This window comes from Cytobacillus sp. Hm23 (assembly GCF_051842895.1).
Classification (GTDB): Bacteria; Bacillota; Bacilli; order Bacillales; family SM2101; genus Nanhaiella.
In genome coordinates this window covers 1-57,671 of the sequence record NZ_JBPXRQ010000017.1, presented here as the reverse complement: position 1 = coordinate 57,671, position 57,671 = coordinate 1, and the positions used below count along the sequence as shown (strand labels likewise).

Annotated in this window: 50 protein-coding genes, 1 other RNA gene and 1 other annotated feature (1 of these 52 running past the window's edge); of the genes, 7 read left to right on the top strand and 44 right to left on the bottom strand. The window is 35.2% G+C overall.

Features of this window, described 5'->3' with window-relative positions; genetic code table 11:
- The 6 genes from ACSVDA_RS12940 to mtnN all read right to left on the bottom strand — a co-directional run.
- Positions 1–57, bottom strand: the beginning of a protein-coding gene (locus tag ACSVDA_RS12940) for a cytochrome c3 family protein (RefSeq protein WP_485883751.1). It extends 465 nt beyond the left edge of the window; the window shows 57 of its 522 coding nt (coding positions 1–57); its start codon is at positions 55–57; its stop codon lies off the left edge, out of view.
- 823 nt (positions 58–880) lie between these two features.
- Entirely contained in the window at positions 881–1,021 is a 141-nt protein-coding gene (locus ACSVDA_RS12935; protein WP_485883750.1) for a YrzI family small protein, read from the bottom strand.
- Positions 1,022–1,402: 381 nt separating this feature from the next.
- Positions 1,403–1,639 carry a YrhC family protein gene (locus ACSVDA_RS12930; RefSeq protein WP_485883749.1) on the bottom strand — a complete coding sequence of 79 codons (237 nt, stop codon included), beginning with the start codon at positions 1,637–1,639 and terminating at the stop codon, positions 1,403–1,405.
- Between the two features lie 213 nt (positions 1,640–1,852).
- Positions 1,853–2,989, bottom strand: a complete 1,137-nt coding sequence (locus ACSVDA_RS12925) for a bifunctional cystathionine gamma-lyase/homocysteine desulfhydrase (protein WP_485883747.1) — start codon at positions 2,987–2,989, stop codon at positions 1,853–1,855.
- Between the two features lies 1 nt (position 2,990).
- On the bottom strand, positions 2,991–3,914 hold the full coding sequence (locus ACSVDA_RS12920) for a PLP-dependent cysteine synthase family protein (protein WP_485883745.1): 924 nt from the start codon (positions 3,912–3,914) through the stop codon (positions 2,991–2,993).
- A gap of 339 nt (positions 3,915–4,253) precedes the next feature.
- The gene (gene mtnN / locus ACSVDA_RS12915) at positions 4,254–4,949 is read right to left on the bottom strand and encodes a 5'-methylthioadenosine/S-adenosylhomocysteine nucleosidase (protein WP_485883743.1); all 696 of its coding nucleotides are present in this window, start codon (positions 4,947–4,949) and stop codon (positions 4,254–4,256) included.
- 449 nt (positions 4,950–5,398) lie between these two features.
- On the opposite strand from mtnN, the gene ACSVDA_RS12910 reads away from it, so the two are divergent.
- Positions 5,399–5,605: a YrzA family protein gene (locus tag ACSVDA_RS12910; protein ID WP_485883742.1), complete on the top strand. Its 207-nt coding sequence runs from the start codon at positions 5,399–5,401 to the stop codon at positions 5,603–5,605.
- A gap of 291 nt (positions 5,606–5,896) precedes the next feature.
- Here ACSVDA_RS12910 and ACSVDA_RS12905 read toward each other — a convergent pair whose 3' ends face one another.
- The 23 genes from ACSVDA_RS12905 to cymR all read right to left on the bottom strand — a co-directional run bounded on the left by ACSVDA_RS12905 (position 5,897) and on the right by cymR (position 28,177).
- Positions 5,897–6,709 carry a YrrS family protein gene (locus tag ACSVDA_RS12905; protein ID WP_485883740.1) on the bottom strand — a complete coding sequence of 271 codons (813 nt, stop codon included), beginning with the start codon at positions 6,707–6,709 and terminating at the stop codon, positions 5,897–5,899.
- A 69-nt stretch (positions 6,710–6,778) separates the two neighbouring features.
- Positions 6,779–8,545: a peptidoglycan D,D-transpeptidase FtsI family protein gene (locus tag ACSVDA_RS12900; protein WP_485883738.1), complete on the bottom strand. Its 1,767-nt coding sequence runs from the start codon at positions 8,543–8,545 to the stop codon at positions 6,779–6,781.
- Positions 8,546–8,593: 48 nt separating this feature from the next.
- Positions 8,594–9,070, bottom strand: a complete 477-nt coding sequence (greA, locus tag ACSVDA_RS12895) for a transcription elongation factor GreA (protein ID WP_320207810.1) — start codon at positions 9,068–9,070, stop codon at positions 8,594–8,596.
- Between the two features lie 186 nt (positions 9,071–9,256).
- Positions 9,257–9,892: a uridine kinase gene (gene udk / locus ACSVDA_RS12890; RefSeq protein WP_485883736.1), complete on the bottom strand. Its 636-nt coding sequence runs from the start codon at positions 9,890–9,892 to the stop codon at positions 9,257–9,259.
- A 1-nt stretch (position 9,893) separates the two neighbouring features.
- Positions 9,894–11,165 carry a peptidase U32 family protein gene (locus ACSVDA_RS12885; protein ID WP_485883735.1) on the bottom strand — a complete coding sequence of 424 codons (1,272 nt, stop codon included), beginning with the start codon at positions 11,163–11,165 and terminating at the stop codon, positions 9,894–9,896.
- 529 nt (positions 11,166–11,694) lie between these two features.
- Positions 11,695–12,624, bottom strand: coding sequence for a peptidase U32 family protein (locus tag ACSVDA_RS12880; RefSeq protein WP_485883734.1), 930 nt, complete (start codon positions 12,622–12,624; stop codon positions 11,695–11,697).
- A gap of 3 nt (positions 12,625–12,627) precedes the next feature.
- Positions 12,628–13,275, bottom strand: a complete 648-nt coding sequence (locus ACSVDA_RS12875; protein ID WP_485883732.1) for an O-methyltransferase — start codon at positions 13,273–13,275, stop codon at positions 12,628–12,630.
- A gap of 332 nt (positions 13,276–13,607) precedes the next feature.
- Positions 13,608–14,732: an endolytic transglycosylase MltG gene (mltG, locus tag ACSVDA_RS12870; RefSeq protein ID WP_485883730.1), complete on the bottom strand. Its 1,125-nt coding sequence runs from the start codon at positions 14,730–14,732 to the stop codon at positions 13,608–13,610.
- Between the two features lie 553 nt (positions 14,733–15,285).
- Positions 15,286–15,576 carry a DUF1292 domain-containing protein gene (locus ACSVDA_RS12865; protein ID WP_320207803.1) on the bottom strand — a complete coding sequence of 97 codons (291 nt, stop codon included), beginning with the start codon at positions 15,574–15,576 and terminating at the stop codon, positions 15,286–15,288.
- Between the two features lie 12 nt (positions 15,577–15,588).
- Positions 15,589–16,005 (bottom strand): Holliday junction resolvase RuvX, encoded by a 417-nt coding sequence (gene ruvX, locus ACSVDA_RS12860; protein ID WP_214480389.1) that lies wholly within the window; start codon positions 16,003–16,005, stop codon positions 15,589–15,591.
- 4 nt (positions 16,006–16,009) lie between these two features.
- Positions 16,010–16,276, bottom strand: a complete 267-nt coding sequence (locus tag ACSVDA_RS12855; protein WP_214480390.1) for an IreB family regulatory phosphoprotein — start codon at positions 16,274–16,276, stop codon at positions 16,010–16,012.
- 79 nt (positions 16,277–16,355) lie between these two features.
- Positions 16,356–18,992 (bottom strand): alanine--tRNA ligase, encoded by a 2,637-nt coding sequence (alaS, locus tag ACSVDA_RS12850; protein ID WP_485883728.1) that lies wholly within the window; start codon positions 18,990–18,992, stop codon positions 16,356–16,358.
- A 194-nt stretch (positions 18,993–19,186) separates the two neighbouring features.
- Positions 19,187–19,453, bottom strand: a complete 267-nt coding sequence (locus tag ACSVDA_RS12845; protein WP_485883726.1) for a hypothetical protein — start codon at positions 19,451–19,453, stop codon at positions 19,187–19,189.
- Between the two features lie 131 nt (positions 19,454–19,584).
- Entirely contained in the window at positions 19,585–20,646 is a 1,062-nt protein-coding gene (locus ACSVDA_RS12840) for an AI-2E family transporter (RefSeq protein WP_485883725.1), read from the bottom strand.
- An 89-nt stretch (positions 20,647–20,735) separates the two neighbouring features.
- Complete coding sequence (locus ACSVDA_RS12835; RefSeq protein WP_485883723.1) at positions 20,736–20,873, bottom strand: YrzQ family protein; 138 nt, start codon at positions 20,871–20,873, stop codon at positions 20,736–20,738.
- A gap of 26 nt (positions 20,874–20,899) precedes the next feature.
- Positions 20,900–21,091 (bottom strand): hypothetical protein, encoded by a 192-nt coding sequence (locus ACSVDA_RS12830; protein ID WP_214480395.1) that lies wholly within the window; start codon positions 21,089–21,091, stop codon positions 20,900–20,902.
- Between the two features lie 14 nt (positions 21,092–21,105).
- Positions 21,106–21,579, bottom strand: coding sequence for a PRC-barrel domain-containing protein (locus ACSVDA_RS12825; protein WP_485883721.1), 474 nt, complete (start codon positions 21,577–21,579; stop codon positions 21,106–21,108).
- A 34-nt stretch (positions 21,580–21,613) separates the two neighbouring features.
- Complete coding sequence (recD2, locus tag ACSVDA_RS12820; protein ID WP_485883824.1) at positions 21,614–23,983, bottom strand: SF1B family DNA helicase RecD2; 2,370 nt, start codon at positions 23,981–23,983, stop codon at positions 21,614–21,616.
- 333 nt (positions 23,984–24,316) lie between these two features.
- Positions 24,317–24,970, bottom strand: coding sequence for a tetratricopeptide repeat protein (locus ACSVDA_RS12815; protein WP_485883719.1), 654 nt, complete (start codon positions 24,968–24,970; stop codon positions 24,317–24,319).
- A 213-nt stretch (positions 24,971–25,183) separates the two neighbouring features.
- Positions 25,184–26,296 carry a tRNA 2-thiouridine(34) synthase MnmA gene (mnmA, locus tag ACSVDA_RS12810; RefSeq protein ID WP_485883717.1) on the bottom strand — a complete coding sequence of 371 codons (1,113 nt, stop codon included), beginning with the start codon at positions 26,294–26,296 and terminating at the stop codon, positions 25,184–25,186.
- Positions 26,297–26,324: 28 nt separating this feature from the next.
- Positions 26,325–27,470 carry a cysteine desulfurase family protein gene (locus ACSVDA_RS12805; RefSeq protein ID WP_485883716.1) on the bottom strand — a complete coding sequence of 382 codons (1,146 nt, stop codon included), beginning with the start codon at positions 27,468–27,470 and terminating at the stop codon, positions 26,325–26,327.
- A 42-nt stretch (positions 27,471–27,512) separates the two neighbouring features.
- The gene (locus tag ACSVDA_RS12800; protein WP_485883714.1) at positions 27,513–27,665 is read right to left on the bottom strand and encodes a hypothetical protein; all 153 of its coding nucleotides are present in this window, start codon (positions 27,663–27,665) and stop codon (positions 27,513–27,515) included.
- 95 nt (positions 27,666–27,760) lie between these two features.
- Positions 27,761–28,177, bottom strand: a complete 417-nt coding sequence (gene cymR, locus ACSVDA_RS12795) for a cysteine metabolism transcriptional regulator CymR (RefSeq protein ID WP_485883712.1) — start codon at positions 28,175–28,177, stop codon at positions 27,761–27,763.
- Positions 28,178–28,686: 509 nt separating this feature from the next.
- Here cymR and ACSVDA_RS12790 point away from each other — a divergent pair.
- On the top strand, positions 28,687–29,982 hold the full coding sequence (locus ACSVDA_RS12790; RefSeq protein WP_485883710.1) for a replication-associated recombination protein A: 1,296 nt from the start codon (positions 28,687–28,689) through the stop codon (positions 29,980–29,982).
- Positions 29,983–30,097: 115 nt separating this feature from the next.
- Here the strand turns inward: ACSVDA_RS12790 and pflB are convergent, their stop codons facing one another.
- Both pflB and adhE read right to left on the bottom strand, forming a co-directional pair.
- Positions 30,098–32,353: a formate C-acetyltransferase gene (gene pflB / locus ACSVDA_RS12785; RefSeq protein ID WP_485883708.1), complete on the bottom strand. Its 2,256-nt coding sequence runs from the start codon at positions 32,351–32,353 to the stop codon at positions 30,098–30,100.
- 15 nt (positions 32,354–32,368) lie between these two features.
- Positions 32,369–34,972 carry a bifunctional acetaldehyde-CoA/alcohol dehydrogenase gene (gene adhE, locus ACSVDA_RS12780; protein WP_485883706.1) on the bottom strand — a complete coding sequence of 868 codons (2,604 nt, stop codon included), beginning with the start codon at positions 34,970–34,972 and terminating at the stop codon, positions 32,369–32,371.
- 336 nt (positions 34,973–35,308) lie between these two features.
- Between adhE and ACSVDA_RS12775 the strand changes: the two genes are divergently transcribed.
- Complete coding sequence (locus tag ACSVDA_RS12775; protein WP_485883704.1) at positions 35,309–36,031, top strand: RsfA family transcriptional regulator; 723 nt, start codon at positions 35,309–35,311, stop codon at positions 36,029–36,031.
- Between the two features lie 85 nt (positions 36,032–36,116).
- On the opposite strand, the gene ACSVDA_RS12770 is transcribed toward ACSVDA_RS12775, so the two are convergent.
- The 5 genes from ACSVDA_RS12770 to ACSVDA_RS12750 all read right to left on the bottom strand — a co-directional run bounded on the left by ACSVDA_RS12770 (position 36,117) and on the right by ACSVDA_RS12750 (position 41,117).
- Positions 36,117–36,884, bottom strand: a complete 768-nt coding sequence (locus ACSVDA_RS12770; RefSeq protein ID WP_485883702.1) for a tRNA threonylcarbamoyladenosine dehydratase — start codon at positions 36,882–36,884, stop codon at positions 36,117–36,119.
- 334 nt (positions 36,885–37,218) lie between these two features.
- Positions 37,219–37,404, bottom strand: a non-coding RNA gene (gene ssrS, locus ACSVDA_RS12765) — 6S RNA.
- A 64-nt stretch (positions 37,405–37,468) separates the two neighbouring features.
- Positions 37,469–39,241: an aspartate--tRNA ligase gene (gene aspS, locus ACSVDA_RS12760; RefSeq protein ID WP_485883700.1), complete on the bottom strand. Its 1,773-nt coding sequence runs from the start codon at positions 39,239–39,241 to the stop codon at positions 37,469–37,471.
- Between the two features lie 10 nt (positions 39,242–39,251).
- Positions 39,252–40,523 (bottom strand): histidine--tRNA ligase, encoded by a 1,272-nt coding sequence (gene hisS / locus ACSVDA_RS12755; RefSeq protein WP_485883698.1) that lies wholly within the window; start codon positions 40,521–40,523, stop codon positions 39,252–39,254.
- Between the two features lie 50 nt (positions 40,524–40,573).
- Positions 40,574–40,865: a binding site (T-box leader), on the bottom strand.
- 75 nt (positions 40,866–40,940) lie between these two features.
- A complete protein-coding gene (locus ACSVDA_RS12750) occupies positions 40,941–41,117 on the bottom strand; it encodes a hypothetical protein (protein ID WP_214480410.1) in 177 nt (58 codons plus the stop codon).
- Positions 41,118–41,283: 166 nt separating this feature from the next.
- Between ACSVDA_RS12750 and ACSVDA_RS12745 the strand changes: the two genes are divergently transcribed.
- On the top strand, positions 41,284–43,068 hold the full coding sequence (locus tag ACSVDA_RS12745; protein ID WP_485883696.1) for an N-acetylmuramoyl-L-alanine amidase family protein: 1,785 nt from the start codon (positions 41,284–41,286) through the stop codon (positions 43,066–43,068).
- Positions 43,069–43,114: 46 nt separating this feature from the next.
- Here the strand turns inward: ACSVDA_RS12745 and dtd are convergent, their stop codons facing one another.
- The 6 genes from dtd to ACSVDA_RS12715 form a co-directional block, all read right to left on the bottom strand.
- Positions 43,115–43,561: a D-aminoacyl-tRNA deacylase gene (gene dtd / locus ACSVDA_RS12740; protein ID WP_485883694.1), complete on the bottom strand. Its 447-nt coding sequence runs from the start codon at positions 43,559–43,561 to the stop codon at positions 43,115–43,117.
- Between the two features lie 15 nt (positions 43,562–43,576).
- Positions 43,577–45,778, bottom strand: coding sequence for a RelA/SpoT family protein (locus tag ACSVDA_RS12735; protein ID WP_485883692.1), 2,202 nt, complete (start codon positions 45,776–45,778; stop codon positions 43,577–43,579).
- Positions 45,779–46,351: 573 nt separating this feature from the next.
- On the bottom strand, positions 46,352–46,864 hold the full coding sequence (locus ACSVDA_RS12730) for an adenine phosphoribosyltransferase (RefSeq protein ID WP_485883690.1): 513 nt from the start codon (positions 46,862–46,864) through the stop codon (positions 46,352–46,354).
- Complete coding sequence (gene recJ, locus ACSVDA_RS12725; protein WP_485883688.1) at positions 46,855–49,212, bottom strand: single-stranded-DNA-specific exonuclease RecJ; 2,358 nt, start codon at positions 49,210–49,212, stop codon at positions 46,855–46,857. Before recJ ends, ACSVDA_RS12730 begins: the two co-directional genes overlap by 10 nt.
- A 394-nt stretch (positions 49,213–49,606) precedes the next feature.
- Positions 49,607–51,838 carry a protein translocase subunit SecDF gene (gene secDF / locus ACSVDA_RS12720; RefSeq protein WP_485883686.1) on the bottom strand — a complete coding sequence of 744 codons (2,232 nt, stop codon included), beginning with the start codon at positions 51,836–51,838 and terminating at the stop codon, positions 49,607–49,609.
- Positions 51,839–52,019: 181 nt separating this feature from the next.
- Complete coding sequence (locus tag ACSVDA_RS12715) at positions 52,020–52,319, bottom strand: post-transcriptional regulator (protein WP_485883685.1); 300 nt, start codon at positions 52,317–52,319, stop codon at positions 52,020–52,022.
- Between the two features lie 151 nt (positions 52,320–52,470).
- On the opposite strand from ACSVDA_RS12715, the gene spoVB reads away from it, so the two are divergent.
- Positions 52,471–54,036, top strand: a complete 1,566-nt coding sequence (gene spoVB, locus ACSVDA_RS12710; protein ID WP_485883683.1) for a stage V sporulation protein B — start codon at positions 52,471–52,473, stop codon at positions 54,034–54,036.
- Between the two features lie 228 nt (positions 54,037–54,264).
- On the opposite strand, the gene ACSVDA_RS12705 is transcribed toward spoVB, so the two are convergent.
- Positions 54,265–54,807 carry a GNAT family N-acetyltransferase gene (locus ACSVDA_RS12705; RefSeq protein WP_485883681.1) on the bottom strand — a complete coding sequence of 181 codons (543 nt, stop codon included), beginning with the start codon at positions 54,805–54,807 and terminating at the stop codon, positions 54,265–54,267.
- Between the two features lie 252 nt (positions 54,808–55,059).
- Complete coding sequence (locus ACSVDA_RS12700; protein ID WP_485883680.1) at positions 55,060–56,349, bottom strand: ArsB/NhaD family transporter; 1,290 nt, start codon at positions 56,347–56,349, stop codon at positions 55,060–55,062.
- 400 nt (positions 56,350–56,749) lie between these two features.
- Between ACSVDA_RS12700 and ACSVDA_RS12695 the strand changes: the two genes are divergently transcribed.
- Positions 56,750–57,139, top strand: coding sequence for a TIGR04086 family membrane protein (locus ACSVDA_RS12695; RefSeq protein ID WP_485883679.1), 390 nt, complete (start codon positions 56,750–56,752; stop codon positions 57,137–57,139).
- A 254-nt stretch (positions 57,140–57,393) separates the two neighbouring features.
- A partial coding sequence (locus ACSVDA_RS12690) for a helix-turn-helix domain-containing protein (protein ID WP_485883678.1) occupies positions 57,394–57,671 on the top strand: 278 nt, incomplete at its 3' end.

The window sequence follows — 57,671 nt, the reverse complement described above, 5'->3', positions numbered from 1 at the left end:
AAATAGCCCAATTAAAATAATGACTTTTTTATCAAGCGCTTTAAGCTTTTTCACCATATCTTCCCCCTCCTCTTCTTTCATTTTTTATATCTTCTTCATACCAATTAAAAGGCTAATTAGTATGTCAGCCACTAAATAAATTGACACTTGTGAAAAAATGAGCAATTTAATAAATATTGATTCACCGATTGGTGATGGTAGAAAAGTATAATCATATATCATTCACTAATATTGAAAATTGTTGAAAAGAGCCTACCTATAGGTTGATTGTACCTTTCCAACTAAACATTACCATATTTTATTGAATATTTGATACGCCATTATTGACAAACTATTGTCTATAACAAGGCCAAATTGTGTACATTTGGAAAAATAATTGTTTCAAGTATATTTAACAAAAACGGACCAAACTGTTACCCCTAGACTAGCATTGGAACGTTTTTAATGGAAAAAATATTTTATTTTCTCACAGTCAGATATATAGTCTTGACAGGCTAGGAGAGAGAGCTAGCAAATAAAAAAAGTAGGCTTTACTATAAAAGTAAAACCTACCTGAATGAATATATATGTGCGTTTTTACCTAATGGCTGTTTTTAACAAAATGGAAACTCAATTATTGTTAAAGTAGAAAAGATGCTACGAACGCTAGGTTTATACGTGCTTATCTATTTGAACGAAAAGCAACAACCAATGCGAAAACAGCCTATTGTATAGAGTCATCCTACTTAGCTGTAATGATGAAAAGGTAATATATTTATAATTGGTAATGATCGTCCTTTGTTTAGTAACTACGTAAAATTTTCCTTATCAATTAACTTAACGATCATCAAATTTTTCATTATCATTTTTATCACTCTCCTGTAATTATTTGCAATGATTATTATATGATTGGGTAAGCTCTAAACGATTTCTCTCTTTCTTCATCAATCATTTTTTTTACTTGCTCTTCTCGATAAGCTTTTTCAATTGAATACAAGCGTTTATTAATTGTTATTGTGATAGACAAAATATTGAATTTCATATGGTTTCACCTCCTTTAAGTTCATTACATACACTATGTTCAATTTGACAATAAAAAACCACAGGTAAATTTTCTATACCTGTGGTTAAAATAATCAAAATTATTTTATAAATAAGCATCAAAAGGAAAGATTTTGCTATTTATATAAAAAGCCACAGGTATACTATTCAACCTGTGGCGTGTATGCTATGTTAGTTATTGAAAGACCCGCATTCCGACATCGGTCGAGTAGTAAGAAATACTATTTAATTTAATAAGTTTAAATGATTTGCCTAACATTAAATTCGACCTCCTTATCAGAATTTGTTTATTTCATAGGAAAGTATAACCAATTTATAATGTTTTGTAAAGGGCTTTTTTGTAAAAAATAAAATAATTTTCTTACTCGAGATCATTTACTATTTTTTTATACTTTATTACAGTGTTAAATAAGAGAAACGCTACGAGTAAAAAAATATAGGTCATTGCCATTAATAAGTTGACATTAGTCGCTTCTTGAACATGTTGATTAATGATAACACCTAAATATAAAAAGACACTAATTGCAATTAAAACAAATGCAATTCTTGTAAAGTCGACAATTTTAAATTTCAAATCACGTAATTGCTTCTCATCCATTTTAAGTTTGTCACCTACTTTTCTAAGTATCTATAAATCTACTTTAACATATCTTAGTAGGCCAAAATGAATGTAACTTTAACCAATTATAAGGTAGGAACCAATCTTAAAAATAAATTAACGGCACTATGGCTGTTGCGAATAGGCTCATAATCTATAGAGAATACGGGTTAACTGAAAAAAAAAGGCGAAAATACCTTCGCCTTTTTTTATTTATCCTTTAAGTGCGTTAGCTAAGTCCGCGATTAAATCCTCCACATCTTCAAGTCCTACTGAAATGCGTACAAGCCCATCTGTTATACCTAGCTCTTCACGACGTTCTTTTGGTATTGAAGCATGTGTCATTTTTGCAGGAACTGAAATTAAACTTTCAACTGCACCAAGGCTTTCCGCCAATGTAAAATACTTAACTTGCTTAAGAAGTTGTTCTGCTTTTTCTTCACTACCTACATCAAATGAAATCATCCCCCCATAGCCTCTAACTTGTTTTTTTGCAATATTATGATTCGGATGACTACTTAATCCAGGGTAATATATTTTTTCTACACCTGGGTGATTTTGTAAAAAATTAATAATTTGTTTAGTATTTTCTTCGTGCTCTTCCATTCGTATTCCTAACGTTTTGATTCCTCTTATTAATAACCATGAATCCTGAGGGCCCAATATGCCACCTGTAGAATTTTGAACAAAATGTAGGTCTTCAGCTAATTGATTGGAATTAACTACAACAAGACCAGCAACGACATCGCTATGACCACCAATATATTTTGTTGCACTGTGCAATACGATATCTGCTCCAAGATTTAGAGGTGTTTGCCAATATGGTGTACTGAACGTGTTATCTACGATTGTTAACAAATTATGTTCCTTTGCTACGTTAGAAGCTCCTCTAATATCAGTAATTTTTAGCAACGGATTTGTAGGTGTTTCAATATATATTGCTTTCGTATTTGAACGGATTGCTGTCTCGATATTTGGCAAATTGCTCGTATCAATAAAAGTCGATTCTATTCCTAGTTTGTTTAAAACTTTCGTCATTACACGGTAAGTTCCACCATATACATCATCAGTTAAAATGACATGATCACCGCTGTTAAATAACATCATCACTGCTGTAATTGCTGCCATTCCAGAGCTAAATGCAAACCCTGCTGTTCCTTCTTCGAGGTCTTTAATGAGCTCCTCTAAAGCATGTCTTGTTGGATTACCTGTTCTTGAGTACTCAAATCCTTTATGCTCACCTATCCCATCTTGCTTATATGTGCTTACTTGATAAATGGGAATAGAGACAGCTCCTGTTTGTTGATCACTCGGAATGCCACCATGGATTAATTTTGTCTTTGGTTTCATTTTATATCGAACCTCCATAAATCTGTTTACTTAAATAACGTTCGCTACTGTCTGGAAAAATAGTTACGATGTTCATTTTTTTCTTAGCCTGACTTGCTTCAATAAGAGCTGCATGGAGTGCTGCCCCTGAAGAACTACCAACTAAAAGCCCTTCTTTTCTTGCTAGTTCTTCTACTCTCATAAAGGCATCATTATCAGATATTGTATGAATTTGATCAAAATATTTTGTATCCATATAATCTGGAAGAAATTCCATACCGATTCCTTCTGTCTTGTGGGGTCCTATATCACCACCATTTAAAATAGATCCTTCGGGTTCAACAATGACGGTCTGTAACAAATTATTTTGTTCTTTTAAATATTTCGCAGTTCCCATAAATGTTCCACCCGTTCCTGCTCCTGCAATAAACATATCAATATCACCATCTAGTTGGCTCCACATTTCAGGTCCTAAGGTTTTATAATAGGTCATTGGATTTGCCGGGTTGTTAAATTGCTGCGGACAGTACGAGTTTGGAATCTCATTAAGTAGTTGTTGAGCTTTTGCAATTGCTCCCCTCATACCTTCGCTCGTTGGTGTGTGTACAATTTCAGCACCTAGCGCTTTCATTAGCAATTGTTTTTCTATACTAAATTTTTCAGGCATACATACAATTACGTTAAGCTTATGTCTTAGTGCTGCTAATGCTAATCCGATGCCAGTATTTCCTGCAGTAGGTTCAATGATCGTACCGCCAGGTTTAATTGCACCAGACTGGAGAGCTTCTACAATGAGCTCTTTACCTAACCGATCTTTAATACTGCCACCAGGATTGTAATATTCAAGCTTTGCATAAAGCTTTACTTGTTTTGGTAAAGGAAATTGCGTTAGCTCAATCATTGGGGTATTTCCAATTAAGTCATGTACGCTGTGAACAACACGCATAATTATTTTGTCACCTCGAAAATTTTTTCTAAATGCTGTTTTCGCATTAATTGTTGCTTTACATACTAGGCTTTTTTTGTATAGAACGTTGTTTTTCGTGCTAAAAAATAAACACGGATATGATTAGTTTGCGTAGTATCTATTTTAGGAACTATAAAAAAATTAACGAAAAGAGCCCTGTAATAAGAGCTATACATGTCCAGCATCTTTTCTTCTCTAAAGACTATAAAAAATCATACCATACACGTCACTTACTCAAATTCACGTAACAAAAAGCAACAAAGTTTACGTAAAGAGCCTTTCTTAATAAGTGCGAAGCTCTTTGAATAAGATGTGAGCTTACTTAAGCCCTTCTACCATATTCATAACTAAGTTGGCTGAATGTAAGGCAGCTGTTGGTAAAAATTGCTCGAAAGAGATGTCTGATTCTTTACCAGCTATGTCTGAGAGAGAACGTATTACTACAAAAGGAACCCCAAATTGGTAACAAACTTGGGCAATCGCTGCAGCTTCCATCTCAACTGCATACAAATCGGAAAACTTATCCCGCACCATTGCTACTCGACTAGGGTCACTCATAAAAGAATCACCAGTAGCAATAAGTCCTTTCACGGTTTGGATATTTTCTATTTTCAGAGCTGCTTTTTCTGCAACTTTCAGAAGATTATTATCTGCTAGAAAAGCTGGTGGTAATTGTGGAACTTGTCCATACTCATAACCAAAAGCTGTTACATCTACATCATGATGACGTACTTCTGTTGAGATCACCACATCCCCAACGTTTAATGACTCTAAAAGTCCACCAGCTGAGCCAGTATTTATGACATAGTCTACGTGAAAGCGATCAAGTAGAATTGACGTACTCATTGCTGCATTTACTTTGCCAATTCCTGACTTCAGTAATACAACTTCAACTCCATGTAAATGACCCTCTGTAAATTCACATCCAGCAATAACACTTACTTGTTCGTTGTTAATGTTATCTCTTAAGATGATGACCTCTTCTTCCATGGCACCTATAATTCCTATTTTCATCTTGGTTTCCCTCTTTTCTATATTCCATTATTATTTATACCATTTCTCCGCATCACGAGGATATACTAAAACTCCATTCAATATTGTAACATATTCAACAGCAAAACCATTTACTGTAATAATTCAGCTCTACTGCTAGTGAAAGTAAACTTGACCAGTGAAATCAGGTGGAGACTTTACTCCACCTGATTAAAAGATCCCACCTATAGAAGTGGGGAAAAATTCCTTAATATAAACTTAGATCAATTCAGGTTAAAAAGCCCATTATACACATTTCTATACCCCGAATTCATTCAATTGCTTCTAATTTATCATAGAAATAATTTCTTAGCAATTTGCAAGCATATCATCGTTAATATTATCGTAAAAGAGCAAAATATAATATTTTCGTACACTCTCACATTTGATAAAATGGACGATACATACAATTGTGGAAGGATGTCAGTAAAATGGATTTTTCTTTAGATATACTCAAAGATAAGGTTGAATTTTTTGAAGCTCAAGATTTAGCAACATTAGAAAAAAAAGTTAATGAACAAATCGAAGTGAATAAAGCTATCTTATTAGAGGTTCATCATATTTCTCATCAAATGCAGTTTGATCAAGACGGTAGAAGATATTTTAGTGCTGTCGTTCACTTTAAACGCAGCAATTAAATGTAATCTTTTTCTCTTAAACACCTTCATCTTAAAAAGATAATAGAACTCATCTTAGTAAACTTGCATTGATTAAAATATGGACTATTTTGATTTAGTTTCTTGTCGTAAACTTTGTTGTTTATTTCTAAAAATCGACAGTATGATAAGTTTTATGAAAGCTCAATAATTGTAAAAGTTGAGAAGGTGCCAACGCTAGATTTATACGTGCTTATATCTTAAAACGAAAATGGAAATTTAGCCTTGAATTAAAATAAACCGCCTTTGCATACAGCAAATGGCGGTTTATACTTAACCTTCTGAGGATTCCTCTCTCGATTCGTCCTCTTTTTTATTGTATTCATTCTCTTGTAATTGCTCTACTTTAGTAGGCTTCCAGCCTTCATTGTCTACCCATTCCATATATACTTTATAAATTAAGCTCCCGTCAACATTTGAACTAATTGTAGCCAGAGATTTATTGTGACCGTTATTTCCTAAAAACCACAAAGTATAATCTTCTTTAGCAATTCCTGTAGCATAACTTATCGCTTTTTCCATCTCAACCCAGTCCACTGTATCGTCCTCATAAACAGCTCCAATATGATCTGTTTGCTCCGTACCGACTGGTTGCCATGAATCACTAGTTATTGTTTTAATAATGTTAGCATCTTCACTAGCAGTTGTTTCCTCTAAATCTGTAACTGGTTCAGGTGAACTATCTTCAGCTGTTTGCTCGTTAGTTTCAGAAGTATTGTTGTCCTCTTCGTTAGATACTGCTTCGTTGTTTTCTTCTATAACTATACTAGCTTCACCGTTTTCTTCTAGATTATTTTCGTTATTATCTATGTCATTATTATCATCATCTTCATCAAATGTCGAGTTAGTTTCTTGAGACTCGTCATCATCCACTATTCCAACAGCTGCATCACCATTACCTTGTTGCTCAATACTATCTGATGCAACTGGATCACTAACTTTGGAAAATAGCAGCTTTCCTCCAAGGAAAACAATTAACAAAATGACTATCCCAATTAAAATATTTAATAATACATTCCCTCTCTTACGCCTTTTATTCCTTTCGTAGCGAGGTCCCTCATATAAATCTTCAATATTTCCCCTCACAAAAAGTCCTCCTTACTCTTATATGTATATGTATAATTGTATCATTAGATAGGTACCTATTATATAATTTTATGAGCTACTTTCTTCAATTTCATATATTGTTTCAATTATTTCATAGAAGACATCATTTGTCACAGCATTGTTTTCTGGTTGTTTTAAATCAACTACAACAAGTGCATATTTGGGATTTTGCACAGGAAAATATCCCGCAAACCATTTATTATGTAATTCCTCACCATTATCATTCTTAATACCTAGTTGAGCTGTTCCTGATTTACCAGCGACCTCATATGAATTCCCTTGAAACGCCCTTCCTGTACCCTCCAAAACAACTGTACGGAGAAGTTGCTGTAATTTTAAAATCGTATAAGGTGAAAGGGGTTGATTGTCTTTAACTGTTTGTATAGGAAATGAATATAGTGTTGTTTCATTTTTATATAGTATATCACTGACTACTCTTACTTGCAGCTCTTTACCACCTCTTGCAATTGTAGCCATCATATTGGCAATAGCCAATGGCGTAACTTTAACATTTTTTTGTCCATTTGCAGTTTGTGCAATAGCTTTCGGAGATGTCTTGTCAGATTCATCAAACCATATCGTTCCTGTCCCTGCGTATGGCAGTTGGTTAAAATCTTCAAAATGAAATACATCCCCATTCCAAATTACAGGATTTATTATACCTAGTTTAGTAGCATATTCTTCAATACTTTGCGAGCTTAATTCCATAAGCTCTTGAGCTAATACTGAAAATGTATAATTACAACTATTAGCAAAGCTTTCCTCAAAGTTTAACATACCAGAAAGATACTGTGATTTACCCTCTCCATACATATCCAAGTCACAATCAAATATACGATTCGATTGTAATAAATTGTGTTCAATCGCTGCAGCAGCAATAACTGGTTTAAACACAGATCCTGGGGTTTGCACTGTTAACATTCTATTTTCTAATGCATCATCCACGTACGGGTCTGAATGATTAATTGATGGTACACTTACCATAGCAACCACGTCATTTGTATCTATATCAATTAATACTAGGCCACCATCATTAAGTTGGTGTTTGTTCACAATTTTTTCTGCTGCAATTTGAATTTCTTTGTCAATCGTTGTTTTGATAGTTACAGGGTAAAAAGGATTTGCTGGCTCTGTATATTTTACTTCTAAGCCAAACAACGGCCCATTTTTTCCATCTACATGATACAGGAGCTTAGATTGTGCTTCTGGCAAGACAAATTCATTAAACTGTTTTTGCAGACCTGATATACCACCTTTTAGACTAATCGATTTTGCTCCTTTGACTTCTTCACTTTGTACTGATGCTTGCTCATATTCACGTACTAAGCCAATTAAATGTTCTGCAATTTTGTCTGGCACTTCATTCTGCCTATTCACAGCAAAAACACCTGGAATCTTCAAATTATTTATCTCTGTCATTTGAGTGTCTGTTAAGGTAAACGCCTTCCCCTCTTCAAATACAATAGGTTCGTTTGCAGTTTTTACTGCCTCATTTAACTTTTCTGGAAACACATTTATTAAACGTGCAACTTGTTCGATTGGCCAGTCCATATTCTTGAGAAATGGAAATAAAATTAAGCTAGGCTGATTAATATATGTTAATGGTTCATTATTTTTATCAACAAACTTCCCACGTCCTTGGTCAATTACAACCTGCTGAGTGCGTTGTGAAACACTTGCTTCTAATAAATTGATTTTGTGCTTTGAAAACTCTTCTGTTTGAATAAGCTGGATTTGTATAAGTCTAATGATCAGGGCTATGATAAAAATAATTACAACAACAGATAAATTTATGGTTCTTTTTCTAACATACATAAAAAAACACCTCATCATCAGTTTTGACAAGGTGTTTCGGATTAAAACCTATTGGACGGATACTATTTTCACTAACATTTCTCCACCAGGAGTTTGAACTTGTACTTCTTCACCTATTTGCTTGCCAATTAGACTTTTGGCAATAGGTGAGTCATTTGAGATCTTCCCTTCAAATGGATCAGCTTCAGCACTACCTACAATCGTATATGTTTCTTCTTCACCATCTGGTAGTTCAACAAATGTAACAGATTTTCCTATAGAAACCATATTTGAATTACTGGAGTCTTCTTCAATAATTTTGGCATTTCTAATCATGTTTTCAATTGTTGTAATTCTTCCTTCAACAAATGCTTGTTCTTCCTTTGCTGAATCATACTCAGAATTCTCAGAAAGGTCACCAAAACTACGTGCAATTTTTATACGTTCAACTACCTCTTTACGACGTACTGATTTTAAAGTTTCTAATTCCTGCTCTAATTTTTCCTTACCTGCTGCTGTCATTGGAAATACTTTTTCAGCTGCCATTCCCTTCACTCCTCTTGTTATTAACGATCAAAGTTTGAATTATTATAACATATGTACAATTACCATTTACGAAATATCTTAAAGACGACAATTTTAATGATAATTAATCACGTATCATTAAAATTGTCATGCCAAAGATATGAATATTATACAATGATTGCATTTACATTTATCTATGCTATCGTATTACAAAATAGACTTTTGTTCAAGAATTGTTTGAATTTTTGTTACCATTAGGTCAATTGCAACATGATTGCGTCCCCCTTCAGGGATGATAATGTCAGCATAACGTTTCGATGGTTCAATAAATTGATTGTGCATTGGGCGTACTACAGACACATATTGATCAATGACTGAATCTACAGTTCGTCCTCTCTCCTTAATATCCCTCAATATTCGACGTGTAATCCTTATATCTGCATCAGTATCTACATATAGCTTAATGTCCATATAATTCCTCAAGCGTTCATCTTCTAAAACTAACATGCCTTCAAGGATAATGACATCTTTTGGTTCAACAAGGATAACCTCTTCTGATCTTGTATCAATTGTAAAATCGTATACTGGCTTTTTAATGCTTTCAAATGCAAGCAGCGATTCTATATGATCAATTAGTAAATCATTGTCAAATGCTAACGGATGATCATAATTTGTTTTACGTCGTTCTTCTATAGATAAATGACTTTGGTCTTTATAATAGTAGTCTTGCTCGAGGATTAAAAGCGAATGCTCTTTCAAATGCTCGTAAATTGCTTTAGTGACACTTGTTTTCCCAGAGCCAGAACCTCCAGCTACACCTATTACTACCGGCTTCTTCCCCATCTTAGTTCTCCTTTCGCATCATGTTGTTCGGGAAGACATCCTTGTCCACTCTAAATTTAATGATTTGTAATGGATGTCTTGCTGCATCCAGAACGTTCCCATCCTCATCCCAAATTTCTTCGATTTTTTGAGTGAAATTTTCAATTTCTGGCCCAAAAAATTCGACTTCTTCTCCTGGCTTAAAATGATTACGTTGCTGTAAAGTAACTATTTTCGCTTCTTTATTGTAGTCCAAAACTAATCCAGCAAAATCAAATGCTGTTTTCTTGCTATGATTTCCATACATTTGTTCTTTATACCCCGGTACACCCTCAAAAAATGCTGGAGCTGTTTCACGATTTGCACATTTATCAAGTTCTTCAAGCCATTCTTGTTTAATAGTAAAATAATCTGGATCAGCACAATATGCGTCAATAATTTTTCGATACACGCTTACTACAGTAGCTACATAATGAATTGACTTCATACGACCTTCAATTTTTAAACTGTCAATACCTAAGTCAATCATTTTTGGAATTGATTCAACTAACTTTAAATCTTTCGGACTCATTGCAAATGGTGCGTCATTTTCCTCAAACAATGCCACTTCATCATCATTTGAGTTAAGGCTATACAAGTCATAATCCCATCTACAAGATTGACAACAACCTCCACGGTTAGAATCACGTGCAGTCATATGATTACTTAACGTACAACGCCCCGAATAGGAAATACACATTGCCCCATGAATAAATGTCTCAATTTCAATATCTGTCTTTTCCTTAATTTCTCTTATCTCTTCCGCACTCGTTTCACGACCTAATACAACACGCTCCAGACCTTCTTCTTTCCAAAATTGAACTGCCTTCCAGTTTGAAAGTGATTGCTGTGTACTTAAATGGACCTCTAACTTAGGAGCAACTAGTCGACATGTTTCGATAATTAACGGATCTGCAACGATAATTCCTGTTACACCAGCACTTTGAAGCCCTTGTAAATATTCTTCTAAACCATCAATATTTTCATTGTGAGCATAAATATTTGTAGTTACATATATTTTGGCACCATAATCATTGGCGAACTTAACCCCTTCTGCCATTTCTTCATGGGAGAAATTATCGGCATTGGAACGTAAGCCATATTCTTGACCTCCAATATACACCGCATCTGCTCCGTAATGAACAGCTATTTTTAACTTTTCTAAATTACCTGCTGGGGCTAGTAACTCAGGCTTTTTAGTAATAACTCTTTGGCCATTAATCATAGCAGAAATTCCATCTTTTAATGCAACCATAATTACTACCTCCTTTTATGTCTAGCTTTTCTTTTGTTCTAGCATTAGCACCTACCTCCTTGGAATCATAAGCCAAGCCGCTAAGAAGGTTATAAAAACAACCTTCCTGCGACTTTTCTTATGCTTGTCACCGATAAGCAGGTGCCTTGCGCTTTTCTTGTCTAGTTCCAACGCCTATTCCCTAGAGGTCACTTCGTCTAATCACCTGAAGGCAAACTACGCCTTCTTGTGATTTGACTCCAGTGCTTGTCGGGAATGTACGAGGCGCTTCCGCTTTTCTCTTGTCTAGCTCCAACGCCTATTCCCTAGAGGTCACTTCGTCTAATCACCCGAAGGCAAACTACGCCTTCTTGTGATTTGACTCCAGTGCTTGTCGGGAATGTACGAGGCGCTTCCGCTTTTCTTATTGTCTAGCTCCAGGCACCAACGCCTCGAGGTCATAAGCTAAGCCGCCAAGAAGGTTAAAAAACAACCTTCCTGCGACTTATCTTATGCTTGTCGCCGATAAGCAGGTGCCTTGCGCTTTTCTTTAATAAACTGTTTCTTTAAAGAAAAATCCACTATCTAACGGGCGATTCTGGGGTTGTATCTTTTCAATTTCTTCAATAAGCTGGTCTTTTTGTTCTTCGTATTGCTCTCGATCTTTGGCACACAAATCCATCGCATATCGATATTTTCTTGTAACCTCTAGTAAATATTGAGGTGATTTTAATACCCCATCAATTTTAAAGCTTTCTATTCCAGCATCAATCATTTCTTCTAATTCATCTATTATACAAATATCATTTGGACTCATAATATGTGTTCCATTTGTATCTTCGAAGATTGGATATTTATTGTTTCTTTCATTATCGTGTAGAAATAAATTTTTATTATTACTATCGTTCTTTACTTCCATAGACTTACCTTGGAATTCAAAGTAGTTACCAATCAATGAACGTTTTGAATGAAACATACATGTCATACCATGGACTTGTACCTCTAGCTTCACTTTTGCATGTTCCTTCATTTCAAGGATCGCATCCATATTTAACTCTCTAGCTAGGACAGCACGTTCAGCACCTTTTCTTCCCCAATAGTTGCATGTATACCAGTTAGTAGCTGTTGTTTCTGTGTTCCAATGCAACCTCATATTTGGTGCGATCTCTTTCACAGTCATTAACACAGCAGGATCGCCGTAGACAATTGCATCTACCCCAACTTCATTTAAATAAGAAATGTAGTCTGGTAGTTCACCAATTTTGTCGTTATGATATATGCCATTCATAGCTACATATACTTTTCTATTTTTTGCATGGGCGATTTGTACTACTTCTTTTATATCATTTCTACTAAATTCCCCAGCTAATCTTAAACCATACCTTTGTTCACCTATAATAAAAGCATCAGCCCCTGCTTGAATAAGTGGTTCAATATCTTCCACACAAGTAGGGGTAACTAATAATTCTGGTATCCTCATTTTTTAGTCACCTCTTCGCTTACTAATTGCCATGCCATCTCCTACTGGTAATATAGTTGTATCATATAAAGGGTTCTTCATTAACCACTCGTTATAATTTCTTATTTTGCTAATAAGTTGATTAGTACGCTTATTTTCTGTATCAATTTTGGAAGCTACAAAACCTTTATATAAAACATTATCAGTAATGATTATTGCATTTTGTGAGAGCATAGGGCTATACATTTCAAAAAATCGTTTATATTGCCCTTTTGCTGCATCTATAAATAACAAATCAAATGGACCTCTATGTTTCACTTGTTCCTCAAGTTCAAGGGCATTGCCAAATAAAATATCTATTTGATTTGAACATCCACTCGTTTTTACGAAGTCAAGTGCAGTGTCGTATCTTTGTTTGTGACGTTCAACCGTTACAATTTCTGCATGTGGCAAAGTTAATGCCATCCTTATAGCAGAATAGCCAATCGCAGTTCCAATTTCCAAAATTTTTTTGGGTTGCGCAATACGTAATATTTGTAGTATTGCTTCTATTCCAACGAGCTCCATTATCGGGACATGGTGCTCGTTTGCATACTTCTCCATTTCGTGTATTAAAGGCGGCCTCTCTTTTACGAGACTCTCTAAATAGGTATTCACTAGCTCGACATCCACGCTATGCTACCTCATTCCTCTAGATTATCATTTTTCAATTAGACTGTTTTCGGGTGATTGTTGTTATCTTAATAAGAATATAAACTCGTTACATCTAACGGTCGTATGATCTTTGCATCTATAAAACGATACAAACTTATAAAACCACTTCTTACAATTCTAATTTAGTAACAAAAGCAATAAACTTTTCGAAAAGAGCCTTAAAAAAAGAAGAGTTCGACAAAAGAACTCCCAACAACTCGATATATTTTACCATAACAACAAGGGGATTGCGAATTATTCTCCGCCTCCCCTTTAATTACCATTTTTTATACAAATAATTTTTCGATCTCTTAGTCATTCGTAATATATTGTGCTTTTAGCGCATTATGTTCTTCAAGTGTTTTTGCATAAAAGACATCTCCCGATGGAGCTGCTAAGAAATATAGGTAGTCTGTACTTGCTGGATTTAATGCGGCAATGATGGACATTTCCCCTGCATTAGCAATCGGACCTGGAGGTAAACCAGCATGCATATAAGTGTTATATGGAGAATTCACTTCTAAATCTTCGTATAGTACGCGCTCCTTATGCTTTCCTAATGCGTATAACACTGTAGGATCGGTTTGTAAAGGCATACCAATATCCATTCGATTGTAAAATACACTCGATATCTGCTCTCTGTCGGTTTTTGCTGTAGCTTCCTCTTCAATTAATGAAGCCATTGTTAAGACTGTGTGTGCAGACATTCCTAACCCTGCAATTTCTGCATCATAATTTAATAATACTTCTTGTGTTTTAGCTAACATTTTTTCTACAATATCCTCAATTGAAGGATCTTCTTTGTAAAAATCGTAAGTTGCCGGGAAAAGATATCCTTCAAGGGGATATTTAATATTTTCACCTAGAATTTCTTCCGTCAAGAGATCAGGATAGCGAGATTGAAGTGTAGCTATATACTCTTTGTCTGTAAGTTTTGCCATCACTTCATCTTCAGAATAATTCGTTTTCTCTGCAATTATTTTACCGATTTGTGTTAGTTGTTTACCTTCAGGAATCGTTACTTTAAAAACAACATCTTGTATAACTACACCGGTTTTAATACTATCAATCAACTCTTGAAAAGTCATTGACTGACTCAATTCATAGTCTCCAGCTTGAAAACCTGATTCATTTTTAAACTTAATATAATAGCGAAATATTTTAGCATCTTTTATAAGACCATTTTCCTCTAATATATTTGCAATAGCAGTTGATGAAGAACCAATCGGTATCGTAATATTAACAGTTTCCTTATTCTCGGGGTCTACTGGTTGTAGAGCTGATTTTATATATACATAGCCGCCTCCAATAACTCCAGCTATTACAATTAATAAAATTAAAGTGATAACAAGTACAATTCTTCTAACAATTTTAGCTTCTTTATGCTGTTCTATAATTTTTTCCTGTTTTTCATTACGTGTTTCTTTCTCAGACATATCGTGTCCTCCTTTCACTCGAACTATTATACTACATTTTTTTTATCATTCGCCATTTGCTTACAAAATTATTCTAATCTTAATAGGTAAAATGAGTTAAGTGTTATCGTAGAATAATAATGTAATCATAATTTTCAGGGTCCATAAGTGCATCACTCATCCTCGACAAGCACCTGAGGTCATTCATTTGAAGGCATTTTGCCTACAAGAAAAATGATAAAGTGACTTTCAGGTGTAAGGCCATATGTATAAAAAAGATTGTTTTCATATAAATGTAAGATATATACCCACGTATACGTCTAGTTTTCGTAGCATCTTTTCTTCTGTCAAACGATGACTAACATACAAAACCACTTTTTATGGCACTAATTTGATTAACAATAGCTACAGATTTTACGAAAAGAGCTGTAAATAATGATAAACATCATGCAGGAAATATAGTTCAGAGAATCTCACTTTTTTATCTGTTAAAATAGATAAGGCCGACTCTAATTTGTAGCTAAAGAGCTACCATTAGAGTCAGCCTGGTCCTTATCTGTAATAATAACTAAATTTACGCTTCATCTTCGTTTTCATCAAGGAAAGTATTAAGCATTTCTTCAACCATATCCCACTCTTCATCAGTTTCAATAGGCTGTAATTCACCATCTTTATTGTCATCACTCGGAACAAAGCTTGATGCATGAATTTCTATATCTTCATCTTCATCATGGTCTGCTCCAACTGGATAATAAAGTACATATGATTTACCGAATTCAGCATTTTCAAATGTAAATAACACTTTACATAGCTGTTCATTCCCGTTTTCATCTACTACCGTTATTTGATCTTCGTTGTGTGTCATACTTTCACCTCATTAGTTTTTACTGTCCAAATATCCTTGTAAAATCATCACTGCTGCCATTTTGTCAATGACTTTCTTTCTTTTCTTACGACTAACATCTGCACTTAATAATACACGTTCAGCTGCCATCGTAGATAAACGCTCGTCCCATAATTGGGTTTCAAGCTGAAATGTTTCTTCCATCAATTTAGCAAATGCTATACAAGCTTCTCCCCTTGGACCAACTGTACCATTCATATTTTTAGGAAAGCCGACAACAATTTTCTGAACTTCATATTGTTGAATGAGTTCTTTTAGACGGTCCAACCTAAATTCATTTCTCTCTTCGTCGATTTTTATTGTTTCGATACCTTGGGCAGTCCAACCCATTTCGTCACTTACAGCTACCCCTATCGTTTTAGTACCGACGTCTAATCCAAGGATTCGCATATACTTACTCCTTACGGTGATGCTCTAAATAAGATTTAACTAACTCCTCAATCAATTCATCACGTTCAATTTGTCTTATAATGTTCCTAGCGTCTTTATGACGAGGAATATAGGCAGGATCGCCAGATAATAAATATCCTACAACTTGGTTAATTGGATTGTAACCTTTGTCTTGCAAAGCATCATAAACTGTAAAAAGTACATCTTTTACATTTGTTTCGACAGGTTCTTCTGAAAAATTAAATTGCATTGTTTTATCGAACGAGCTCATTATATGCACCTCACCCTCAAGATCCGACTGTTGAATCTGTCAAGTTTTTCATACTTACATTGTACACTAAATATATAAATTATAAAACGGATTTAACCCATTCTTCAACATAGTTTAATGCACTTTCAAGTTTATTAGGGTCTTTTCCACCTGCTTGTGCCATATCAGGTCGACCGCCACCGCCACCGCCACAGCGTGTAGCTACTTCTTTGACTACTTTGCCAGCATGGTAGCCCTTTTGAATCAAATCCTTTGTAACACCGGCTACTATATTCACTTTATCATCATTAATAGCACCTAAGACAACAACGGCTGAGCCTAAATTTTGTTTTAATTCATCAACCATTGAGCGTAAATTATTCATATCTGCTGCATCTACAATACTCGTTAGAACCGAAACTCCATTCACATCTTTAACTGCATTGACTAAATTACTTGCTTCAATATTTCCTAGCTTTGCCGATAAGGATTCATTTTCACGCTGAAGCATACGTAATTCGGATGTTAAAGATTCAATTCTGCTCGTAACATCCTTCGGATTTACTTTTAATTTGTTTGCAGCTTCATGTAATAACTGAACTTGCTCGTTAATTACTTGATATGCTCCTTGACCCGTAACGGCTTCTATACGCCTTGTTCCAGCACCAATACCTGATTCTGAAATAACCTTGAATAAACCGATGACCGAAGTATTCGGTACATGGCAACCACCACATAGCTCTAAACTGTAGTCACCAACTTGAACAACACGTACAACCTCTCCATATTTTTCACCGAAAAGTGCCATTGCACCCATTTCTTTTGCTTCATCAAGTGACTTATAGTCAATTTGAACTGCAATGCTTTTCCAAATTTCTTCATTAACAATAGACTCAATTTGATCCAATTCTTCCTGTGTCACTTGACCAAAATGTGAAAAGTCAAATCGCAGACGATCAGCATTTACCAATGAACCAGCTTGATTAACATGTTTTCCTAATACATCTTTCAACGCTTGGTGGAGAAGGTGAGTAGCTGTATGATTCTTAATAATATTTGACCGTTTTTCTTCATTTATTTTCGCTTCAAATGCTTGACCTTTTTGTAGTGTTCCTTTTTCAACGATAACATGATGAATATTTTGTCCATTTGGAGCTTTTTGAACATCTTTTACTTTTAATACAGTATCTTTATTTTTAAATAATCCCTGGTCAGCAATCTGCCCACCACTTTCAGCATAAAAAGGTGTTTTATCCACGATAATTTGTGCCTCTTGCCCTTGTTCTATACGTTCAACAAAGTCACCATCTTTAACGATTATTTCAATTTTACTATCAGCTTTTGTTTTATCATAACCAACAAAGCTACTTTCAACCTTAACGTCACCTAACACTCCGCCTTGCACTTGCATTGAATCAACATCTTGACGAGCAGCACGGGCTCGTTCACGTTGGAGCTCCATCTCTTTTTCAAATCCTGCATGATCAACCTTCATATGTTCATCTTCTGCATATTCCTCAGTAAGCTCAACTGGAAAACCGTATGTATCATATAAACGAAACACATCTGTTCCAGAGATTATATCACTGCCATTTTCTTTTTCTTTTTTAATTACACTAGCTAATATCGTTAAGCCCTCGTTAAGCGTTTCATGGAAACGTTCTTCTTCATTTTTCACAACTTTTTGGATAAATTCAGTCTTAGCTTTTACTTCCGGGTAAAAATCAACCATGATTTCTGCTACGGTTGGTACAAGCTCAAACATAAACGGTCGTTGGATATTAATTTTCTTTGCGTAACGCACAGCTCGACGTAATAAACGGCGCAGTACATAACCTCTTCCTTCATTTGATGGAAGTGCACCATCACTTACAGCAAACGTAACCGTGCGAATATGGTCAGCAATTACTTTAAATGCAACATCTTTTGAACTGTCTTGACGGTATTTTTCATTTGAAATATGCTCTGTCGCTTCGATAATTGGCATAAAAAGATCCGTATCAAAGTTGGTAGGAACATCCTGGATAATTGAACACATGCGTTCAAGTCCCATACCTGTATCAATATTTTTCTTTGGTAGGGGAGTATAAGATCCATCAGGATTATGATTAAATTGTGAAAATACTAAATTCCATACTTCTAAATAACGCTCATTTTCTCCACCTGGAAATAATTCAGGGTCATTAGGATCATCCCCAAAATGCTCTCCGCGATCATAAAAAATTTCTGTATTTGGTCCACTTGGTCCTTCACCAATATCCCAAAAATTTTCCTCTAATCGAATAATACGTTCTTTCGGAACACCAACTTCCTTATTCCATATTTCAAACGCTTCATCGTCTTCTGGGTGGATCGTGACAGAGAGCTTTTCTGGATCAAACCCTATCCACTTTTCACTTGTTAAGAATTCCCATGCCCAATGAATTGCTTCATTTTTAAAATAATCTCCAATAGAAAAATTTCCTAACATTTCAAAGAAAGTATGATGACGAGCTGTTTGCCCAACGTTTTCAATATCATTTGTTCTAATCGATTTTTGGGCATTACAAATTCTAGGGTTATCTGGAATAACTCTGCCATCAAAATATTTCTTTAATGTAGCAACACCACTATTTATCCATAACAGCGTTGGGTCTTCATGTGGCACTAATGAAGCACTTGGTTCTATTGCATGGTCTTTTTCCTGAAAAAAATCTAAAAACATTTGGCGTACTTCTGCAGAGTTTAGTTTCTTCATGTTAATATCTCCTTTTTAGAAATTGTTCAATAAAGCACTGACAAAAAAAATTTCACTAAATGAACACTCTTTAATAATGGCTCTTTTCGAAAACTATGTTGCTAATGGCACCAAATTAGCAAAGTAAAAAAGGTTTAATACGTTTGACATCTTTTTAAGAAGGAAATATGCCACGAACGATAGTGGTGTACGTGTTAATAACTAATTCGAAAAGCAACAATCCATGCGAAAACAGCCTCAAAAATATAAAAAACTCCCATCCCAAAAGCAGGGACGAGAGTTATACTCGCGGTACCACCCTGATTATGAACAATTTCAAAAAGCGTAAATTCCTCACCATTTCTGTTAAATGACAAGCGCCTTACAGAAAAATATGTTTGTTCATCACTCATGATAAGCCGTAACGTGGCAAAACGGCAGGGTTTATCTGCACTCAAGATTAGCTTTCTGTTATCCTTCACCTAGAATTTCTTTCAGCCTAAACGGAAATTCCTCTCTGATTATATAATTACGTAAGGTGGACTATAACATACTCGATCCGTCATCGTTTTCCGTATTATAATGCGAATTATAGACAAGCAAAACTTGTTTGTCAATGATTCATTAAATATGTTTTGGCATGAAGTATCGTCACTTTTAGTATCGCTAAAAAAGGAACAGCAACTATTAAACCTAATACACCCGCAATCTCTCCGCCAACTAACAATGCAAACATTATAACAATAGGGTGCATATGCAGGCTTTTTCCTACAATTAGTGGTGATAATACATTACCTTCAATAAATTGTAAAACAAGCACTAAACCGGATACGAATAGAACCATTTTCATTGAGATAGTCGCCGCGATAATTACGGCTGGAATTAAACCAATAATAGGTCCAAAATAAGGAATAATATTAGTAACCCCTATGATGCTTCCTAGAAGTAAAGGGTATTTCATTTTGATTAACCAAAAACCAATTGTTGCAATAATTCCGATCGCAAAGCACACAAATAGTTGCCCTCTAATGTAATTACCAAGTGATTCATCAACCCCTTGTAAAAACTCTTTCCCAGGGGTACGAAATTTCTTTGGTGTTATGTACCATATTGCCTTATTTATATCTGGGTAGTCTTTAAGCATATAGAAAACTAAAAATGGAATGATAGCAATTAAAATAATATAGTTCAGCAATCGTTTCATACTGTTTAATAACTTTGTAACTAGTAATGCACTCTCTTTCTCAATTGATTGTAGCCCTTCCTCAATTCTATCGTGAAATCCATTTGGCCAATGGGATGTTTGATCACGAATTTCCTCAATCCAATCTCGGTACGTCTCGATAAATATTGGTACATTTTCACTTAAATCCTTTAGCTGTTCAATAATAATTGGTACTCCTTTATATAAGCCGAAGCCAACTCCTCCGAAGAACAAAGTATATATAAGTAAAATAGCAATAGACCTAGGAACTCCATGATGATGGATTTTTTCAATAATGGGATGAAGTAAGTAAGTAATAAATGCGGCAATAACAAAAGGGGTAATTACAATTGCAATCATCTTTAGCATTGGTTTCCAAATCGGCGCAAGCTTCATCAAAACGTATAACAATACAAACATTAATAAAAAGAGAAGTAAGCGATAAATCCATACTAATCGAATGTCCTTCATCTATAACCCACCTCTAATTAAATTCTGATCGTTACGAATTATCAACTTTAAAAAAGGGCAGAACCCGTAATTGGATCAGCCCCTTTAAGTCAGTAAAGCATCTTAGCAACTTTCTTCCTCATTTTCTTTATATTTTTTGGAGACATTATGTCACTTCTTTGGTTCACTTGGTATGCAGCTATCCCCATACCTAATGCAACCAATGAAGCAGTAATTGTTCTGTTCATTTTGTCCTCCTTAATGAAAGAGTCAATTACAAATTTATCGTACGATCTTCTTCTCCAAAGAGGTCATCCAATGAACTAAGCGTTCCATCTTCTTCAACTTGATGGGTATTAATGATACCTTGGTTTACTGACATCTCTATAAAACAGTTCCAACAATAATATTGGTTCACACCAATTTTACCAAGATCTTTATTTTTACAATTTGGACACATTAACATCAAACGACACCTCTTTATTTCCGCTTAGCTTTTAAAATGATGGTATCTTTGTTAACGGTAAAGTCATTGCTTTTAATTACTTTTTTTCCATCACTTATATCAGAAAAGAAACCATCTGTTATTTTATACCCTTCTATTGTGCCCAATTCTTCTTGGAAAAATACGTCTTCTAATATTCCAAGAACTTCCCCATTTTCAGATTTCACGAATTTTTTTGCTAAGCTATGGTGTGTGTTTAAGTAGTGCGTATTTTTCTCTTGGCGTGTCGCATGTTTTGTTGTAGAACTGCTAATTGTAATCCCATCTTTTTCAAAAGATAAAACTGATTCTATTGGAATAAAAGTATCTCTCTGAAAAAGCCTTTTACCTTCAACAACGATTGATGCGACCTTTCCATCTTCTTGAACTAATAGATCAACAACGTTACCAAGCTGTTTGCCATCATGTGAATAAACTGGCAACCCTTTTAATAAGGAAAATGTCCGCAAAGATATCCCACCTTCCCGAACATTAATAGGTTACTCAATCATCCATGAAATCATAAGGTGTAACGTTTTCCATTAATTTTTCTTCTTGTATAATAAAAGGAATGTCATCTTCGTTGTCAATTTCATCTTCATGAGCCATTTTTATTTTTTCACATAATGTTGTTTGTCTTATACCATCATCATTACGACTAACTCCATGTCGAAAAGCTTGTTCTTCACCACATAATATTAGAAATTTTTTACTTCTTGTAATACCTGTATATAGTAAATTTCTCCTTAGCATGCGGTAATAGCTTTTTACAACTGGCATAATAACGATTGGAAATTCACTACCCTGAGACTTATGTATGGAACAACAATACGCATGTGTGATTTGGCTCAAATCTTGTTTTGTATACGTAACTTCATTTCCTTCAAAAGATACAATAACCATATCTTGTTTTTCAGTATTTTCCTTAGAGTAAAATATTGAGACAACTTCACCCATATCTCCATTAAAAACATTACTTTCTGGTTGATTGACGAGTTGCAACACCTTGTCGCCAATTCTATATACTACATCGCCAAATGACATTTCACGTTTTTGATCTGACGGAGGGTTAAACATACTTTGTAGCATTTTATTTAATTGATCAATACCTGCAGGCCCACGATACATGGGTGCTAGAACTTGGATATCCCTTGCACTATATCCTTTTTCTTTTGCACTTTGTGCAACCTTTGATACAACATCAAGCACTTGATTAGGTCTACATGGTAAAAAAGATCGATCGGGTTTTTGTGAAACAATATCTCGTGGCAATTGACCTTTTTTAATGTCGTGAGCAAGTGCTATAATTGAGGATCCTTCTGACTGTCGATAAATTTCAGTTAGACGAACGGTTGGAATAATATTAGCATCTAGTAAGTCCTTCAATACTTGCCCTGGTCCAACAGATGGCAATTGATCCTCATCTCCAACAATTATCATTTGGATAGATTCAGGTAATGACTTAAATAGTTGATTTGCTAACCAAATATCAACCATTGACATTTCATCTACAATTAGCAATTTTCCTTCAATTGGGTTATCTTCATCATGTTCAAATCCATCGACTCCATTCCACCCTAATAAGCGATGTATCGTCACAGCTTTTAAACCTGTAGCTTCACTCATGCGCTTTGCAGCTCTACCTGTAGGGGCAACGAGTAGAATTGGAAATGGGTTTTCTTTATTATAATCACTAGGGTTTAACGAACAGCCATGTAAATCTGCATATACATTTACAATTCCATTAATAACTGTCGTCTTTCCAGTCCCAGGTCCTCCGGTTAGTAAAAGCATTGGTGATAATAAGGCTTTTTGAATTGCCTCTTTTTGAGATGGTGCATAATGAACATTGAGATATTCTTCTGCATTACCTAACGACAATAAGAATTCCGAATCTGGAAATTGATCCTCATATTCAGTTTGACTCAATATTCGACCAATATTTGTTACGAGTCCTTTTTCTGAAAAGAATAATGAAGGACTGTAAACTTTATCCTCTTCAACAATAATTTTATCTTCTTCAGACAGTTGAGTAATAATCCGAGTGATATCTTCTTCATCCATCGAATCACGCTTATTTTCTTCTAGTAACTCTTTTACATCCTTATTTAATTGGTGTAAGTATTGATATGTATGCCCTTCTTGAATTGATTGCTGATCAAGCATATAAAGACAACCTGCCTTAATACGGTGTGGATTATTGCCCGAGATGCCTAACATATACCCAAGCTCATCCGCTCTACTAAAGCCAACTCCTTCAACATCTTCCACTAGCTTGTAAGGGTTGTTTTGGATAATTTGTAATGTTTCATCTTTGTACACTTGATAAATCTTCATTGATAATTGCGGACCGAATCCATATTGAGATAACGCAATCATTATTTGTTCAAGACCTTGATGTTCTTTTAACGTGTCAACTATTTGTTGAGCTTTATCTTTTGAAAGTTTAGGTACCTTTTCAAGAGCTGAAGGATTTTGTAATATTGTTGAGATTGCAGCTTCACCTAATGCATCGACAATTTTGCTTGCTGTTTTTTTACCCACTCCTTGAAATAAATCACTTGATAAATACTGTATAATCCCTTGCTTCGTTTGAGGAAGATCTTTCCTGAAACTATCGACGTGAAATTGCACGCCAAACTTAGGATGCTCCTTCAGTTTACCAAAAAAGATATATGTTTCATCTTCATGGATACGAGGGAAATAACCTGTGACAACTGCTTCTTTTTCTTTATATTGTTCGTTCGTTTCCTGTAATCGTATGCGAACGACAGAATATAGATTGGCTTCATTGTGAAAGATCGTGACTAAATGTGTACCCTTCATATACTTTTGCTCTTCATTATACAAATCCAGCACTCCCTGTTGCTCCATCAGCATCATTTCCCTCCTTTCATTACGAATCGTATATATGTATGTTATGAGTAGCCGTTTGATCTAAAAACACTATATAAATGCACGTCTAAATAAACTGTAACAGCTAACAATCATGGCGTTGTACAGTACTGCAGCTAATTGAAAGATACCACTTATAGAGTTGGACTTAAACATAAAATATTATTAAGTTATCTACGTTTGAATTGTTACTTTTCATATTCATTTCGTGGCATCTTTCCTTTATATATTAATGCTAAAAGCACAAAAATACTTCTCGTTTAATTGCTTTAGAAACATTCCTAGCAATGAATAAAATTTATTATGAAAACATTAAGTTTGCTCTATTATTTTTTTTCCATGAGCAGCCAATACATGATCAGGTTGAATCTCACATGCCTTATTAAACATCGCTAAAGCTTCCTCACCATTTTCTTTAAATGCATACGCAACACCTAAATTATAATATGCATCCGCATGTTTAGGGTCTAAATGAATAACCTGTTGAAACTGTTCCATGGCTTGATCAATAAGATTTTCATTCGCAAGACATAAGCCGTATTGAAACCTTGCTTCGGCATCATCGACATTTAGTTCAACTGCTCTTTGAAAATAAGGTAAAGCAAGTTTGGGTTGATCTAATTGTAACAACGACATCCCTAGCATAAAATAAGTATCAGAGTTTGTTAAACCTTTTTTCATGGCTATTTCGAACATATTCTTTGCATCTACATATTTTTCATTATTGTAGTGTAAGTTACCAGTGCTGTAATAAGCAGCACCATTATTTTCATCAAGCTCAATTGCTTTATTAAAAAAAGCTATCGCCTTTTCATTTTCACCTAAGGCAGAAAGCAAGTTCCCAAAATTGATATATGCTATCGGATCCTTTGGTGAATCTTCAATAGCTTTATTAAATACCTTTGCAGCTTCTTCATATTTTCCTTCTTGCATATATTGAATTCCTAGCTTATTATTATCAACCATTTTTAAAACCTCCAATTAGCTATTAGTATAGCATAGGAATGATACTAGTGCCTTAGTACACTTTGATGGCACTGTTACGTTCATCAAAGTTGTAAATCCATCAATCATAACAGAATTTTATTGTTACTAAAACGTATAAGGTTGTATTGCACCTAAACCTAAAAAGCTTCACCTCTGCATAAGCGGAGGTGAAGCTTTTTCGATAATATATTACTACACATAATCTAGTTCTTCGCCATTTTTGTATACAATATCAATGGTTCCGCCACCTAGGCACTCGTCTCCATCATAAAAAACAACTGCCTGTCCTGGAGTTATTGCTCTAATAGGTTCATCAAAAATAATTTTGACATTATTATCATCTATTCTATGGACTGTAATAGCATTGTCTTGTTGACGATAACGAAATTTCGCAGTACATTTTAGTGTATCTGTTATTTCATGATCGGATACCCAACTAACATTCGTAGCTAAAATTGCGTCCGAATACAACAAATCATTATGAAAACCTTGGTCAACGAATAAAATATTTTTTTCTAGATCCTTTCCTACTACAAACCAAGGTTCACCACTTCCTCCAATACCTAAACCATGACGTTGGCCAATCGTATAATACATTAAACCGTCATGCTTTCCTTTTATTTCACCTGATAATGTTTGCATTTCCCCAGGCTGAGCAGGTAAATAATTACTTAAAAATTCTTTAAAGTTGCGTTCACCGATAAAGCAAATTCCCGTACTATCTTTTTTCGTTGCTGTTGCTAATCCAGCTTGTTGGGCTATTTCACGAACCTTGCTTTTATTAATTTCACCAAGAGGAAAGAGTACTTTAGAAAGTTGCTCTTGGCCTAGTTGATTTAAAAAATAAGTTTGGTCTTTGTTTTCATCTACCCCACGGAGCATTTTATATTCTCCGTTACGATTTGCAACTCTAGCATAATGACCCGTCGCCACATAATCGGCTCCTAAAGCTAGTGCATGATCTAAAAAGGCTTTAAATTTAATTTCTTTATTACACATTACATCTGGGTTAGGTGTTCTACCTGCTTTGTATTCATCTAAAAAGTAAGTAAATACTTTATCCCAATATTGTTTTTCGAAATTAACTGCATAGTAGGGAATACCAATTTGATTACATACTTGAATGACATCGTTATAATCTTCAGTTGCTGTACAAACACCATTTTCATCAGTATCATCCCAATTTTTCATAAAAATACCAATTACATCATAACCTTGTTCTTTTAACAGCAATGCAGCAACCGAAGAATCGACCCCACCCGACATACCAACAACTACACGTGTATCGTTAGGAGCTTTGCTCATTACTTTCACCTCATTTATATAATAATGTTTAATATTTTGTTATTCGTTTCACAACTTTTGTTATTTCATATGCTGCTTTTCTAATTTCTTCCTCATTATTTCCATAACCAAAACTAAACCTGATCGAAGATTGTACCCTCTCCGAATCTTTCCCAAACATCGCTACTAGAACATGCGATGGATCAACAGAACCGGCAGTACAAGCCGAGCCACTGGAAGCAGCAATACCAATAAGATCTAAGTTAACGAGTAAAGCCTCGACACTTACTCCTGCAAAACTAACATTTAATATGTTTGGTACAGTCAATTCAATATCTCCATTGATGCTAAAATCAATTTCTTCTCGTTTGAATATATCTATCATTTGTTTTTTATAGCTGCTATATGACTTAAAGCGTTCATTCCTGCCTATGTCGCTTAATTGAACAGCATGCTTAAGACCAACAATGCTCGCCACGTTTTCAGTGCCTGCCCGTCTCTTTCTCTCTTGTTCACCACCATGTACGCTCGGAGTAATCTTCACTCCAGAACGAACGTATAAATACCCAACACCTTTTGGGCCGTTAATTTTATGCCCTGAAACTGATAATAAATCAATACCAAGATCATCGACATTAATAGGGTACAAATTATACCCCTGTACTATATCTGAATGAACATACGCACCATTTGCTCTTACAATTTCACTTAACTCTTTAATTGGTTGTATTGTACCAACTTCGTTATTAGCTAACATCATTGACACAAGAATTGTTTGATCTGTCAATGATGCCTTTACATCTTCAATAGAAACAATGCCGTTTTCCTGCACTGGTAAATACGTAACCTTAAAGCCTTGGGTTTCTAAATATTCACAAGTATGCAAAATAGCGTGATGCTCAACCTTAGTTGTAATTATATGGTTACCTCGATGTTTATTTGCTAATGCAACTCCAATTAGAGCTAAATTATCTGCTTCCGTACCACCACTCGTAAAAATAATTTCTGTTGACTTCGCACCAATACTAGCAGAGATTGTTTGTCTAGCATCATCTATGGCTTGTCGACTTTCTCTGCCAAAGGAGTGAATACTAGAAGGGTTGCCGAAAATTTCACTCATATATGGGCTCATCTCTTTAACAACGTCTGGATGAGTTGGAGAAGTTGCCGCATGATCAAGATATATTCTTTCCATTGTATTCCTCCTTAAATGAAATGCGCAAGCGACATGCTCAACCTAGAACCTCAAGGGGATAGGTGCTGTAGCTAGACTACCATGAAATGCGTAAGCGTCTTGCTCATCCCCGACCCTCGAAGGGATAGTCACTGAAGCTAGACTACCATGAAATGCGTAAGCGGCTTGCTCATCCCCGACAAGCACTGGAGTCATTTCACATGAAGACGCTTTTTGCTTCAGGTGAAATGGCGAAGTGACCTCGAGGAGATAGTCGCTGAAGCTAGACTACCATGAAATGCACAAGCAACTTATATATAAAACATGTAAGACTCTTGATCTCCACCACTGTAACTTGCTAAATCCTCTAGTGTAGTATTATCTAAGACGTCTTTTACAGCATCACGAATTCGTATCCATAACTGCCTTTTGGCAGGCTCTTCATCATCTAAAACCTCAACTGGACTAATAGGTCCCTCTAAAACTCTAATAATATCACCAGCAGTTATCTTTGCTGGATCATCTGCTAACACATATCCACCGTACGCTCCTCGAATACTTTTTACTAGCCTGGCATTGCGTAAAGGAGCAACCAATTGCTCTAAATAATGTTCGGATAGATCATGAGTTTTAGCGATAGATTTTAATGAAATAGGACCATCACCATATTTCTTGGCCAATTCAATCATTATTGTAAGTCCATACCTACCTTTTGTCGAAATCTTCATCCTTTATATCCCTCCACAAATAAGAAATGCTTAGACACTAGATTTCCCCACGCCTGTGGGCAACGGTGAAATTGTCATCTTGATCCTGGTGATAAGCATAGGACGAACCTACGAGAATGCATTTAAGATCGCCTTCTTGTCGTATTAGCTTATAACCGCTAGCCGATGGTGTATGGACTAGACATTATCGAAGTCATTAAGTCCCGTTCACAATCAAAATTTATATCATAAAATGGTTGACAGCTAACCATTGTAAAGTTACAGACGGCTTTTCTCGGATGCATTGTTGTTGTACGTACAATTCGTTAATCACTATTCGTGGCACCTTTTCTTCATTAAAATATGCCAATAGAATAAAATCACTTCATACTTAAAACATCAATGCTTACGAAAAGAGTCTACATATTTAATATTAAGCATTTGCCATTATACCATAATAGTGTATTGTAATACATATTAACATCCTAGTACAAGAACAAAGATTCCAAAAAGTAGGAGAGATGATTACTTTGTTATTCGAATCATTGGTTGAATCCCCGTTATCATTTCGAATGAGACCTAGGAATTTAGACGAAATTGTTGGCCAGCAACATATAATTGGACCAAAAACGGCGTTATATAAAATGATAGTTAATGGACATGTGCCCTCAATATTGTTATATGGAGAACCTGGTATTGGGAAAACGTCGATTGCCAAAGCAATTGCCGGAACGGTAAGTATGCCCTTCCTTGCTATTAATGCAACTACAGCAGGCAAAAAAGATATAGAAAATGCTGTTAGACAAGCCGAAGTTGAAGGAAGTTTAATCTTATTTATCGATGAAGTCCACCGGTTTAATAAAGCACAGCAAGACTATCTTTTACCTCATGTTGAAAAAGGTTTAATCACTTTAATAGGCGCAACTACGGAGAACCCCTTTCATGATGTAAATCCAGCGATTAGAAGCAGGTGTGGTCAAATAAAAGAATTACAACGTATTTCTAGAGAAGATATGATGACATTACTATTAAGAGCATTGGCTGATTCAACAAGAGGCTTAGGTAGCTTAGACATTGAAATTACTGATGAAGCTCTTGAAATAATTACTCAGTCAACTAACGGTGATGCACGCTCAGCATTAAATATTCTAGAGGATGTAGTAATTGCATCAAAAAAGGTAGACGTGGAAAAAATCATCGTACCTATTAAAACAATAGAGGAATGTGTTGAAAATAAAGGTTTTTCTCACGACAAGAAAGGTGATTTATACTATTCTCTATTATCTTGCTTGCAAAAGAGTATTAGGGGTAGCGATGTAAATGCAGCACTTCATTATTTAGCTCGGTTAATAGAGGGTGGAGATTTAACTTCAATTTGTAGAAGACTAATTGTCATTGCCTATGAAGACATATCTCTCGCTGCTCCAGAAGTAGCAGTAAGAACGGTTACTGCATGCGAAGCAGTTGAAAGACTCGGCTTACCAGAAGCAAGAATTCCATTAGCTAACGTCGTTGTTGATCAATGTTTGTCTCCGAAAACAAACAGTGCATATAAAGCTCTTGATATGGCACTAGAAGATGTTAGAAAAGGTTATACAGGTGAAATCCCCTTACATTTACGAGATGCGCATTATAAAGGAGCTAAATCGATGGGGCATGGAATTGGTTATAAGTATCCCCACGATTATCCTAACGGGTGGGTACAGCAGCAATATCTTCCTGATGAGCTAAAGGGTAAGGAGTACTTTCAGCCTAAACAAAGTGGACAAGAAAAACAATACGCTAAAGTATATGAACGGCTTAAAGATCTATTTGATGGAAAGTAAACTTTAATACCTGAATGATTACATGCAAAATGCCATCTATACTACCTAAAACAAAAAAATAAATATGTAAAGGGAGAATTAAATAATGCGCAATTTTAATTCTCCCTTTTTTCACTTACATACTTTCATGGAATGTTCTATTTATAACCTCAATTTGTTGTTCACGTGTCAATTTAATAAAATTCACAGCATAACCTGAAACACGTATTGTTAATTGTGGGTATTTTTCCGGATGTTCCATTGCATCAAGTAACTGTTCACGTTCAAACACGTTAACATTTATATGGTGACCATGTTGTGCCATATATCCATCTAAGATAGAAACAAGATTATTGATTCTCGTTTGCTCTTCTTTGCCTAGAGAATTTGGAACCATTGAAAAAGTACAAGAGATTCCATCTAGACAATCTTCATAAGGAAGCTTTGCAACGGAGTTTAATGATGCTAACGCTCCATTTTTATCACGTCCATGTAACGGGTTGGCGCCCGGTGCAAACGCCTCGCCGGCTTTCCTTCCATCAGGTGTTGTACCTGTTTTTTTCCCGTACACAACGTTTGAAGTTATAGTTAATATAGATTGTGTCGGCACAGAAGAACGATACGTCGGATACAGACGAAGTTTATTCATAAATGTCTCAACTAACTCTGTTGCAATCGTGTCAACACGATCGTCATCGTTACCGAACTGTGGATAATCTCCGTCAATTTCAAAATCAACCGCGATTCCATATTCATTTCGAATAGGTCTTACTTTTGCGTATTTTATTGCGCTTAAAGAATCTGCTACAACCGATAAGCCAGCGATGCCACAAGCCATAGTACGTAATATTTCCTCATCATGTAGTGCCATTTCAATGCGCTCATAAGAATACTTATCATGCATGTAATGTATAATATTTAAGGTATTCATATAAAGCTTCGCTAGCCAATTTAACATTTCATCATAGTTTTTCAATACTTCTTCATAATCTAAGATATTTGAAGTAATTGGATCAAGGCTTGGTCCAACTTGTACACCTGATTTTTCATCTATCCCACCGTTAATTGCATATAGTAATGCCTTCGCCAAGTTAGCACGTGCTCCAAAAAACTGCATTTGTTTACCTATTTTCATGGCAGAAACACAACATGCAATACCGTAATCATCACCGTATTCTTTACGCATTAAATCATCATTTTCATATTGAATGGAACTTGTTTTTATTGACATTTTTGAACAATATCTTGTGAAATGATCTGGAAGCTCAGTCGACCAAAGTACTGTTAAGTTAGGTTCAGGAGCTGGTCCAAGATTGTCAAGCGTGTGTAGGAAGCGGAATGATGTTTTGGAAACGAGTGGACGTCCGTCAAGACTCATACCACCAATCGATTCTGTTACCCACGTCGGGTCACCACTAAACAATTCGTTATAATCAGGAGTACGCAAAAATTTCACAAGACGTAGCTTCATTACAAAATGATCAACTAATTCTTGGACTTCTGATTCAGTTAGTACCCCATTGTGTAAGTCTCTTTCAAAATATATATCTAAAAATGTAGATACACGACCGAGACTCATCGCAGCGCCATTTTGTTCTTTTATCGCTGCAAGGTATGCAAAATATAGCCATTGAATTGCTTCCCTAGCGTTTACTGCAGGTTTTGATATATCATACCCGTATGATGCAGCCATATCTTTCAACTCTTGTAATGCTCTAAATTGTTCAGAAATCTCTTCACGATCACGGATAACTGTGTCACTCATTAAATCATTCTCTAATCGAGCATGAGCCTTTCTTTTTTCATCCATCAAACGGTCGACACCATATAATGCTACTCTGCGATAATCACCGATAATTCTTCCTCGTCCGTATGCATCTGGTAACCCAGTAATGATACCAGCTTTACGTGCCTTCCTCATTTCTGGAGTATAAGCATCGAAGACCCCTTGATTATGTGTTTTTCGATACTCAGTAAACGTTTTCTCTACTTCTGTATCGAGATCATACCCATAAGCCTCGCAAGCATCTTTTACCATACGGATACCACCAAAAGGTTGGATGGAACGTTTTAAAGGCTCATCCGTTTGGAGCCCTACAACGCTTTCTAGATTTTTATCAATATACCCTGGCTCATGTGAAGTAATGGTTGATACTGTCCGTGTATCAATATCAAGTACATCACCATTGTCCCGTTCCTTTTTCATCAACTCTAATACTCTATCCCAAAGTTGAGTGGTTTTTAGAGTTGGGGGGGCAAGGAAATCTTCCTTGCCCGTATAGGGTGTAACATTTGTTTGAATAAAATCTCGTACATCTATGGAATCCAGCCATTTTCCTTCTTTGAAGTTCTTCCAAGCAACTTCCGTTGGAATCGTACTCAACCTGTTCATCCTAATCCCCCCAAATTATACTCCTTTGAATGTTTGACGATAAATTTCTTCTAATTCAGTAACTAATGGTAACTTTGGATTTGCTGGTGTACATTGATCTTCAAATGCTCTGTCTGCCAAAATTGCCACTTTTTCCTCAAATTCTTTTTTATCTACACCATTTTCAGGTAAACTCATAGGAATATTTAGTTCTTTCGCTAATTTAATTACCGCTTGGATTAAGCTCTCTACACCTTCTTCAGTTGTACGTGCTGGTAAACCTAATGCTTTAGCAATTTCAGCATAACGTTGATCAGCAATGAAATGTTTATATTTAGGGAATGCTGTAAACTTTTTCGGTTTTGTTGCATTGAAACGAATAACATGTGGCATTAATAATGTATTTGCTCTACCGTGTGCAATATGGAACTCTGCACCCATTTTATGTGCCAAGCTATGATTAATACCTAAGAATGCATTTGCAAATGCCATACCTGCAATTGTAGATGCATTGTGCATTTTCTCCCTTGCAAGTTCATCTGCACCATTATGATAAGCTTTTGGTAAATATTCAAATACTAGTTGAATAGCTTTAATCGCTAAACCATCCGTATAATCATTTGCCATATTAGAAACGTATGCTTCAATTGCATGTGTTAAAACATCCATACCAGTATCTGCAGTTACGTGCTTCGGAACTGTCATAACAAACTGTGGATCTACGATTGCAACATCTGGTGTTAATTCATAATCTGCTAACGGATACTTGACATTGTTTTTCTTGTCTGTAATAACAGAGAATGGTGTTACCTCAGATCCAGTTCCTGAAGTTGTTGGTATTGCAACAAATTTAGCTTTGTTTCCTAGTTTAGGATATTTGAACGTACGTTTACGGATGTCTAAAAATTTCTGTTTTAAGCCATGGAACGTTGTTTCTGGGTGTTCGTAAAATAACCACATTCCTTTTGCAGCATCCATCGCTGATCCACCGCCAAGTGCAATGATGACATCAGGTTGGAATTCCTTCATCATTTCTGCACCCTTCATCACTGTTTCAATAGATGGATCTGGCTCAACATTTGAGAAAATTTCACAATGGACGTAATCTTGACGTTTACGTAAATAATAAAGAACTTTATCAACATAGCCAAGCTTCACCATACCTGGGTCCGTTACAATCAAAGCTTTTGAGATTTCAGGCATTTTTGCTAAATATTGAGTAGAATGCTTTTCAAAGTAAACTTTTGGTGGAAGCTTAAACCATTGCATATTGACATTCCTTTTCGCAATTTTTTTGACATTTAATAAGTTCGCTGTTCCAACATTTGAAGATACAGAGTTCTTACCGTAAGATCCACATCCTAATGTTAATGAAGGAATATATGCATTATAAATATCTCCGATTGCCCCTTGTGAAGATGGAGCATTCACAATGACACGACATGCTTTCATACGTTTTCCATAAGCTTCAATGGTTTCTTGGTCTTCAGAATGGATTACAGCAGAGTGACCTAGACCTCCAAACTCTAGCATTTCTTCTGCACGAGTAATCCCTTCTTCTGTATTATTAACTTTATAACATGCTAGAACTGGACTAAGCTTTTCTCTTGAAAGTGGGTGAGCTTCACCTACACCTTTTAATTCAGCCATTAGAATTTTAGTATCTTTTGGTACTTCTACACCAGCCATTTTGGCAATTTCATAAGCTGGTTTACCTACGATGTTTGGATTAACAGCACATTTGTTTTCATCAATAACAAGTTTTTCTACTTTTTTCTTCTCGTTTTCTGATAAGAAATAACAAGAATGATATATCATTTCTTTTTTCACTTCATCATAAATTTCTTTATCGATAATAACAGCTTGTTCAGAAGCACAAATCATACCATTATCAAATGTTTTTGATAAGATTAAATCATTTACAGAACGTTTCACCTCAGCAGATTTTTCAATATAACAAGGTACGTTACCAGCACCTACACCTAACGCAGGTTTACCAGTACTATAAGCTGATTTAACCATTCCTGGACCACCTGTTGCTAAGACGATCGCAACCCCATCATGATTCATTAATTGTTTTGTTGCTTCGATAGATGGCGTTTCTATCCATTGAATACAACCTTCAGGTGCTCCTGCTTTTACTGCTGCGTCACGAAGAATTCTTGCAGCTTCACTACTACATTTTTGTGCAGATGGGTGGAAAGCAAAAATAATTGGGTTTCTAGTTTTAATTGCAATAATTGCTTTAAACATCGTTGTTGATGTTGGATTTGTTACGGGTGTTACACCAGCAACAACACCAACTGGCTCTGCAACTTCGATTACCCCTTCGTGTTCATTATCATTAATAATGCCGACAGTTTTATCATATTTAACGTTATGATAAATATATTCTGTAGCAAAAATATTTTTAATAATTTTATCCTCATAAACACCACGTTTTGTTTCATCAACTGCTAGCTTAGCTAATTGCATATGTTGATCTAATCCTGCTAAAGCCATTTCTTTTACTATGTCATTGATCATTTCTTGATCATAATTGCGAAATTCCTTTAACGCTTTAGAACCACGATCAACTAAAGAATTAATCATTTTTGAAACATCTTGTTGTTGTTTTAATACTTTTTCTTCAACAGCCATTTGAAACTCCTCCTAATTTCTCGCTTAAAGTTTGTGAATGTTTTCACATGTGAGTGTTAAAAAAAAGCTACTTACTTGATACCTACGTTTTTTACTAAATTAACTAATTATCTTACACATTTATTATACTATCGATATGTTGTGAATAGTTACATTAAATTTGACGACATTGTGAATAATTTCACATACATTATTAAACTTATATTCCCCACTTTTTACACCTTTTAATGTTTAAAAAAACTAGTAAATGTATAAAAATTATAATAGCCGTCCATTCTATTAATAGAAAATCTACTATATAGTAAATTAAATTTTTCAGAAGATAGGAGTGTTTATGTGAAAGTTCGTCAAGATGCATGGTCTCATGAAGAAGACCTATTACTTGCAGAAACAGTACTTCGCTATATTCGTGAAGGTGGAACTCAGTTATCAGCCTTCGAAGAAGTAGGTGATAAGCTTAACCGAACTTCTGCTGCTTGTGGTTTTCGGTGGAACGCGGAAGTAAGAGGAAAGTATGATCAAGCTATCGCCATTGCGAAAAAGCAAAGAAAAGAAAGAAAGAGAGCGTTAGACAGATTAAAGAAGCAAGATGAGCTTCCTAGTACAATTTCACTACCACAGATTACTACAGTTGATGATAGCAATCCAGTAGAGACCTATAATCTAAATAATGAGTTCACGACAGAGTTGTTGACTACGCCAGTGACTACATCAGTGCCTCCTATAGAATCATCAGCTGGATCAAATTCAATATCTCTAGAAGATTGCATTTCTTATTTAAAAGAACTTAAAGTACAAGATCAACATTCAATGAGATTACAGCAAGAAAATGTACAATTGCAACAAGAAAACCAAACTCTTTCAAAGCAAAATAAAGAACTAGTTATAAAGCTTGAAAAAATGTCCGAAAAGCAATCTATGATACAAGAAGACTATCAAGCATTAGTACAAATTATGGATCGAGCACGGAAAATGGTTTTATTTGATGATAATGAAGAAAGACCGTCTCCGGCTTTCAGAATGGATAAAAACGGAAACTTGGAACAATTAGCTAAATAAAAAACGTGGTCTATCTTTAGACCACGCTTTTGTCATTGTCGAAACGAGAAGGTCCAAGCCGAGCTCCGTTAAATGTAGAGTATGTTTAACCCTGATTTACTCGTTTAATTGGTATATCTGTTAACAGTTCAGTAACCACATGACTTGCCATTATTAGCCCTGCTACTGATGGAACAAATGCATTGGATGATGGTGGCATTTTAGCTTTTCTAATAGGCGTATTTTCATCAGGAACAATTTTCTTGCGAATATCCTCCCGAATCACAATAGGACTCTCATCAGAAAACACTACTCTAATCCCCTTACGGATACCCTCTTTACGTAATTTCGTTCGAATAACTTTTGCAATAGGATCAGTGTGCGTTTTAGAAATATCAGCTATTTTAAAACGTGTAGGATCCATTTTATTTGCTGCACCCATACTTGAAATAATTGGAATCTCCCTCTGCAAGCATTCCTTCATTAAATGGATTTTGTAACAAATCGTATCAGACGCATCTATAACAAAATCTATTCCATAACTAAAAAACTCCTCATACGTCTCCTCTGTATAAAACATTTTCAACGCAATCACTTGACACTCTGGATTAATATCTTTTATACGGTCCTTCATAAGGTCAGCTTTCGGCTTACCAACTGTTGAGAGTAACGCGTGAATTTGTCGATTTACATTTGTAATATCAACATCATCCTTATCAACTAATACAAGCCTTCCTACACCAGATCGAGCTAGTGCTTCAGCTGCAAATGACCCTACACCACCAATTCCAAGTACTGCCACTGTGCTATTTTTTAAAATGTTTAATCCTTCTATCCCAATCGCTAATTCATTTCTAGAAAATTGATGTAGCATATTCTCAACTCCGTTTGTCACAAACTTATTCAAGGTTTTCCGATAAAAATAATATCATAAATTATAATAAATACAAGATTTGAACATCATTTTTTCGTCAAGATACAAAATGTAACAGTATTGGCAAAAAGTCGTTTTGGACCGTTGCCATCGTAATCTAGAACAAAAGTTGCAACAAACTGTAGCTGTAAACATTTTTATTTATTAGGAAAACAGCCCATTGTATGATTTTCAAGCTATGTCTGTTACAAATGTATAGTATTTATGTACTTTTAATAGATACAAAAACCCTACACATCATGTATAGGGTTTACCTTTTTTATTTTATTATAACGGAAGTCCCAATTGTGCCGTCGATGCCTTCGTTTTGATCCCGCACTCCGCAGGTGGGTGCCCTGTTCCAAATGTTAGTACGTCCTTAAAATCCAGAAGGCATGTACGCTGTTTGAAAACTCAAGCTCCCGTATAACTTATTGTTCGGTCAAAACAATAGGTTATAAGACGAACACATCAGGACTTTCAAGTTCTGTTATTATAATATCACACCAATTTACAGTTATCAAGTTGAGGAAATATTGGACATATTAGCTTTTTTTCACAGTTAGCGCTAAATTAAGTTCAGCTAATTGTTCAATGCTTACTTCTCCAGGTGCATCTGTTAGTAAACAGCTAGCACTAGCAGTTTTCGGAAAAGCAATCGTATCACGTAAATTTGAACGACCTGCTAAGATCATGACAATTCGATCTAAACCTAAAGCAATACCTCCGTGAGGTGGTGTCCCATATTCAAATGCTTCCATCAAAAAGCCAAATTGTTCGTTAGCTTCTTCCTCTGTAAAGCCTAAAGCTTTAAACATTTTTTCTTGTAACTCTCTTTCATATATACGCAGTGACCCTCCACCTAATTCATAGCCGTTTAACACCAAATCATATGCTACAGCTTTTACGCGAGAAGGGTCTGTATCTAACAATTCAATATCTTCTCGAGCAGGCATTGTAAAAGGATGATGTGCTGCGTAATAACGCCCTTCTTCATCATCATGCTCTAATAAAGGCCAGTCTGTTACCCACAGGAAATTAAACTTATTTTCATCAATTAAGTTTAATTCTTTTCCTAGCTTTATGCGCAATGCACCAAGAGCATCTGCCACAACTGCTTTTTTATCAGCTACGAATAATAATAAGTCTCCTGCAACAGCTTCTAAAGAAGAAATAAAGCCACTTTGTTCTTCCTCACTGAAAAACTTTGCAATAGGTCCTTTAAGCCCTTCTTCTTCTACTTTTAACCAAGCTAACCCTTTTGCGCCATAAACACTAACAAAATCAGCAAGAGCATCTATATCTTTTCGAGAAAAAGAGTTCGCAGCACCTTTCACATTAAGTGCTTTGACTTGACCACCAGAATTAACAGCCCCTGAAAACACTTTAAATCCGCAGTCCTGAACTTGTTCCGATAAGTCTATTAGCTCCATCTCAAAGCGCGTATCAGGTTTATCAGAACCGAACCTATTCATAGCTTCGTCATAGGTCATACGTGGGAACGGAAGCGATACTTCCAGGCCCTTTACATCACTCATGACTTTTGACATCATTTGCTCTGTCATCGAAATAATATCCTCTTGATCCATAAAGGAAGTTTCAATATCAATTTGAGTAAATTCAGGTTGGCGATCTGCTCGTAAATCTTCATCTCTGAAACAACGTGCAATTTGATAATATTTTTCGATGCCACCTACCATTAACAATTGTTTAAATAATTGAGGTGATTGTGGCAGCGCATAAAACTCTCCCTCATGAACACGACTAGGTACTAAATAATCACGCGCTCCTTCTGGTGTACTCTTTGTTAGAATTGGCGTTTCAATATCTATAAACTCTTCACCATCTAAATATGATCTAATTGATTTCGTAATATTATGGCGCATTTTTAACGTATCAAATATAACCGGTCTTCGAAAATCTAGGTAGCGATACTTTAAGCGGGTATCTTCAGAAACCTCTGATTGATCAGCAATTACAAAAGGAGGTGTTTTTGCTGAATTAATAATTGTAACCTGTTCTGCGTGTACTTCAATTTTTCCAGTACTAAGGTTTTCGTTAATCGTGCCCTCTTCACGAGCTACTACATTACCATCTATATGAAGAACAAATTCATTTCTTACTTTCTCTGCTATACTTAAAGCTTCAGGAGACATTTTTGGATTAAATACTACTTGAACGATTCCCGTACGGTCACGTAAATCAATAAATATTAAGCCACCTAGGTCACGTCTTTTTTGTACCCACCCTTTTAATTTTACTTTCTCTCCAATTGCCTGCTCTGTTACTTGCCCACAAAAATATGATCTTCCAAACATAAGAATCCCCCTATTGTATGTTTTCCATTACATATGACGTAAAATCATTCAGATTTATTTCATTTTGTTCACCAGTACTCATATTTTTTACATTAATTACGTTTCTCTCTATCTCTTCGTCACCTAATACAGCAACAAATTTTGCTTGTAACCTGTCAGCCGCTTTGAATTGAGCTTTTAACTTCTTATCTTGATAATCTTTCTCCGCAATTAATCCAGCATTCCGTAATTGATGTACTAGGGATACTGACATATCCTTCGCTTTGTCTCCTAGCGTAACAACGTAACAATCGATGTGACTCGTTATAGGAAGCTGTATTTTCTCGGCATCAATTGCTGCTAACAGCCGTTCTATACTTAGCGCAAACCCAACACCAGGTGTTTCTGGCCCACCAATACTCTGTACTAAACCGTTATATCTACCACCACCACATAAAGTTGTAATAGAGCCAAAGCCTTCTGCATTACTCATTATTTCAAATGCGGTATGATTATAATAATCCAATCCTCGAACTAGGCGAGCATCTACTTCAAAGGGAATGTGTAAGCTTGTTAAATACGTTTGAACTTTATCAAAATATATTTTTGATTCTTCATTTAAATATTCCAATATGGAAGGTGCTGAATTCATCAATTCATGACCTTGATCCTTTTTACAATCTAAAATTCTTAATGGATTTTTCTCTAATCTAGTTTGACAATCGGTGCAAAACTCTTCAATTTTAGGTTCAAAGTGCTTAATAAGGGCATCACGATGAGCCACTCTACTTTCTTGATCACCTAAGCTGTTGATAACAAGCTTTAAATTAGTAAGCCCTAAGCTTTTGTATAAGTCCATTGCTATCCCAATTACTTCAGCATCAATTGCAGGGTCATTACTACCGAGCGCTTCTATGCCAAACTGTACAAATTGACGAAACCTTCCTGATTGCGGTCTTTCGTAACGAAACATTGGACCAATATAAAATAGTTTTGTAGGTTGATTAGGACTCCCGTACATCTTTTTTTCTACGAAAGCTCGAACAACCGATGCTGTACCCTCAGGCCTTAAAGTTAAACTTCTTTGACCTCTGTCTTCAAATGTATACATCTCTTTTTGAACGATATCTGTTGTTTCTCCTACCCCTCTAGCGAATAGCTCTGTATGTTCAAAAACTGGCGTCCGGAGTTCCTTGTAATTATATTTTCCACACAACTCTCTAGCTTTTTCTTCAACATATTGCCATCGCTCAACTTCATCTGGGAGAATATCCTGTGTTCCCCTTGGTATTTGATAAGACATACATTTTCCTCCTAAATTAACCAAAATAAAAAACTCCCATCCCTACTATTCGTAGGGACGAGAGTTATCATTTACCCGTGGTGCCACCCTAGTTGAAGCAAATTACATCTGCTCCCACTTAGTCAGTTAACGCCTGATTACGTCCTTCTCCTAGTCAAAACTTGTTAATTGTAAATGCTCAAAAACAGTTGACCACTTTCAAATAACAATTAATAATTTTTCAGAGAGAAACCTCCAGAGTGTTCATTCGTTAAGTCAGCATGATGAAATGCTTTCAGCCTAATGGCATTTCTTCTCTTTTCATGTGAATCCTTAACTACTATTCTCTTTCACTGGTTGCTTCAATATTATTTTCAGAAAGAATTTTATATTATCATACGTATGAACAGAAAACTTGTCAAGAGAATTCGATAATTATTATGATCTGTGCAGATGTTTTTTTAGTTTTTTTATATCTTTCACTGCTAATCCATACTCCGACGCTAATTCTATTAATGTAGAATCATTCTCTCTTTGAATAAAGTCGTGGAAGTCCACACCGAATAATTGGTTGCCTTCTTTTCCACTAATCGCACTTTTCTCACTATATCTCACAATAAAACTTCCTTTCTATACCATTTTCTGCTGCATCTATATTTCTCCATGTAATAGTAGTAGTTTTCCCTTCTAGCTGAAAATATTTCATTAAAAATACAAGGAAATATAAAAAAGTTAGCGAAAGAGTAAAGGTGGCAAAAAGCTAATAGAGGAGGTACATTATTTGTTCAAGAAGATATGTTTATTTGTCCTAATTCTTGTTATTCTTATACCTAATAATAAAATTACTTATGCTGTAACAGACACAATAGCAGTGAATGTTCCAACATTAAATGTACGTACAGGACCTGGTTTATCATATGAGGTCATTACAAATATTAAACAGGATGAACACTTTACATTAATAGCAACAAAAGACGATTGGATTCAAATTCAATTACCAAATCAACAAACTGGTTGGGTTGCCTCATGGTTGGTCAGCCAAAATCTCATTACAGAAGAATATAGCTCGCCATCAAAAGTTACAGCAAATGTAGATGAGCTACGTATACGACAAGGTCCAGGAAGTGATTTTCAAATTATTGGTTCCATGAATCAGGGTGATTATGCTAATGTAATTGAGCAACAAGGGGATTGGACAAAAATTTCATTTGCCAATCAAGTTGGATGGGTCTATTCACAATACTTGTCACCATCTGAATCTGATTTATCCACTCCTATGGAACAAGCGCAAATCATTGCTCAAATCTCTGTGGATAGCTTAAATGTTAGAAGTGAACCTTCTTTAGAGTCAGAAATTATCGGCCAGCTTCATAACGGAGAAGTGAATGCAATAATAAGCGAAAAAGAAAGTTGGCTTGAAATTTCATACATGAATACTTCTGGCTGGATTCATCGATCATTTGTCAATATTATTAATGAACAACGACAGGAATTGGACTCATTAAACCCAAACGAGGACACCGATGGCTCTCAATCGGAACAAGAGGAGCAACAACATACAAATATAAAAGGTGTAGTAACAGCAACGACACTTAACATAAGGAGCGATTATTCATTAGATGGAAACATTGTAGGTAATATACCTCAAGGGGAAGAAATACTCATATTAGAAGAAAATAACAAGTGGTACAAAATCAATTGGCTCGGAGGTGAAGGCTGGGTTGCTAGCTGGTACGTCAAGCTTTTAGAAGAACAAGATAACCCTAACCCAGTAAATGATCTTAAAGAGGAAGAAAATACTATTCGTATTTTACATAATGGTACAAATTTACGAGATAAGCCATCTACGACTGCAAATATAGTCGTACGTGCAAATGAAGGTGATACTTATCCAATCCTTGATATTGATGGAGATTGGTATAAAATTCAATTACCTAATGAAAGCACTGCATATGTTGCAGGCTGGATTGTCAAAGCATCTACAAATGTACCCATTATAGAAAAAAATGGCATTGAGCAATATTTAAAGGATAAAATTATCGTCATCGACCCTGGACATGGTGGACGTGACGGCGGAACAACTGGTTTAAAAGGTTCGCTCGAAAAGAACATTACTGTTAGGACTGCAAACATCTTAGAAGACAAGCTATCTGCTGCTGGAGCTACAGTCTTTTTAACTAGAGAAGAAGATATTTACGTATCGTTAAGAAACAGAGTAAGTATTTCACATTATTATAATGCTGATGCCTTTATTAGTTTACATTACGACAGTACAACTGATCGAGGTGTAAGTGGCATTACTTCATTTTTCTATGACGAAACAAAAGATAAACAATTAGCAGTATCTTTACATGAACAACTTATTAACTATACTAATTTAAATGATCGAAGTGCCCGATTTGGCAATTATCATGTATTAAGAGAAAACAAGCAGCCATCAGCCCTTCTCGAATTAGGGTTTTTAAGCAATAACGAAGAAGAATTAATGATCAATTCAACACACTTTCAAGAAGCGATAGGGAATGCACTCTATTATGGGCTTGCACAATATTTTAACAAAAATTAGAGGCTGTCAGAAAGTCATTCATTGACTTTCTGGACAACCTCTTCATTTACGCTCTCTCACTCTCAATGATTAATGTCACTGGCCCATCATTAACAAAATCAACATCCATCATTTGTCCGAATTGACCTGTCTCAACACTAGCACCATTATTTATTAATTGTTTATTAAATATATCATAAATGCCTTTCGCATGATCAGGTTTAGCTGCGTCCATGAAATTAGGTCTCCGTCCTTTACGGCAATCACCATATAATGTAAATTGTGATACAGAAAGTACTTGCCCTCCGACATCTAATAATGAAAGATTCATTTTTCCATTGTCATCTTCAAAAATTCGAAGATTAACAATTTTTTCAGCTAAATATTTGGCATCTTCTTCTGTATCAGCATGAGTTATACCTACTAGCAATAAAAGCCCATGAGAAACTTCGCCAACTTTTTGTTCATTTACGATGACCTTTCCGTTTTTAGCGCGTTGCACGACTACTCTCATATCGTTATACCCTCTCTAATTCATGATCCTTCTAACAGAATACACATCAGGAATCTGCTTAATTCTTTCTACTACTTTTTGTAAATGACTAATGTTTTTTATAAAAATGGCCATATTAATCATAGCCATTTTATTACGGTCTGTTTTCCCTGTGACAGATGAAATATTCGTTTTTGATTCATTAACAGCCTGCAGAACTTCATTGAGCAGACCTCTGCGATCAAACCCTGTTATCTCAATCTCCACATTGTATTCGCGACTTTCTTTAGCATGACCTTCCCACTCGACAGGAATAAGTCTTTTCTCAGCGTCTTCAGTATTTATGTTGGGACAGTCAGCACGGTGTATGGACACACCTCGCCCTTTTGTTATAAAGCCAACAATTTCATCACCTGGTACAGGATTACAACATTTTGATAATCTAATGAGCAAGTTGTCAATTCCTTGCACACGAACTCCTGCATCACGTTTTTTGGCTTGAGGAATAGGAATTTGTCTTACTTCCGATGCAGCTTCTGTAATATTCTTCTCTAGTTCTTCATCTTTCTTTTTGCGCCATTTATCAGTAAGACGAGTAACAACTTGAGCAGCTGTAATTCCATTAAATCCAACAGCTGCATACATATCTTCTTCATTATTGAAGTTGAACTTTTCAGCAACAACTTTTAAATTTTCTGGTGATAATACTTCTTTCACTTCAAACTCAAGGTTCTTAATTTCTTTCTCAATAAGTTCCTGTCCTTTTTCAATATGCTCTTCACGTCGCTGTTTCTTGAAAAATTGTCTAATCTTATTTTTCGCTTGAGAAGTTTGAGCAAGCTTTAACCAGTCTTGACTTGGACCATAAGAATGCTTCGACGTTAATATTTCAATAATGTCACCTGTTCTTAATTTATAATCAAGTGTTACCATCTTTCCATTAACTTTTGCACCAATTGTCTTATTACCAATTTCTGAATGAATACGATAAGCAAAATCAATAGGAACAGAACCTGATGGTAACTCGATTACATCACCCTTTGGTGTAAAGATATATACCATATCCGAGAACAAATCAATTTTTAATGATTCCATAAATTCTTCTGCATTAGTTGCATCATTTTGCCACTCTAAAATTTCCCGGAACCAAGTCATTTTTGTTTCAAATGAGGATTTGTCACTAACAGTTTTACCTTCTTTATACGACCAATGTGCCGCTATCCCGAATTCTGCAATTTGATGCATTTCAGTCGTTCGTATTTGTACTTCCATAGGCTCACCTTTTGGGCCTATAACAGTCGTATGAAGGGACTGATACATATTAGGCTTTGGCATTGCTATATAATCCTTAAATCTGCCTGGCATAGGCTTCCAACACGTATGAATAATACCTAAGACCGCATAACAATCCTTGATGCTATTTACAATAATTCTCAAAGCTAATAAATCATAGATTTCATTAAATTGTTTATTTTGTAGAATCATTTTTCGATAAATGCTGTAAATATGTTTAGGGCGTCCATATATTTCTGACTTAATCGATACATCATTTATCTTTGTTTTTAAGTCCTGTATCGTTTCAGCTAAGTATTGCTCTCTTTCAGCCCGTTTTTTCTTCATCAAGTTCACAATACGATAGTATTGCTGAGGGTTTAAATAACGTAACGCAGTATCTTCCAGCTCCCATTTTATTTTTGATATTCCAAGGCGATGAGCCAATGGGGCAAAAATTTCAAGAGTTTCATTTGATATACGCATTTGCTTCTCATGTGGTAAATGCTTTAATGTACGCATATTATGCAAGCGATCTGCTAGTTTTATTAAAATTACGCGTATATCCTTTGCCATAGCAACAAACATTTTTCGGTGATTCTCAGCCTGCTGTTGTTCATGAGATTTATATTTAATTTTACCGAGCTTTGTTACACCATCTACAAGCATAGCAACTTCTTTGCCAAACTCAGTTGTCATTTTTTCAATGGAAGTATCAGTATCCTCTATAACATCGTGAAGAAAACCTGCTGCAATCGTTGCAGGATCTAACTCTAAATCAACGAGTATTCCTGCTACTTGAATAGGATGAATAATATATGGCTCACCAGATTTTCGAAATTGATCATGATGAGCTTGCTCCGCAAACTGATATGCATTTGCGATAAATTCAATATCGTCTTGTGACAAGTAAGCTCTTGCCTTGTCAATTACCTGTTCAGCTGTTAACACATGTTCATTAGCCATGATATCACCTTTACAATAAGTATTGTATTTATTATCATGAAATTTCGAGTAGATGTAAAGTATTGTTTAAACGGAAAAGCGAGCCAACACATGATAATGGCAGAATGTCACCATCCATGATTCTTCCCGAAAAGCATGCTCTTCCACTTTTTAGCCGTGCCTAGGCTCAATCGCTAGACATCTGAAAAACAATTTCAAGCATCTCCATTACCCCCAAACAACAATCATTAGAATTATATCGCCATGAAGGTGTTTTACCTTTTTACGATATGATGAAGTGACGTTGGGGGGATTTATGAAAGATGTAGACATAGATTTATCTTATTTAATGGGTTCTTTCGCATTAATTGTTGCTTTTCGTACTAAGAACCAAACACATACATAACTAGATTTCGTGGTATCTTTCCTTCTATACAACAATGACTAACCATATAAAACCTCTAATTTTTGTACTAATTGGATAACAATAGCAACAAAGTTTAAAAAGAGCCTATTTAATTGATAAAGCTTTAAAAAAGAGCCCTCTTCAAAATGAGCGCTCTCTTAAATTCTATGTTTAGCGTGTGGAAGAACTTAAAATTCCATTAATGAAAGAACATCATAATTATCAATCTTTTCTCGACCATCTAAATACGAAAGTTCGATTAAAAAGGCAATTCCTGCCACTACTCCACCTAATTCTTCTACAAGTTTGATTGTTGCTTCAATTGTACCACCAGTTGCTAATAAGTCGTCAGTTATTAATACTCTTTGTCCTGGCTTTATCGCGTCTTTATGAATCGTAAGCACATCTTTTCCATACTCTAATCCATAATCGACCTGTATCACTTCACGAGGTAATTTACCTTCTTTTCTTACAGGTGCAAACCCTACTTCTAAAGCATATGCTACTGGACAACCAATAATAAATCCTCTTGCTTCTGGTCCAACTACTAAATCAATTCTTCTTTCACTTGCATATTTCACAATTTGGTCTGTTGCATATTTATAGACTTCACCTTTATCCATAATCGTGGTGATATCTTTAAATTGTATTCCTTCTTTAGGAAAATCTGGTACTACGGTAACATATTTTTTTAAATCCATTCGTTCACTGCCTCCTGCGAACCTTTATTATTATTGTTATCAAACCAATGCTTCAATTGTTGATATGATGAATACGAAAATGTACGTTCAAGTTCAAGCTGTGCTTGTTTTGAGCGATACGTTATTGACTCAGTCAAATCTCTTTTTTCTGTATGATTTGATATAGAAATGAATCCATTGTCTATTTTAACAAATTCTAATTCAAAAAACACCTTTGACATAAATTCTATCGTTTCTTTTGTCCATCCTTTATGAATAGCTAACTTTTCAGCGTAACGATTCAAATCGAAAGAGCCTTTTTGTACTAAAAAGCGATAATACCAAGAAAAATGCTTCCGAGTTGGTATTGTAGTAAAAAAATGATCTTGTTCATGGTGGAACAATGCGTATATTCGTTCAGGTAAACCAGCATGTTGGAGCAAACTTATTTGCTCAATCGATGATGGTAGGTCTACTAAAATAACGTGTTTTGAACTTATATCGATAACATCATCGTGCGCTTCAACTTTATAAATAACATTCTCGTACTTGCTAAGTTGTAATTTACCAATCGTTTGCTCGTTAAAGATGATTAGCTGTAGTTTATGTGATGGAATAAGTTCGATCAATTTTTCTACATCTTTTGTACCCCTATAATCAAAAAGTTGCCACTCATTCACACTAATATCTTGCAGCATTAATTGAGCTTTTCGATTATTGTTCCACTCATTAATAGATAAATCTCCTACGACAGATACTCGAGAAAGGGGAGATATATCATCATACAAATAACCAAATCTAAAAGCAATTGTATCTAATTGACTCCCAGCTTTTTCAAGCACTACTTTCAAGTGTGCTTGATCAGCCCCAATCTTACGCATGTCGCTAATATTGACATTATCTATTAAAAACTTTGGCTTTGGATTGTTCATTCCATATGGTGCCAACTTTCCAATTTGCTCAATTGTTGAAATCGTCACTTCGTCAATTGAACATGTTGTATCGATGTTGGTAATAGGGACATATTCGTCTTCGATTAAAACATCTTGAGCTATAGCATTTAAACGGTAGCGTAAATCTTCAATATCATCAAGCTGTAGTGTCATCCCTGCAGCCATAGGATGACCACCAAAATGAGGTAAAATATCACGACATTTTGATAAATTTGCAAATAAATCAAAACCTTCGATGCTTCTAGCAGACCCTTTTGCTAGTCCATTTTCTTCATCTACACTTAAAACAATGGTTGGACGGTAGAATTTATCTACAAGTCGAGATGCAACGATACCGATAATCCCTGAATTCCAACCTTCATCTGCAACAATAAGCACAGCATTTTCCTCTAGAGGGTATTGTTCTTCAACTTGTTTTATCGCTTCTTCTGTTGTTTTATTTACTAGCTGCTGACGTTGCTTATTTAACAGATCTATTTCATTAGCAAGGTGGGCGGCTTCCTCTACATTATCAGTCATAAGTAAGTGAACTGCTGGATCAGCTGAATCCAACCTACCAACTGCGTTAAGTCTTGGTGCTATAGCAAAGCCAATTGTATCTTCATTAATTTCATTTGCATCAACACGACAAACTTTCAATAATTCTTTTATTCCTTTTCTAGATGTCACTTGAAGCTTTTTAATTCCTTTATATGCAATTAGACGATTTTCTCCTGATAGAGGGACTAAATCTGCAATTGTTCCAATGGCGACAATATCTAAAAGTGATGTCGGTACCTCGCCAAGTAATGCGTGGGCCACTTTAAATGCAACACCAACCCCTGCCAACTCTTTGCACGGATATACGCTATTTGGCTTTTTAGGGTGGATAATTGCTAACGCATCAGGAAGCTCAGGACCTGGCTCATGATGATCAGTTATAATTAAATCTAACCCTAATTTCCTTGCAACAGCTGCTTCATTTAAAGCAGCAATTCCAGTATCAACAGTTATGATTAGCGAAAACCCTTCTTCTTTTGCCCATTTAAAAGCTTCCTCGTTCGGACCATATCCTTCTGTGAACCGATTGGGTATATAAAAGTCTACTTTAGCTCCCATATCTTTAAGAGTTGATAGTAGGACTGCTGTACTACTTACACCATCTGCGTCATAGTCACCAAAAATGAGAATCTTTTCTTCAAGTTCAACCGCTTGCTTTATTCTTTCAATAGCAACATCCATATCTTCTAATAAAAACGGGTCATGAAATTCTTGATTTTCTATATTTAGAAAGGCATGAGCATCTTCAACAGTATCTATGCCACGATTGATGAGTAATTTTGCAACAAGAGGGGTAATACTTAGTGCACCGGCAAGCTGCTGTACTTGTTCTTCATTACATTCATTTATTTTCCATCGAGTTTTAGACTGTAGCATACTATCTCCCCTTTATTAAAACAAGCCCTATTATACTAGAGAGCTAGTTGTGTTTCAAATTCAATCTATTGCCTGCTAAGACATTATTAATTTCTTGTCTTAACCTTACACCTTTTCTAATACATAAGTCTGTTTTCATATAGAATGTTGTTTTTATTACTAAAAAATAAACATGTAAAAAATAGTTTTAGTCGCATCTTTTCTTGTATTTTATGAAGAAAAAAGTTTACGAAAAGAGCCTACATAAAAAAAGCCGCAGTACATGTACCACGGCTATTACAAAGGGTTATTTCGCATTGCTTGTTGTTTCTCAGCTGTTTAATTTGGTAAAAACAGCAACAAATTATACGAAAAGAGTCTCTGCAAAAACTTTAATTTAGCTCAAATTGTTCTCTTACAGTTGTTTTGAAGGATTTCTAAGACCTAGCTTCTTGCTTTTCCAAACTAACCAAAGCTGAGATGCGATAAACATAGATGAATATGTTCCTGCAACTAAACCGATCAGTAACGCAAATGAGAAGTTTGTTATGGATTCACTTCCGAATATTAACAATGCACCTACAGCAACAACTACAGTAAGCACCGTATTAATAGACCTTGCTAACGTCTGTTGTAGACTTTTGTTTACAACAGCTGCTAGATCCTCAAATGTTTTAATTTTCTTGTTCTTCTTGTAGTTTTCACGTATGCGATCAAATGTAACAATCGTATCATTAATCGAATAACCTACGATCGTTAAGACCGCTGCGATAAATGTTAAATCGACTTCGAGTCTAGTTAAACTAAAGAATGCAATAATGAAAAATGAGTCGTGTAACAATGCTACAATGGCCGCTAACGCCATCGTCATTTCAAATCGAATGGTAACATAAATGATGATACCTATAGATGCAATCAATACAGATATGAATGCATTACGAGCTAGTTCCTTACCGATAGTTGGAGAAACCGTACTTACATTAGGCTCTTGACCGTATTTGTCAATAAAATGAGACTTAAGTTCATTAATTTTAGCTTGCTCAAGTACTCCTAAAAAGCGTGCAACTGCAATTTCATTATTTGTTCCTGAAAGTACGATCTCATCATCTGGTACTAAACCTATCTGACCAAGCTCTTCAGTTACTTCTTTCGCTGTGAGCGATTGACTAGCACCGATTTCTACCCTCGTTCCACTTTCAAAGTCTATGCCGAGATTAAGTTTCATTGTTAATAGGAGAATCCCTCCAACTACGACCATAGCCCCTGAGAATAGGAAAAATTTCTTCCGATGCTTTACAAAATCAACCTTATCAAATTTTGTCGACAATTCTGTATCATCTGTTACTTCTGCAATATCTAATATATCAGCTTGCTTAACACCAAAATAGCCAGGCTTTTTATTTAAGAAACGGCTATTCACCCATAAGCCAAGCAAAATTCTTGAGCCATATACAGCCGTAATAAAGCTGACGATAATACTTACGATTAACATCGTTGCAAACCCTTTAACTGAGCTTGTCCCATAAACAAACAATACTGTTGCTGCCAACAATGTAGTTATGTTAGCGTCTAGAATTGTTGATAACGACCTGCGGTTTCCAGCCCGGAAAGCAGACATCGTCGATTTACCTAGCTTAATTTCTTCCTTAATTCGCTCATATGTAATGATATTTGCATCAACAGCCATACCTACACCTAGGATTAACGCAGCGATACCTGGTAAAGTTAAAACACCATTCATTAAATCAAAAACGAGCAGAATAAGGAAAATATAGATGCTTAAAGTAATGGTCGCGATTAATCCAGGAAAACGATAATAACTGATCATAAATATAAAGATGATTGCAATTCCGACAATCCCTGCAAATATCGTTTTTTCCATTGCTTGTTCACCGAATTTTGCACCAACCGATGTAGAATAAATCTCTTTTAGGTCAACTGGTAGCGCTCCGGCATTCAACAAATCAGAAAGCTCTTTCGTCTGAGTTACCGTAAAGTTTCCTGTTATCATTGGATTTTTAATATTCAATACTTCATTTACATTTGCAACTGATAAAATTTTGTCACTATTCGTGTTCTTTAACTCTTCAAATGAGTCTACACCTTCTTCAAAATCAAGCCACATAACTAATTGATTATTTGGAGCCATATTTAAAATTTGTTCAGTAACTTGACCAAATTTATCTGCATCTTTTATTGTAAGGGATACAATCGGCGCGCCATTTTCATCAAAAGATGAACTCGCACCACCCTCTTCTAAATCTGTACCATCTAGCATGATATTATCATTAACATCTCTAATCGTTAACTTTGCACCTGTTGATAGGATTTCTCTTGCTTTATTTTGATCCTCAACACCTGCTAATTGCACACGAATTCGATCTGTACCTTCAATCTGAATACTAGGTTCACTCACACCTAAAACATTCACACGTCGGTCCAGAGCTGCAGCTGTACTTTCTAAAATTGAGTTGGTTATTTCTTCATCCTCATGTACAGGTATAGCTTCATATAAAACTTCAAAGCCACCCTGTAGGTCAAGACCTAACTTAATGTCGTTGGTTATTCCTTTTAGCGTATAGCCCATCGTGCTGCCAATCACTAGCACGAGCAAAAAAAACGCTACGATGCGACCTCTTTTTACCATAACTAAAAATCCTCCTTAAAATTAACAAAAAAGCATAAGCACCTTAGAACTATTCTTTGGGTTAATAATGTATATCTTATGTGTCGGTAACCTTCGCTAACAAAACAATTATGAAACATATTTAACTACCTGTCAATTTCATACTAAATGTGCATTGTTCCACAATAAAAGATATACCCGCCTATAATAGTTGATTTAAAACATCTTTTCCTTCTTCACTAAATAAATTTGGTGCTTTATATGCTTCAATTGTTATATAGCTCATATATTCGCTTATCGTAAGCGTCAAAATATCATTTACCATTTCGTAAAGTTTCTTTCCTTCTTTTACACGCTTCCACTTTTTTCTCTTTAAGCACTCCCATAGCAGCTCCTCAGTTACATCTTCATAACCAAACATGCAGAACTCTTCTAATTTACTCGTTAGAGCAGGTTGACAAATTGCTTTAAATTGTTCAAGAACATCCAATTTATTATTCAATATTATCCACTCCTACGTTAGAAATAGAAAACGTTTAAATGTTATGAAACAACCTCGTATTTCTTTTCCCATACTTGTCATGCTTGGCCAACCCACATGCATATAGTTAATTGTATATGATATCACCCTTTTTGAGAAGGTAGGGACCAAGATGACAAAACAAACATTTTTGAAAGGTACGCTTATACTAGTTATAGCTGGTTTAATAACAAGAATTCTAGGATTTATTAACAGAGTAGTAATTGCTAGAATGATTGGTGAAGAAGGCGTCGGCTTATATATGATGGCCGTGCCGACATTAATTCTAACAATTAATTTAACCCAGCTTGGACTTCCTGTTGCAATATCAAAGCTCGTAGCAGAAGCTGAAGCAGTTGGTGACAGAAGAAAAATCAAAAAAATATTAGTTATCTCGTTGTCAATCACTCTTATTACGAGCGTTATTTTTACAAGTGGAATGATTGGATTTGCCCCATTACTCTCCAATACGCTATTAACCGATTCAAGAACACTTTATCCTTTGTTAGCGATTTCTCCAATTGTTCCAATTGTTGCATTGTCATCGGTTATGAGAGGATATTTTCAAGGGAAGCAGAATATGAAACCACCAGCTATTTCACAGGTGATAGAACAAATCGTTCGAATTACACTCGTAGCAGTCTTTACAAAAGCTTTTTTACCTTATGGGATTGAATTTGCTGCTGCAGGAGCAATGATTTCTGTAGTGATAGGCGAATTTGCTTCACTTATTTATATGATAACGATGTTTAAGCTAAATAAGAGAATAAGAGTTCGCAGACATTTTTTTAAATCAATGAAAGGTGGAAAAGAAACGTTTAATGGGTTGATGAGAATAGCACTGCCTACTACTGGAAGCAGATTAATTGGTTCAATTTCATGGTTTTTTGAACCCATTGTCGTTGCGCAAAGCCTCGCTATAGCAGGGCTCTCAATATCTCTTGCTACAAGACAATACGGGGAATTAACAGGATATGCCCTTCCATTAATGTTCTTACCCTCTTTTATTACTCATTCATTACAAGTTGCACTAGTACCTGCTATTAGTGAGGCTGCTGCAAATAACAAAATGCAGATCGTGGAATATAGGCTACAGCAAGCATTACGTCTATCTTTTGTTACTGGAGGTTTAGCTGTAGTTGTTCTTTATATTTTTGCAACACCTCTTATGGAGATTATGTACGGGACTAGCAATGCAGCAATATATGTAAAATTAATGGCTCCTTTTTTTATTTTACATTATTTTCAAGGTCCATTACAAGCAACACTTCAAGCTCTTGATTTGGCAAAAGCCGCTATGATTAATAGTTTAATAGGGGCAATCGTTAAATTAGCTGCGATATTTGCCTTAGCAACTCAGCCAGAAATAGGGATAATGGGAGCTGCACTCGCTATTGTCGTATCAATGATGCTAGTTACTCTACTTCATTTTTCAACAGTATTAAAAGTCATTTCCTATACTTTTTACGTAAAGGATTATATAAAAACAGGTTTAACAATTGTCATTTCAGGTATTGTTGGACACTATGTATTTTCTTATCTATTAACTATGGATTCATTAATATTTAAAACGTTATTTGCGATCATTAGTACATCTCTCACATATTTTCTATTACTAATTATCTTTAACTTAATCAAACCTGATGAGCTCGCTCGGGTACCTATTTTAAGAAAATTATTTACAACTAGCGGCAAGTAATTTAAAAGGTAGAAAAATGAAAGTCGAGCAATCGTTATCCACGGCATTGAAAGCGAGTCTATTTATTGATGAAGAGTTATCCTTAAAGCAAATTATATATGACTTCGCAAAAGAAACACTTACTAATTCACATTGCAATTTACACAAAAAGTCCGACTTCTGTTAAGTCGGTCTTTTCTATCCTAAGTAATAAAATTTTAAATTCACCCAAATTTGTAGTTGAAGAGTTTATAAAACAAATACCATTAAATCTTCATCAAAGTATTCACCATTAAACTTTAATGATTTAAGCTCTGTTCCATAAATTTTAAATCCAACAGCTTCATATAACTTTTTAGCATATTTGTTATTATGTTCTACGGTTAAATTAATTTGTTCTAATCCTTCGTACCCTTTTGCCTTTTTTATAAGTTCCATCATAAGTTCTTTTCCGATACCTTGCCCTCTTACCTCAGGAGCTACACACATACCAAAAACATTTCCTTTATGAGCAGTTTTAACATTAATTTCACGAATAAAAGTAACAGTTCCAAATAATGAACCATCATTATCAAAAGACCCTAAAACAAACTTGTCTTTAGATGGTTTTATTCGCTCTACAACGGTATCGATTGAAAATTGGACTTCTCTTTCATATGTTGAGCCAAACGCTTCAGGATTTGTTTGTAAGGCTTTTAATCGAAATTCTTGATAGATAGGAGCATCAGACTCAGCCAAAATACGAATGTTCATTATCTCTCCCTCATTTCCTACTATATTCATTTCTATCATACAAATTATTTTTTATTTTAACATAAAATCCCATTAAACCTTAAAAAAATCATCCTTTTGCAAGGATGATTTCCATAAACTTATTTGCAATGGCTGTTTTCGTATTAATTGTTCCTTTTCGTACTTAGAACCAAACACGTACACAACTATAGTTCGTGCAAATTTTCTTCTGTACTACAACGTACTAATTTGATAACATTAGCAACAATATTTACGAAAGGAGCCTTACTAAACTTCGTTCGTATCCCAGCTTTATAAAAATTCTATTAGATAGCGATAATAAACATAAATAGATGAAATAAATAGTGACACTACAACAACTGGAAACCCTATTTTTAAAAATTCTAGAAAATTCACTTGTTGCTTCGCTTTTGCAGCTAAACCAGCAACGACTAAATTTGAGGATGCCCCCAATAGCGTACCATTTCCTCCTAAACAAGCTCCTAACGCTAACGACCACCATAATGGATCAACATTAGTCATTCCATAATCCTGAAACTCCACAATAACTGGAATCATTGCTGCTACAAATGGGATATTATCTACAAATCCTGAAAAAATTCCTGTTAGCCATAAAATTAACATGGCTGTTTTAGGTAAATCTCCTTCTGTATAATACATAATCCCTCTAGCCATTTCATTAATTATACCTACCTCTTCTAACCCACCTACTAATAGAAATAACCCAATGAAAAAAAATAAAGTTCCCCATTCTACCTGTTTAAAAACATCTTCTGGTTTGTGTTCTTTATGGGTCAATAATAATAATAACAGGGCACCTGCCAATGCCACGCTAGTTAAGTCAATATGTAAAAACGGATGCAAAATGAATCCAGTAAACGTCATACATAAAACAGTTAACGCCTTTACTAACGTAGCATTTTTTTGTAAATATTCAACAGGATCAATTTCCATTAATCGCTGCCTATATTCTTCTTTAACATGTAATTGTTTTCCATAAATTAAAGCTAAACCACCAATAATTAATGTAAAAATGACTAAGACGATTGGAGAGAGATGGATAATAAAAGAATTAAACGTTAAATGTTTGACTGCTTGACCAATCATAATATTCGGTGGATCTCCAATTAATGTAGCTGTCCCACCTATATTCGATGATATGATAATTGCAATCAAATAAGGCACAGCAGGGATATGTAGTAATTTAGTTAACGTTAAGACGACTGGAACTAGTAGTAATACCGTCGTAACATTAGCTAATAATGCAGACCCAACCGCAGTTATTAAAGAGATAACGATTAATAATGGAATCGCCTTCCCACCTACTAATTTTGCAACGACAATCGCAACATATTCAAATACCCCTGTTTGACCCGTAATTGAGATGAGAATCATCATGGAAAACAATAACGCAATCGTATTCCAATCTATATACTCTAAAAATGCAGCGTCAATATCAAAAATCCCCACTATTAGCATTGTTACTCCCCCAAGTCCTGCAACAAGGGTCCGATCTAGCTTTTCAGTCATAATGACGATATAGGAAATAATAAAAATAATGAGAGCAAGCATAGAACTCATTCCATTTCTCCTTCCTTGTCCCCTTTAAATATCTTGTTCAAAAAGAAATTTTTACGAGGAGCTGTAATGTTTCATAGCGAATATAGATGGGTAAATAAAGCTCCAGTACAGTTATGTTATTTATCTTTCTCCTACTTTTTGAACACCTTCTTTATAATCATATGATGCTTATCCAAAAAAATATTTATATTCTATTTTTTTATTTACTGAATATGCTCGTACTATAAGAAAAGCGGAGACGCCTTGGATTATCCCCGACAAACACTGGAACAATTTTTTTGAAGGCATTTTTCGCCTTGGAATCAAATAGTGAAGTGAGCACGAGGGGATAGGCGTTGGAGCTGGACATTAAGAAAAGCGGAGTCGAATGTTCATTATATATGGAAGGGGAATGGTGAAAATGGAAACAAAAAAAATGAGTGGAGCAGTACTCTATGGAGTATTAACAATTTTAATTATTGTCTTGGGAATGAGCATGTTATTTTCCTTACTTCTTAGGTTTACTAACTTAAATGAATTGTCTCTTTCTTGGGTCATTACAATTGTTGGGTTCATCGCTGTCTTTATTGGAGGATTCGTTTCAGGAGGTAAAGGAAAAGAAAAAGGGTGGCTAGTCGGAGCCATGACTAGTATTGTGTATACTTTAATTGTTTTCCTCGTACAATACTTAGGATACGATTCTCCATTTACATTACAGCAGTTGTTATTCCACACTGGCTTTTTAGTTACTTCTATTTTTGGAGGGATAATAGGAGTGAATATTTCCTCTTCACCAACAAGAGAAACTTAATGTGTAACAGAAGATCATTACTCGGTTTTGACATGAGGTAAAGAAAAAAGTTTGGAGTCATATTAATTTTTCCAACTATGAAAAGAACATTGATAATGGCATTTTTATATTATCTTTTCTTTCTAGAACGATGGAACTTATATTGTATATGTTCAACTATTCTAAATGAAAAGAGGTTGACTAAATAATGATATGCTCCCCTTAAGGTAGACAGATTAAAAAATAAAATCTGATTACCTTAAGGGGGCTTTTTTATGTCCAATAAATTTTTCTCTATTGAATTTAAACATGAAGTGGTGAGGGCATATAACAACGAAAACTTCACTCTAAAAGAGCTAACAACAATGTACCAAATTCCTAAAAATACTATTTATAAATGGGTAGAGCGATTTGAGAAAAGTGGAATTGATGGATTAATTGACTCTAAAACATGGAAAAACTACTCCAAAGAATTAAAGGAAGCTGCAGTTAAAGATTATTTGTCAGGGGAATACTCTCAACGTGAGGTTGTTCGTAAATATGAAATTTCGAG

Excerpts from the sequence above, each read along its gene's own strand:
- hisS (WP_485883698.1), bottom strand. The coding sequence starts at position 40,523 with ATGTCTTATCAAATACCAAGGGGAACACAGGATATTCTCCCAGATGAA.
- ACSVDA_RS12800 (WP_485883714.1), bottom strand. The coding sequence starts at position 27,665 with ATGACTCCAGTGCTTGTCGGGGATGAGCAAGCCGCTTACGCATTTCAT.
- ACSVDA_RS12835 (WP_485883723.1), bottom strand. The coding sequence starts at position 20,873 with ATGAACAGAACAATTACTGCTTCATTGGTTGCATTAGGTATGGGGATA.
- ACSVDA_RS12705 (WP_485883681.1), bottom strand. The coding sequence starts at position 54,807 with ATGATAGAAATGAATATAGTAGGAAATGAGGGAGAGATAATGAACATT.
- ACSVDA_RS12865 (WP_320207803.1), bottom strand. The coding sequence starts at position 15,576 with ATGACACACAACGAAGATCAAATAACGGTAGTAGATGAAAACGGGAAT.
- greA (WP_320207810.1), bottom strand. The coding sequence starts at position 9,070 with ATGGCAGCTGAAAAAGTATTTCCAATGACAGCAGCAGGTAAGGAAAAA.
- ruvX (WP_214480389.1), bottom strand. The coding sequence starts at position 16,005 with ATGCGAATCCTTGGATTAGACGTCGGTACTAAAACGATAGGGGTAGCT.
- ACSVDA_RS12730 (WP_485883690.1), bottom strand. The coding sequence starts at position 46,864 with ATGGATTTAAAAAAATATGTTACCGTAGTACCAGATTTTCCTAAAGAA.
- ACSVDA_RS12925 (WP_485883747.1), bottom strand. The coding sequence starts at position 2,989 with ATGAAACCAAAGACAAAATTAATCCATGGTGGCATTCCGAGTGATCAA.
- mtnN (WP_485883743.1), bottom strand. The coding sequence starts at position 4,949 with ATGAAAATAGGAATTATAGGTGCCATGGAAGAAGAGGTCATCATCTTA.
- recJ (WP_485883688.1), bottom strand. The coding sequence starts at position 49,212 with ATGCTACAGTCTAAAACTCGATGGAAAATAAATGAATGTAATGAAGAA.
- cymR (WP_485883712.1), bottom strand. The coding sequence starts at position 28,177 with ATGAAGATTTCGACAAAAGGTAGGTATGGACTTACAATAATGATTGAA.
- ACSVDA_RS12885 (WP_485883735.1), bottom strand. The coding sequence starts at position 11,165 with ATGGTTGCATTAAAAGATGGAATTTCTGCTATGATTAATGGCCAAAGA.
- mnmA (WP_485883717.1), bottom strand. The coding sequence starts at position 26,296 with ATGAGCAAAGCTCCTAACGATACACGTGTAGTTGTTGGTATGTCGGGT.
- ACSVDA_RS12695 (WP_485883679.1), top strand. The coding sequence starts at position 56,750 with ATGGAAACAAAAAAAATGAGTGGAGCAGTACTCTATGGAGTATTAACA.
- dtd (WP_485883694.1), bottom strand. The coding sequence starts at position 43,561 with ATGAGAGTAGTCGTGCAACGCGCTAAAAACGGAAAGGTCATCGTAAAT.
- ACSVDA_RS12805 (WP_485883716.1), bottom strand. The coding sequence starts at position 27,470 with ATGGAAAGAATATATCTTGATCATGCGGCAACTTCTCCAACTCATCCA.
- ACSVDA_RS12920 (WP_485883745.1), bottom strand. The coding sequence starts at position 3,914 with ATGCGTGTTGTTCACAGCGTACATGACTTAATTGGAAATACCCCAATG.
- udk (WP_485883736.1), bottom strand. The coding sequence starts at position 9,892 with ATGGGGAAGAAGCCGGTAGTAATAGGTGTAGCTGGAGGTTCTGGCTCT.
- pflB (WP_485883708.1), bottom strand. The coding sequence starts at position 32,353 with ATGAACAGGTTGAGTACGATTCCAACGGAAGTTGCTTGGAAGAACTTC.
- ACSVDA_RS12880 (WP_485883734.1), bottom strand. The coding sequence starts at position 12,624 with ATGAGGATACCAGAATTATTAGTTACCCCTACTTGTGTGGAAGATATT.
- ACSVDA_RS12930 (WP_485883749.1), bottom strand. The coding sequence starts at position 1,639 with ATGGATGAGAAGCAATTACGTGATTTGAAATTTAAAATTGTCGACTTT.
- secDF (WP_485883686.1), bottom strand. The coding sequence starts at position 51,838 with ATGGTAAAAAGAGGTCGCATCGTAGCGTTTTTTTTGCTCGTGCTAGTG.
- ACSVDA_RS12910 (WP_485883742.1), top strand. The coding sequence starts at position 5,399 with ATGGATTTTTCTTTAGATATACTCAAAGATAAGGTTGAATTTTTTGAA.
- adhE (WP_485883706.1), bottom strand. The coding sequence starts at position 34,972 with ATGGCTGTTGAAGAAAAAGTATTAAAACAACAACAAGATGTTTCAAAA.
- recD2 (WP_485883824.1), bottom strand. The coding sequence starts at position 23,983 with ATGGAGCAACAGGGAGTGCTGGATTTGTATAATGAAGAGCAAAAGTAT.
- ACSVDA_RS12830 (WP_214480395.1), bottom strand. The coding sequence starts at position 21,091 with ATGTTAATGTGTCCAAATTGTAAAAATAAAGATCTTGGTAAAATTGGT.
- ACSVDA_RS12855 (WP_214480390.1), bottom strand. The coding sequence starts at position 16,276 with ATGAGCTCGTTCGATAAAACAATGCAATTTAATTTTTCAGAAGAACCT.
- spoVB (WP_485883683.1), top strand. The coding sequence starts at position 52,471 with ATGACAAAACAAACATTTTTGAAAGGTACGCTTATACTAGTTATAGCT.
- ACSVDA_RS12735 (WP_485883692.1), bottom strand. The coding sequence starts at position 45,778 with ATGGCTAATGAACATGTGTTAACAGCTGAACAGGTAATTGACAAGGCA.
- aspS (WP_485883700.1), bottom strand. The coding sequence starts at position 39,241 with ATGTTTGGAAGATCATATTTTTGTGGGCAAGTAACAGAGCAGGCAATT.
- mltG (WP_485883730.1), bottom strand. The coding sequence starts at position 14,732 with ATGTCTGAGAAAGAAACACGTAATGAAAAACAGGAAAAAATTATAGAA.
- ACSVDA_RS12935 (WP_485883750.1), bottom strand. The coding sequence starts at position 1,021 with ATGAAATTCAATATTTTGTCTATCACAATAACAATTAATAAACGCTTG.
- ACSVDA_RS12840 (WP_485883725.1), bottom strand. The coding sequence starts at position 20,646 with ATGAAGGACATTCGATTAGTATGGATTTATCGCTTACTTCTCTTTTTA.
- ACSVDA_RS12700 (WP_485883680.1), bottom strand. The coding sequence starts at position 56,349 with ATGAGTTCTATGCTTGCTCTCATTATTTTTATTATTTCCTATATCGTC.
- ACSVDA_RS12815 (WP_485883719.1), bottom strand. The coding sequence starts at position 24,970 with ATGGTTGATAATAATAAGCTAGGAATTCAATATATGCAAGAAGGAAAA.
- ACSVDA_RS12900 (WP_485883738.1), bottom strand. The coding sequence starts at position 8,545 with ATGTATGTTAGAAAAAGAACCATAAATTTATCTGTTGTTGTAATTATT.
- ACSVDA_RS12770 (WP_485883702.1), bottom strand. The coding sequence starts at position 36,884 with ATGCTACATCAATTTTCTAGAAATGAATTAGCGATTGGGATAGAAGGA.
- alaS (WP_485883728.1), bottom strand. The coding sequence starts at position 18,992 with ATGAAGAAACTAAACTCTGCAGAAGTACGCCAAATGTTTTTAGATTTT.